Genomic DNA, 43,967 nt, shown 5'->3' with positions numbered 1-43,967 from the left:
GGGGGTTTTTTTCGGGGGGGGGGGGTCGGGGTTTTGGTGTGGTGCCCCCCCCCCGCGGGGGGGTTTGTCGGGGGGGGGGGGGGGGGGTTTTTTGGGGGGGGGGGGGGGGGCGCCCTTTTCGCCCCCGCCGCCCCTTCCCGTCCCGAACCCGGGGGCGCTGCCCCCGGACCCCCGCTCCTCAAACTCCCCCAAAGGGGGACCCCCAGAGGGGCTGATTCAAGCCGAAGCCGCTGGGTACAGCTCTCGTGGCAGCTGTGAGGCCGCCGCCCTGTCCAGAAGCCACAGGGTGCGGGCGCGGCCGTAGGCGCCCGCTGCCGGGGACTGGATCTCTCCCGCGCCCGAGAGGGCTATCTCCGCCGCCTCCGCCTTGTCCTCGCCGGCCGCGAGGAGCCAGACCTCCCGGGCCGCCCGGATCGCGGGGAGGGTCAGGGTGACCCTCGTCGGCGGGGGTTTCGGGGCGCCGTGGACGCCCACCACCGTGCGTTCCGTCTCCCGGACCGCCGGGAGTTCGGGGAAGAGGGACGCCACGTGCGTGTCCGGGCCGACGCCCAGCATCAGGACGTCGAAGGTCGGGACCGGTCCGTGGTTGGCCGGGTCCGTCGCCGCGGCCAGTTCCTCCGCGTAGGCCGCCGCCGCCGCGTCCACGTCCGTGCCGTGCGGGCCGTCCGACGCGGGCATGGCGTGCACGCGCTTCGGGTCCAGCGGCACCGCGTCCAGCAGTGCCGCACGGGCCTGGGTGACATTGCGCTCCGGGTCGCCCTCCGGCAGGAAGCGTTCGTCACCCCACCACAGGTCCAGCCGGGCCCAGTCGATCGCGTCCCGTGCCGGGGCCGCCGCCAGCGCGGCCAGCAGGCCGTTGCCGTTGCGGCCGCCGGTCAGGACCACGGACGCCGAACCCCGCGAGGCCTGCGCGTCCACGATCTTCGTGATCAGCCGGGCCGCCGCGGCCTGCGCCATCAGCTCCTTGTCCCGGTGCACGACCAGCTGCGGTGCCGTACTCACTTCGCCGCCGCCTTCTTCACCGGGGCCTGCGCCGTCGCCCGGTCCGCGGGAGCTTTCGCAGCCGACTCGACGGGAGTGGGGACCGCTTCCCGTTCCCCTTCTCCTTTGGCCGGTGCGTCGGCCCTCTCCGACTCCGACGACTTCAGGCGCTCCACGCCGTAGCGCAGGGCCGAGGCGTAGGTGTCGTCCGGGTCCAGACGGCGCAGCTCCTCCGCGATCAGCTCCGCCGTCTCGCGGCGCTTGAGCGCCACCGCACGCTTCGGCTGACCCTGGATGGACAGCGTCGCCAGCGAACCGTCGGCGCGGTCCAGCACGATCGGGCCGCAGTCGGTGTCCATGCGGACCGCCGTGAGCCCCGGGCCGCCGGAGCGGGAGCGCTTGACGGGGACGCCCAGCCGGTCCGCGAGCCACATCGCCAGCAGCTCGCAGCTCGGGTTGAACTCCTCGCCCTCCACCTCGACGCCCTGCACCTCGCAGGCGATCTGGTCCAGCGCCGCCGCCAGCATCGAACGCCAGGGCGTGATGCGGGTCCACGACAGGTCCGTGTCGCCGGGGGTGTAGGCGTCGGCGCGGGCGGCGAGCTCCTCCACCGGCTTCTCGCAGGCGTAGGTGTCGGTCACCCTGCGCTGGGCCAGCGCGCCCAGCGGGTCCTTCGCCGGGTCCAGCGGGGCGTTGACCGGCCACCACGCCACCACCGGGGCGTCCGGCAGCAGCAGCGGCAGCACCACCGACTGGGCGTGGTCGACGACCTCGCCGTACAGACGGAGGATGACGGTCTCGCCGGTGCCGGCGTCCGCGCCCACCCGGACCTCGGCGTCGAGGCGGGACTGGGTGCGGTCACGGGGAGAGCGGGAGACGCGCTTGATGACGACCAGCGTGCGCGAGGGGTGCTCGCGCGAGGCGTCACCGGCCGCCTTCAGCGCGTCGTAGGCGTTCTCCTCGTCCGTGACGATGACCAGCGTGAGCACCATGCCGACGGCCGGAGTGCCGATGGCCCGGCGGGCCTGCACCAGCGCCTTGTTGATCTTGCTGGCCGTGGTGTCCGTGAGGTCTGTCTTCATGGCCGGCGCCAGCTCCGTCCGTCTCGCTCGAGCATTTCGTCCGCCTCGACGGGGCCCCAGGTCCCGGCCGGGTACTGGGCCGGCCTGCCGTTCTTGTCCCAGTACTCCTCGATCGGGTCGAGGATCTTCCAGGACAGCTCGACCTCCTCCGTGCGCGGGAAGAGGTTGGAGTCGCCGAGCAGCACGTCCAGGATCAGGCGCTCGTACGCCTCCGGGCTGGACTCGGTGAACGACTCGCCGTAGGCGAAGTCCATCGACACGTCCCGGATCTCCATCGACGTGCCCGGCACCTTGGAACCGAACCGGACCGTGACGCCCTCGTCCGGCTGGACCCGGATGACGATCGCGTTGGAGCCCAGCTCCTCGGTGGCCGTCGTGTCGAAGGGGGAGTGCGGCGCCCGCTGGAACACCACCGCGATCTCGGTGACCCGGCGGCCCAGCCGCTTGCCGGTGCGCAGGTAGAAGGGGACACCCGCCCAGCGGCGGTTGTCGATGCCGACCTTGATGGCGGCGTAGGTGTCGGTCTTCGAGGAGGCGTCGATGCCGTCCTCCTCCAGGTACCCGACCGCCTTCGCGCCGCCCTGCCAGCCGGCCGCGTACTGCCCGCGCACGGTGTCCCGGCCCAGGTCCTTCGGCAGCCGCACGGCACCGAGCACCTTGGTCTTCTCCGCCGCCAGCGCGTCCGCGTCGAAGGAGGCCGGCTCCTCCATCGCGGTCAGCGCGAGGAGCTGCAGCAGGTGGTTCTGGATGACGTCACGGGCGGCGCCGATGCCGTCGTAGTAACCGGCCCGGCCGCCGATGCCGATGTCCTCGGCCATGGTGATCTGCACGTGGTCGACGAACGACCGGTTCCATATCGGCTCGAACATCGTGTTGGCGAAACGCAGCGCCAGGATGTTCTGGACCGTCTCCTTGCCCAGGTAGTGGTCGATGCGGAAGACCTGGTCCGGGGCGAAGACCTCGTGGACGATCGCGTTCAGTTCCTCGGCCGACCTCAGGTCGTGCCCGAACGGCTTCTCGATCACCGCGCGGCGCCAGGAACCGTCCCTCTGGTCGGCCAGCCCGTGCTTCTTCAGCTGCTGGATGACGACCGGGAAGGAACGCGGCGGCACCGACAGGTAGAAGGCGAAGTTGCCGCCCGTGCCCTGCGCCTTGTCCAGCTCCTCGATCGTGTCGCGCAGCCGCTCGAACGACTCGTCGTCGTCGAACGTGCCCTGCACGAAGCGCATGCCCTGGATGAGCTGCTGCCAGACCTCCTCGCGGAAGGGGGTGCGGGCGTGCTCCTTGACCGCGTCGTGGACCTCCTGGGCGAAGTCCTCGTTCGCCCACTCCCGGCGGGCGAACCCCACCAGCGAGAAGCCCGGCGGCAGCAGGCCCCGGTTGGCGAGGTCGTACACGGCCGGCATCAGCTTCTTGCGGGACAGGTCGCCCGTCACGCCGAAGATGACCAGGCCCGACGGCCCCGCGATACGCGGGAGCCGTCGGTCGGCGGGGTCACGCAGCGGGTTGCTGCTCGACAAGGTCTCAGCCCTCCGAAGGGGCGAGGCGCTGAAGCTCCGCCTCGGTCGACTTCAGCAGGTCGTTCCAGGAGCCCTCGAACTTGTCGACGCCCTCGTCCTCCAGAAGCTGCACCACCTCGTCGTACGAGATGCCGAGCGCCTCGACCGCGTCCAGGTCGGCGCGGGCCTGCTCGTAGGTGCCGGAGACGGCGTCGCCCCGGATCTCGCCCTTCTCCTCGGTGGCGAACAGCGTCGCCTCCGGCATGGTGTTCACCGTGTTCGGCGCCACCAGCTCGTCGACGTACATCGTGGCCTTGTACGCCTTGTCCTTCACACCGGTCGACGCCCACAGCGGACGCTGCTTGTTGGCGCCCTCGCGCTCCAGCGCGCTCCAGCGGTCGGTGGAGAAGACCTCCTCGTACGCCTGGTAGGCCAGGCGCGCGTTGGCGATGGCGGCCTTGCCGCGCAGCGCCTTGGCCTCGTCGGTGCCGAGCGCGTCGATCCGCTTGTCGATCTCGGTGTCCACGCGGGACACGAAGAAGGACGCCACGGAGTGGATCTTCGACAGGTCCAGGCCGCGCTCCTTGGCCTTCTCCAGGCCGGTCAGGAACGCGTCCATGACCTTGCGGTAGCGCTCCAGGGAGAAGATCAGCGTGACGTTGACGCTGATGCCCAGACCGATGGTCTCGGCGATCGCCGGGATGCCGGCCTCGGTCGCCGGGATCTTGATCAGCGTGTTGGGCCGGTCCACCAGCCACGCGAGCTGCTTGGCCTCGGCGACCGTCGCGCGGGTGTCGTGCGCCAGCCGCGGGTCGACCTCGATCGAGACCCGGCCGTCCTTGCCGCCGGTGGCGTCGAAGACCGGGCGCAGGATGTCGGCGGCGTCGCGGACGTCCGCCGTGGTGATCATGCGGATGGCCTCTTCGACCGTGACCTTGCGGGCGGCGAGGTCGGTCAGCTGCGTGTCGTAGCCGTCGCCCTCGGAGATCGCCTTCTGGAAGATCGTCGGGTTGGTGGTGACGCCCACGACGTGCTGCTGGTCCATCAGCTCGGCGAGGTTGCCGGACGTGATCCGCTTGCGCGACAGGTCGTCCAGCCAGATCGCGACGCCTTCGTCGGAAAGGCGCTTGAGTGCGTCTGTCATGGAAATTCCATCTCCTACGTGTCGTATATGGGCGTCAGCGCTGGGCTGCGGCGATCGATTCCCTGGCGACGGCCGCCACGTTCTCGGCGGTGAAGCCGAACTCCTCGAACAGCAGCTTGCCGTCGGCGGAGGCACCGAAGCGCTCCAGGGAGACGATCCGGCCGGCGTCCCCGACGTACTTGTGCCACGTGAGGCCGATACCCGCCTCGACGGCCACGCGCGCCTTGACGGCCGGCGGCAGGACGCTGTCCCGGTACCCCTGGTCCTGCTCCTCGAACCACTCCACGGACGGCATGGACACCACGCGCGTCGGCACACCGTCGGCCTGGAGCCGCTCGCGCGCCTCGACGGCGACGTGCACCTCGGAGCCGGTCGCGATGAGGACGACCCGGGCGTCGCCGCCCTCCGCGTCGAACAGGACGTAGCCGCCCTTCGCCGCGTCCTCGTTCGGCTCGTACGTCGGCACGCCCTGGCGGGTCAGCGCCAGACCGTGCGGGGTGCCCTTGCCGAACTCCTTCGTCCAGCGGGTGAGGATCTCCCGCCAGGCGATCGCGGTCTCGTTGGCGTCCGCCGGACGGACCACGTTCAGACCGGGGATGGCGCGCAGCGAGGCCAGGTGCTCGACCGGCTGGTGCGTCGGGCCGTCCTCGCCCAGACCGATGGAGTCGTGCGTCCACACGTACGTCACCGGCAGGTGCATCAGCGCCGACAGACGCACCGCGTTGCGCATGTAGTCGGAGAACACCAGGAAGGTGCCGCCGTAGACGCGCGTGTTGCCGTGCAGCGCGATGCCGTTCATCTCGGCGGCCATGGCGTGCTCACGGATGCCGAAGTGGATCGTGCGCCCGTACGGGTCCGCCTCGGGCAGCGGGTTGCCGACCGGGAGGAACGACGACGTCTTGTCGATCGTGGTGTTGTTGGAGCCCGCCAGGTCGGCCGAGCCGCCCCACAGCTCCGGGATCACCGCGCCGAGCGCCTGCAGCACCTTGCCGGACGCGGCACGGGTGGCCACGCCCTTGCCCGGCTCGAACACCGGGATGGCGTCCTGCCAGCCCTCGGGCAGCTCACCGGCGGCGATCCGGTCGTAGTCGGCGGCGCGCTCGGGGTTGTTGTCCCGCCACTGCTGGAAGGACTTCTCCCACACCGCGCGGGCCGCCTGGCCCCGCTCCAGCGCCTTGCGGGTGTGGCCGATGACCTCGTCGGTGACCTCGAAGCTCTGCTCCGGGTCGAAGCCCAGGACGCGCTTGGTGGCCGCGACCTCGTCGTCGCCGAGCGCCGAGCCGTGCGCGGCCTCGGTGTTCTGCGCGTTCGGCGCGGGCCAGGCGATGATCGACCGCATGGCGATGAAGGACGGCTTGTCCGTGACCTTCTTCGCCTCCTGGATCGCGTCGTAGATCGCGTTCGGGTCCAGGTCGCCGTCCGGCTTCGGGGCCACGCGCTGCACGTGCCAGCCGTACGCCTCGTACCGCTTGACGACGTCCTCGGAGACGGCCGTCTCGGTGTCGCCCTCGATGGAGATGTGGTTGTCGTCCCACAGCAGCACCAGGTTGCCCAGCTTCTGGTGGCCCGCGAGGGAGGACGCCTCGGCGGAGATGCCCTCCTGGAGGCAGCCGTCACCGGCGACGCAGTAGACGAAGTGGTCGAACGGCGACTCGCCCTCGGCGGCCTCCGGGTCGAACAGACCGCGCTCGTAGCGCGCGGCCATCGCCATGCCCACGGCGTTGGCGACACCCTGGCCCAGCGGGCCGGTCGTGGTCTCCACGCCCGTGGTGTGCCCGTACTCCGGGTGGCCCGGCGTCTTCGAGCCCCAGGTGCGGAACGCCTTCAGGTCGTCCAGCTCCAGGCCGAAGCCGGCCAGGTAGAGCTGGGTGTAGAGGGTCAGGGACGAATGGCCGGCGGACAGCACGAAACGGTCGCGCCCGACCCAGTCGGCGTCCGCCGGGTCGTGCCGCATCACCTTCTGGAAGAGGGTGTAGGCGGCGGGCGCCAAACTCATCGCCGTACCCGGATGGCCGTTACCGACCTTCTGTACGGCATCGGCGGCCAGGACGCGGGCGGTGTCGACGGCCCGCTGGTCCAACTCGGTCCACTCGAGGTCTGTGGTGGTCGGCTTGTTGCTCACCCTGAGTCAGGGCTCCTCTCCACATGGATTCGGACGGCCGGTGACTGCCCACCGGCGTGGTCGAGCCTACCCCCGTGGGACATGCGTTTTTCCGGGTCGTTCCAGAGTGCGGGCACTCCCGTGGATCCGCCTCCTGACCGGTCCGTTCTCCCCGTTCGGCAGATGAATACGGAGCCGCTCATCCGGGTGCTCAATCGAGCTTCGGGGCGCACCTCGGAGGGTGCCGGCCAACACGAGCGGACCCCCGCGAATGTCCGGGTCTGGGCAACGTCTACAGTGGCGTGGTACGCGCGAGCCTTTACCCCCGCCTCACACGGGGAGGCTTGCTGGAATCTCTGTAGGGGTGTGCGTGACGGCCGTTGAATCCCGTCCAGCGGGGGTGCTGGGGACGAGTCAGAGCCCTGCCCGTCGGCCGTTCGGGGCCCGTGTGATGGCATTCGTGGCTCTCACCAAGCCGCGGATCATCGAGCTGCTGCTCATCACCACCGTCCCGGTGATGTTCCTGGCGCAGCAGGGCGTGCCCGACCTGAAGCTGGTGCTGCTGACCTGCGTCGGCGGCTACCTGTCCGCGGGCGGCGCGAACGCGCTCAACATGTACATCGACCGCGACATCGACGCGCTGATGGACCGCACCTCGCAGCGTCCGCTGGTGACCGGCATGGTCGGCCCGCGCGAGTGCCTGGCCTTCGGCATCACCCTCGCGGTCGTCTCGACCCTGCTCTTCGGGCTGACCGTCAACTGGCTGTCCGCCTGGCTCTCCCTCGGCGCACTCCTCTTCTACGTCGTCGTCTACACGATGATCCTCAAACGGCGTACGTCGCAGAACATCGTGTGGGGCGGCATCGCCGGCTGCATGCCGGTGCTGATCGGCTGGTCCGCGGTCACCAACTCGATGTCGTGGGCGCCGGTCATCCTCTTCCTCGTCATCTTCTTCTGGACGCCGCCGCACTACTGGCCGCTGTCCATGAAGGTGAAGGACGACTACGCGCGCGTCGGCGTGCCGATGCTGCCGGTCATCGCCTCCAACAAGGTGGTCGCCAAGCAGATCGTGCTCTACAGCTGGGTCATGGTCGCGGTGTCGCTGCTGCTCACCCCGCTCGGCTACACCGGCTGGTTCTACACGGCGGTCGCCCTGGCGGCGGGCGGCTGGTGGCTGTGGGAGGCGCACGCGCTGCTGAACCGCGCGAAGGCCGAGGTGACGGGCGGCAAGCTGAAGGAGATGCGCCTGTTCCACTGGTCCATCACCTATGTGTCGCTGCTCTTCGTGGCCGTCGCGGTGGACCCGTTCCTGCGGTGACCGCCCGATGCCCGCCGACCGGGCGGGGTACGTGGTCAAGGCCACGGACCCCGCCCGTCGCCGTTTGATCTACCCGTCGGTAGCATCCTGGTCATGGCAGACACGCAGCAGGTGGACCCGAAGGCCGAGCAGAAGGCGGCCCGGCTCGCCAAGCAGATCAGCGGCTTCGCCACGGCACACGGCGGCGCCGGGGGACAGATCGCCTACCTCGGACAGCGCGGCGCCCGCATCGTCCTCGTCGGCGAGGACGGCGACTGGGGCGACGTCTTCGCCCCGTCCGTGGAGATCGCCGAGAGGGCCGTCGAGAAGGCCGGCATCACACGGCACGAGAACTTCGACGGCGAGTTCGCGGCAAAGGTGAGGACGGGGCCGTACGAGTGGAGTCGTATGGCGGGAATCCAGGTCGGCGGCCCGTCCAACGGCTGAGTAGCGGTCGGCCCAGGGGCAGCCGGCCCAGGGGCAGCCGGCCCAGGGGCGCGGGGCTGTACCGGCATGCGGCTCCGCCGCGTGGGCGCGATCGACCGCGGACGGCCCGCACCCGGCAGACGCGCGACCTCTCCCGGGGTTCACCCGTTAGGACCTGTGACGCCCACGGTCCACTACGGGGAGCCCCGGATGATCGAAACACCCTCACTCGTGGACCAGTACTGCCACGGAGTGCTCCGCACAGAGCTGGGCCTGGGCACCTTCGAGGCCCAGCTCGCCCGGACCGAGGGCCCGCCCGCCCCCGGTACCACCCTCTTCGACACCCAGACCGGCTTCGCCGTACGCCGCTGGTGCCCGCCCCTGCTCGGCCTGGAGCCGCACTGCCCGCCCGCCCGTTATCTCGCCCGGCGCCGTGAACTGGGCGTGATCGAGGCGGGGCGGCGGCTGCTGCGGGGCAGCGGCATCACCGCCTACCTCGTCGACACCGGGCTGCCCGGCGACCTCACAGGACCCACCGAGCTGGGCACGGCCGGGGACGCCGAGGCCCACGAGATCGTCCGCCTGGAACAGCTCGCCGAACAGGTCGCCGACACCTCCGGCACCGTCGAGTCCTTCCTCGCCAACCTCGCCGAGTCGGTGCACGTGGCCGCCGCGCACGCCGTCGCCTTCACCTCCGTCGCCGGCGTACGGCACGGTCCGGCGCTCGCCCCCGAGCCGCCCGGACCGGGCGAGGTGCGCGGCGCGGCGGGGCGCTGGCTGGCCTCCCGCCGGGTCGGGGACGAGCTGAGCGACCCCGTGCTGCTCCGGCACCTGCTGTGGATCGCCGTCGCCTCGGGCCGGCCCCTCCAGCTGCACGCCGGTCTCGCCGCACCGGGCGCCCGCATCGACCGCACCGACCCGGTCCTGCTGACCGACTTCGTCCGGGCCACCGCCGGTCTCGGCACCGACCTCGTGCTGCTGTACGGCTACCCGTACCACCGGCACGCCGCCCATCTCGCCGGTGTCTTCCCGCACGTCTACGCCGACTGCGGCGCCGCCCTGGTCCGCACCGGCGCCCGCGCGGCGACCGTCCTCGCGGAGATCCTGGAACTCGCCCCCTTCGGCAAGATCCTCTTCTCCAGCGGCGCCGGCGGCCTGCCCGAGCTGCACGTGGTCGGCGCCCACCTGTTCCGCGAGGCGCTCGGCCGGGTGCTCGGCACCTGGGTGGCCGAGGGCGCGTGGTCGCCCGACGACGCCCAGCGGGTGGCCGGCCTGATCGCCTCGGGGAACGCGGGCAGGGTGTACAGCCTGGACTGAACTGCGAAGACTGGGCGGATGCCGACCGACGCGTTACTCGACCGCTTCCTCACCGGCCTGGCGCCGCTCACCCCTGTGGCCGTATGGGCGCACGGCTCACTGGCCGGTGGCGACTACCGGGAGGGACGCAGTGATCTGGACGTGATCGCGGTCCTGGACCGCCCGGCCTCGGCGCGCCCGGCGAGGTCGTCGAGGACATCAGGAGGCGACGCTACGACGCCCCCGCACCGCCCGCCGAGGAGTGGACCGTACGCCGGGCCCGGCTGACCAGGGACTACCTGGGACCGGCGATCGACGCGCTGGTGGCGGGCTCCTGAGCGACCGGTGAGGCGGCGTCCGGTACCGCGGCCTCCGGCCGTTCGCGCAGCGACAGCAGCACCCGCAGTACCCAGATCCACATCACGCAGGAGCCGAACATGTGCAGGCCGACCAGGACCTCGGGGAGGTCGGTGAAGTACTGGACGTAGCCGATGGCGCCCTGCGCGAGCAGGATCAGGAACAGCTCGCGGGTGCGGGCAAGCGGGCCGGCGGGGGCGTCGACCGCCTTCAGGACGAACCACAGGGCGAACGTCAGCGTCACCACGATCCACGCCAGTACGGCGTGCAGCTTGCTGACCATCTCCCAGTCGAGCGGCATCCGCGGGACGTCGCTGGAGTCACCCGCGTGCGGGCCCGCGCCGGTCACCACCGTGCCGACCGCGATCAGCAGCACGGAGGCGGCCACCATGAACCACACCAGTTGCTGCACGGCCTTGCCGACCAGCGGCCGGGGCGGCTCGTCGCCCTCGCGGGTGCGCTGCCACATCGCCGTGGCGACCGCGATCAGCGCGGTGGAGAGCAGGAAGTGCGCCGCGACCGTGTACGGGTTCAGGCCGACGAGGACGACGATGCCGCCGAGGATCGCGTTGCCCATGACGATCCAGAACTGCGTCCAGCCCAGCAGGGTGAGGCCGCGCCGGTACGGCTTCTCCGAGCGTGCGGCGATGATCGCCCAGCCGACGGCGGCGCAGAGCACGTACGTCAGCAGGCGGTTGCCGAACTCGATGACGCCGTGCAGGCCCATCTCGCTGGTGGTGGTGAGCGAGTCGTCGGTGCACTTGGGCCAGGTGGGGCAGCCCAGGCCGGAGCCGGTCAGGCGTACGGCACCGCCGGTGACCACGATGACGACCGCCATGACGAGCGCGGTGAGGGCCGTCCGGCGGACGGTCCGGGGGTCCGGGGTCCAGCGTGCGGCGATGAAGGCGAGCGGGTTGCGCAGGGCCGCCTGGGCGTCGGCGCGGGTCACGTTTGGCACGCGTCCCATCGTAGGACGCCGCTTGTGCATGCTTTCACGAGGGTCTGGCTTGGGCCGGGGGGAGGGCGCGCGGCCCGGCGTTCGCGGGGTGCCTCCCTCACTCCCGGCTTCTCCCCCACTCCCGGCTTCGCTCGAGCGGGGGACCCCATGAGCGGGAGGTGCCCCCACCGCCCACCCGTGCCGTCCTGCGGCACGACTGCCCGCGGACAGCGGACAGCGGGGAGCGGTTGCTCTACTCCCAGCGGAAGAGCTTCCCGGCCGCCGCGAGGCCCGCGACCGCCCACACGGCGAGGATGCCGAGGTTGGCCCACGGGATTCCGGCGCCGTGCTGGAGGACGTCCCGCAGGCCCTCCGACAGGGCGGAGATCGGGAGCAGGCCCAGGACGTCCTGGGCCGCGGCCGGGAACCTGTCCAGCGGTACGACCACCCCGCCGCCGACGAGCAGCAGCAGGAACACCAGGTTGGCGGCGGCGAGTGTCGCCTCGGCCTTGAGGGTGCCCGCCATCAGCAGGCCGAGCCCGGAGAAGGCGGCGGTGCCGAGGACCAGCAGCAGGAACACCGCGAAGGGGCTGCCCTGCGGGGACCAGCCGAGCGCGAGTGCGATCACCGTGACGAGGATCACCTGGAGGACCTCGGTGACCAGCACCGACAGCGTCTTCGCGGTCATCAGTCCCCAGCGCGGCAGCGGTGACGAGGCCAGCCGCTTCAGCACGCCGTACCGGCGCTCGAAGCCGGTCGCGATGGCCTGCCCGGTGAACGCCGTCGACATCACCGCGAGCGCGAGGATGCCGGGGGCGAGGAAGTCCACCGCCTCGCCCTCACCGGTGTCCACGACGTCCACGGTGCTGAAGAGCACCAGCAGCAGCGTGGGGATGATCACCGTCAGCAGCAGCTGCTCGCCGTTGCGCAGCAGCATCTTCGTCTCGAGCGCGGCCTGCGCGGCGATCATGCGCGCCAGGGGAGCGGCCCCCGGCTTCGGGGTGTAGGTGCCGGTGGCCGTCACGAACGCAGCTCCTTGCCGGTGAGCTCCAGGCTGTGTCTTCCCGGGGGGCGCTGCGTCCGACTGCGGCCGCGCCGCGGGCCGGACCCCCGGCCGGTCTCGGTCTGGGCCGGAATCATGAGCGCAGCTCCTTGCCGGTGAGCTCCAGGAAGACGTCTTCGAGGGTGTGCCGTTCCACCGAGATGCGGTCCGGCATCACCCCGTGCTGCGCGCACCAGGACGTCACCGTGGCGAGCAGCTGCGGGTCGACCTCGCCGACGACCCTGTACGTGCCCGGGGCCACCTCGGCGCCCGAGGAGCCGGGGGGCAGGGCCTTCAGCAGGGACGCCATGTCCAGTCCCGGCCGTCCGGAGAAGCGGAGCGTGTTCTCGGCGCCGCCCCTGCACAGCTCCTCGGGGGAGCCCTGGGCGATGACCCGGCCGGCGTCGATGACCGCCACGTCGTCGGCGAGCTGCTCGGCCTCGTCCATGTAGTGGGTGGTGAGGATGACGGAGACGCCGTCCGCGCGCAGATCCCGGACCAGGTCCCAGGTGGCGCGGCGGGCCTGCGGGTCGAGGCCGGCGGTCGGCTCGTCCAGGAACACCAGCTCCGGGCGCCCCACCACGGCCATCGCCAGCGCGAGCCGCTGCTGCTGGCCGCCGGAGAGCCGCCGGTACGACGTACGGCCGCAGGACCCGAGCCCGAGCCGCTCGATCAGCGCGTCCACGTCCAGCGGATGCGCGTGCAGCTTCGCCACGTGGCGGAGCATCTCGTCCGCCCGCGCGCCCGAGTAGACGCCACCGGACTGGAGCATCACCCCGACGCGGGGCCGCAGCGCCGCCGACTGCTTCACCGGGTCGAGGCCCAGGACGCGCACCGTGCCGGAATCCGGCCGCCGGTACCCCTCGCAGGTCTCGACCGTGGTCGTCTTGCCCGCCCCGTTGGGGCCGAGCACGGCGGTCACGCCCTGCCGGGCCACCAGGTCGAGGCCGTCCACCGCGGTCTTCGTGCCGTACCGCTTCACCAGGGCCTGCACCTGGACCACGGGCTCACTTCGCATGGGTCACGAGTCTAGGGAGGCGGCCGGGGCGTCGGGGCGCCGGGTGCGGGAACTCCTCCCCACGTGACAAGAGGGCCGGTCGGAGGGGGTGCGGGCAGGTCCGCCGAGTGTTCCGGAGGCGGCACCCGGACCCCGCGGGTCTGATCGATCAAAGATCGTTTCCGCAGGTCAATTAGGTTTACCTAAGTGATGCAGCGCACCTCGGGGCCGTCCGGGCGCGGGTTGCCCGGCTCGGAAGAATTACGCAACAATGGCGTTGTGAAAAACGGCGACTATCCGACGGAGCCTCCCCACGAGGAACTGGCAACCGGTGAGCGGTCCACCCGCAACCGCGTCGCCCGCTCCATCCTGGACCACGGCCCGTCGACCGTCGCCGAGCTCGCCGAGCGGCTCGGTCTCACCCAGGCGGCCGTACGCCGGCACCTGGACGCGCTCGCCGCCGACAACGTCGTGGAGGCCCGCGAGCGGCGCGTCTACGGCGCGCGCACGCGCGGGCGCCCGGCCAAGGTCTTCGCCCTCACCGACTGCGGGCGGGACGCCTTCGACCAGTCGTACGACAAACTGGCCCTGGACGCCCTGCGGTGGATCGGTGAGCGGGAGGGCGGCGGCGAGGCCATCGCCGCGTTCGCCCGCGCCCGGATCGCCGCCCAGGCGGACGCCTACCGCAAGGCGGTCGAGGCCGCGGCCCCCGAGGACCGGACGGAAGCCCTGGCCAAGGCCCTGAGCGTGGACGGGTACGCTGCGACGGCGCGCAACGCGCCGGTCGGTGAGCAGCTCTGCCAGCACCACTGCCCGGTCGCCCACGCCGCCGAAAAGTTTCCGCAGCTCTGCGAGGCCGAGACGGAATTTTTCGCCGAGCTTCTCGGTACGCATGTGCAGCGACTGGCCACCATCGCGCACGGCGACGGCGTCTGCACGACGTTCATCCCCAAGATTTCCCACCACGCATCTGAAAGCACGTCCGGGAGGAACCCCGCATGACTCTCCCCACGGAGACTGCCCACCCCGAGCTGGAGGGTCTGGGCACCTACGAATACGGCTGGGCCGACCGTGACGAGGCCGGTGCGTCGGCGCGCCGCGGCCTGAACGAGGACGTCGTCCGGGACATCTCCGCGAAGAAGGACGAGCCGGAGTGGATGACCAAGCTCCGCCTCAAGGGCCTGCGCCTGTTCGAGAAGAAGCCCATGCCGAACTGGGGCTCCGACCTCTCCGGCATCGACTTCGACAACATCAAGTACTTCGTGCGCTCCACGGAGAAGCAGGCGGAGTCCTGGGAGGACCTGCCCGAGGACATCAAGAACACCTACGACAAGCTGGGCATCCCGGAGGCCGAGAAGAAGCGCCTCGTCGCCGGTGTCGCCGCCCAGTACGAGTCGGAGGTCGTCTACCACCAGATCCGTGAGGACCTGGAGGAGCAGGGCGTCATCTTCCTCGACACCGACACCGCCCTGAAGGAGCACCCCGAGCTCTTCAAGGAGTACTTCGGCACGGTCATCCCGGTCGGCGACAACAAGTTCGCGTCGCTGAACTCCGCCGTGTGGTCGGGCGGCTCCTTCATCTACGTCCCGCCGGGCGTGCACGTCGAGATCCCGCTCCAGGCCTACTTCCGGATCAACACCGAGAACATGGGCCAGTTCGAGCGGACCCTGATCATCGTCGACGAGGGTGCCTACGTGCACTACGTCGAGGGCTGCACCGCCCCGATCTACAAGTCGGACTCGCTGCACAGCGCGGTCGTCGAGATCATCGTCAAGAAGAACGCCCGCTGCCGCTACACGACCATCCAGAACTGGTCGAACAACGTCTACAACCTGGTCACCAAGCGCGCCGTGGCCTACGAGGGCGCGACCATGGAGTGGGTCGACGGCAACATCGGCTCCAAGGTGACGATGAAGTACCCGGCCGTCTACCTCATGGGCGAGCACGCCAAGGGCGAGACGCTGTCCATCGCCTTCGCCGGCGAGGGCCAGCACCAGGACGCGGGCGCCAAGATGGTCCACATGGCCCCGAACACCTCGTCCAACATCGTCTCCAAGTCGGTGGCGCGCGGTGGTGGCCGTACCTCCTACCGCGGTCTGATCGAGATCGGCGAGGGCGCCCCGGGCTCCAAGTCCAACGTGCTCTGCGACGCGCTGCTCGTCGACACCATCTCCCGCTCGGACACCTACCCCTACGTGGACGTCCGCGAGGACGACGTGTCCATGGGCCACGAGGCGACCGTCTCCAAGGTCTCCGAGGACCAGCTCTTCTACCTGATGAGCCGCGGCCTGAGCGAGTTCGAGGCGATGGCGATGATCGTGCGCGGCTTCGTCGAGCCGATCGCCAAGGAACTGCCCATGGAGTACGCGCTCGAGCTCAACCGGCTGATCGAGCTGCAGATGGAAGGCGCGGTCGGCTAAGCACCAGCGCCGTTCCGTCAAGCCCCTTACGCAAAGGAAAGCGAGCACTACGACAGCCATGGCTGAGGCTCAGAACATCCCCGTGGGTTCCACCACCGCGGGCTCGATCGCGGTCGCCGCGGAGTCGACCGTCGCGACCCGCATGAGCGCGCCCCCCTCCTTCGACGTGGCGGACTTCCCCGTCCCCCACGGCCGCGAGGAGGAGTGGCGGTTCACCCCGCTGGAGCGGCTGCGCGGCCTGCACGACGGCACCGCCACCGCCACCGGCGAGGGCGTCAAGGTCACCGTCGAGGCGCCCGAGGGCGTCACCGTCGAGACCGTCGGCCGCGACGACGCCCGGCTCGGCCGCGCGGGCACCCCGGTGGACCGCGTCGCCGCCCAGGCGTACTCCGCCTTCGAGCGGGCCTCGGTCGTGACCGTGCCCAAGGAGGCCGTCCTCACCGAGCCGGTCCGCATCGCGGTGCACGGCGAGGGCGGCACCGCCTACGCCCACCAGGTGATCGAGCTCGGCGCCTTCGCCGAGGCCGTCGTGGTCATCGACCACACCGGCGACGCGGTGCTCGCCGCCAACGTCGAGTACGTCCTCGGCGACGGCGCCAAGCTCACCGTCGTCTCCGTCCAGGACTGGGACGACAAGGCGGTGCACGCCGCCCAGCACGACGCCCTCGTCGGCCGGGACGCCTCCTTCAAGTCGGTGATCGTCACCTTCGGCGGCGACGTCGTACGCCTCCACCCGCGCGTGACGTACGCCGGCCCCGGCGGCGAGGCCGAGCTGTTCGGCCTGTACTTCACCGACGCCGGCCAGCACCAGGAGCACCGCCTCCTCGTCGACCACAACGTGCCGCACTGCAAGTCCAACGTCGCCTACAAGGGCGCGCTCCAGGGCGACGAAGCGCACGCCGTGTGGATCGGTGACGTCCTCATCGAGGCCAAGGCCGAGGGCACCGACACCTACGAGATGAACCGCAACCTGGTCCTCACCGACGGCGCCCGCGTCGACTCCGTGCCCAACCTGGAGATCGAGACCGGCGAGATCGTCGGCGCCGGCCACGCCTCCGCGACCGGCCGCTTCGACGACGAGCAGCTCTTCTACCTGATGGCCCGCGGCATCCCCGAGCAGGACGCCCGCCGCCTGGTGGTCCGCGGCTTCTTCGCCGAACTCGTCCAGCAGATCGGCGTCCCGGACATCGAGGAGCGCCTGATCGCCAAGATCGAGGAGGAGCTGGAGGCGGCGGTCGCATGACGTACCGACGCGCCTGCGGGCTGAGCGAGCTGGAGGAGGACACCCCGAAAAGGGTGGAACTCGACGGCACGCCGGTCTCCATCGTGCGGACCGAGGGGGAGGTGTTCGCGATCCACGACATCTGCTCGCACGCGAACGTCTCCCTCGCGGAGGGCGAGGTGGACGACTGCCACATCGAGTGCTGGCTGCACGGCTCGCGTTTCGACCTCCGTTCCGGCAAGCCCGACGCCCTTCCGGCGACGCGCCCCGTCCCCGTATACCCCGTAAAGATCGAAGGGGACGACGTGCTCGTCTCCCTCACCCAGGAGTCCTGAGGCACCCATGGCAACGCTTGAAATCCGAGACCTGCACGTCACCGTCGAGGCCGACAACGCCACGAAGGAGATCCTCAAGGGCGTCGACCTGACCGTGAAGCAGGGCGAGACGCACGCCATCATGGGCCCCAACGGCTCCGGCAAGTCGACCCTCGCCTACTCCCTCGCGGGTCACCCCAAGTACACGATCACCGGCGGCACCGTCACCCTCGACGGCGAGGACGTCCTGGAGATGTCCGTCGACGAGCGCGCCCGCGCCGGCCTGTTCCTGGCGATGCAGTACCCGGTCGAGGTCCCCGGTGTGTCGGTGAGCAACTTCCTGCGCACCTCCGCCACCGCCGTCCGCGGCGAGGCCCCCAAGCTGCGCACCTGGGTGAAGGAGGTCAAGGAGGCCATGGAGCGCCTCAACATGGACCCCGCCTTCGCCGAGCGCAACGTCAACGAGGGCTTCTCCGGCGGTGAGAAGAAGCGCCACGAGATCCTCCAGCTCGAACTGCTCAAGCCGAAGGTCGCGATCCTCGACGAGACCGACTCCGGCCTCGACGTCGACGCCCTGCGCGTCGTCTCCGAGGGTGTCAACCGCGTCCGCGAGTCCGGCGAGGTCGGCACGCTGCTGATCACGCACTACACGCGCATCCTGCGCTACATCAAGCCCGACTACGTCCACGTCTTCTCGGCCGGCAAGATCGTCGAGTCCGGCGGCGCCGAGCTCGCCGACAAGCTGGAGAACGAGGGATACGAGGCATACACGAAGCACGACGGAGTCGACACGAAGGGTGGCGCATCCGAGTGACACAGCTGCCGGGCCTCCTCGACACCGAGGCGATCCGCAAGGACTTCCCGATCCTGGACCGTCTGGTCCACGACGACCGGAAGCTCGTGTACCTGGACAACGCGGCGACCTCGCAGAAGCCGCGCCAGGTGCTGGACGCCCTGAGCGAGTACTACGAGCGCTACAACGCCAACGTCCACCGCGGTGTGCATGTGCTCGCCGAGGAGGCCACGGCGCTGTACGAGGGCGCGCGCGACAAGGTCGCGGAGTTCGTCAACGCGCCGAGCCGTGACGAGGTGATCTTCACCAAGAACGCCTCCGAGTCGCTCAACCTCGTGGCCAACATGCTCGGCTGGGCCGACGAGCCCTACCGGGTGGACCACGAGACCGAGATCGTCATCACGGAGATGGAGCACCACTCCAACATCGTGCCGTGGCAGCTGCTCGCGCAGCGCACCGGCGCGAAGCTGAAGTGGTTCGGGCTGACCGACGACGGCCGGCTCGACCTCTCCAACATCGACGAGGTCATCACCGAGAAGACGAAGATCGTCTCCTTCGTGCTGGTCTCCAACATCCTGGGCACGGTCAACCCGGTCGAGGCGATCGTGCGCCGCGCCCAGGAGGTCGGCGCGCTGGTCTGCGTCGACGCCTCCCAGGCCGCGCCGCACATGCCGCTGGACGTCCAGGCCCTCCAGGCCGACTTCGTGGCCTTCACCGGCCACAAGATGTGCGGCCCGACCGGCATAGGCGTGCTCTGGGGCCGCCAGGAACTGCTGGAGGACCTGCCCCCGTTCCTCGGCGGCGGCGAGATGATCGAGACCGTGTCGATGAGCTCGTCGACCTACGCGCCGGCCCCGCACAAGTTCGAGGCGGGCACCCCGCCGATCGCCCAGGCGGTCGGTCTCGGCGCGGCGATCGACTACCTGTCGGCCATCGGCATGGACAAGATCCTCGCCCATGAGCACGCCATCACCGAGTACGCGGTCAAGCGCCTGGCCGAGGTCCCGGACCTGCGCATCATCGGCCCCGCCACGGCCGAGGACCGGGGCGCGGCGATCTCGTTCACGCTCGGCGACATCCACCCGCACGACGTGGGCCAGGTCCTCGACGAACAGGGCATCGCCGTCCGGGTCGGCCACCACTGCGCGCGGCCCGTCTGCCTGCGGTACGGAATTCCTGCGACCACGCGAGCGTCGTTCTATCTGTACTCCACGCCGGCCGAGATCGACGCACTGGTCGACGGCCTGGAGCACGTACGGAACTTCTTCGGATGAGGAGCTGAGGCGTGAAGCTGGACTCCATGTACCAGGACGTCATCCTGGACCACTACAAGAACCCGCACGGGCGTGGTCTGAGGGACGGCGACGCCGAGGTGCACCACGTCAACCCGACGTGCGGTGACGAGATCACGCTCCGCGTGAAGTACGACGGCACGAAGATCAGCGACGTCAGCTACGAGGGGCAGGGCTGCTCCATCAGCCAGGCCTCCGCCTCCGTGCTGAACGACCTGCTGGTCGGCAAGGACCTCGCCGAGGCACAGCGGATCCAGGGGACCTTCCTGGAACTGATGCAGTCCAAGGGGAAGATCGAGCCCGACGACGCGATGGAGGAGATCCTGGAGGACGCGGTCGCGTTCGCCGGGGTGTCCAAGTACCCGGCCCGGGTGAAGTGCGCCCTCCTCAGCTGGATGGCGTGGAAGGACGCGACGGCCCAGGCGCTGGGCGCCGACGCCGAAAGGACAACGGCATGAGCGAGACCCTGGAGATGAAGCCGGCCTCGGAGGAGGAGCTCCGCGAGGCCCTGATGGACGTCGTCGACCCCGAACTGGGCATCGACGTCGTCAACCTCGGCCTCATCTACGGCATCCACGTCGACGACTCCAACGTGGCGACCATCGACATGACCCTGACCTCCGCGGCCTGCCCGCTGACGGACGTCATCGAGGACCAGGCCAAGTCCGCCACGGACGGTCTGGTCAGCGAGCTGCGCATCAACTGGGTCTGGATGCCGCCGTGGGGCCCCGACAAGATCACGGACGACGGCCGTGAGCAGCTGAGGGCGCTGGGCTTCAACGTCTGAGCGAGTGGTCCGGCCGAGCGGCCCCCGGCGTGATGCCGGGGGCCGCTTCGCGTGTCGTCGCCCCTGGCTACGATCACGTCATGGGGTACGCACTGCTCGCCGGAGCCATCGCAGCGGAGGTGGTCGGGACGACCGCCATGAAGTACAGCGAGGGATTCACCCGGCTGTGGCCCTCGGTCGTCACCGTCGCCGGGTACCTGGTGGCGTTCGCCCTGCTCGCACAGACCCTGAAGACCCTGTCGGTCGGGACGGCGTACGCCATCTGGTCCGGGGTCGGGACGGCCGCCATCGCGGTGATCGGCACGATGTTCATGGGCGAGGGGCTCACCGTCGCCAAGGCCGGCGGTATCGCGCTGATCATCGCCGGGGTGGTGGTGCTCAACCTGGGCGGGGCGCACTGACCGGTGTGTCGCCTCGGGAGGGCTGTCCGGTGGTGGTGCGTGCCGTGCCTCGGGCGGGGCTGTCGTTCACGCTGAGCGTGCTGGCGTCCATCCAGACGTGTGTGCCGCGCCTTGGACGGGGCTGTCCGGTGGTGTGCGTGTCGCTTCGGGCGGGGCTGTCCGGTGGTGTGCGTGTCGCTTCGGGCGGGGCTGTCCGGTGGTGTGCGTGTCGCTTCGGGCGGGCTGTTTCGCGGCGTGCGCGTCGCCCCGGAGGGGCCGCCTTCCGGTGGGTCCGCCGTTCGTGTGGACCGCACGCTGAGACGTGGTCCGTACCGGTTCGCGTCCGTGGGCACCGGTTGGTTAGGTTGCCCTCATGACCGACACGACTGCTCACAGCACCTCCGGCGCGGTGGCCGCCGGCCTCGCCACCGTCGCCGCCGACGGCACCGTCCTCGACACCTGGTTCCCCGCCCCCGTACTGGCCGACGAGCCCGGCCCGTCCGGCACCGAGCGGCTCTCCGCCGAGCAGGCCGCGGAACTCCTGGGCGGCGGCGCCACCGCGGCGGTCGGTCCGGACGCCCGCCGCGGCGTCGAGGTGGTCGCGGTCCGCACGGTCATCTCCTCGCTCGCCGAGAAGCCCGTCGACGCCCACGACGTCTACCTGCGCCTCCACCTGCTCTCCCACCGCCTGGTCCGGCCGCACGGCCAGAACCTGGACGGCATCTTCGCCCACCTCGCCAACGTCGCCTGGACCTCCCTCGGCCCGGTCGCCGTGGACGACCTCGAGAAGGTGCGGCTCAACGCCCGCGCCGAGGGCCTGCACCTGGCCGTCACCTCCGTCGACAAGTTCCCCCGCATGACGGACTACGTCGCCCCCAAGGGCGTCCGCATCGCCGACGCCGACCGCGTACGGCTCGGCGCGCACCTCGCCGAGGGCACCACCGTCATGCACGAGGGCTTCGTCAACTTCAACGCCGGCACGCTCGGCACGTCGATGGTCGAGGGCCGCATCTCCGCGGGCGTCGTCGTCGGCGACGGCTCCGACATCGGCGGCGGCGCCTCCACCATGGGCACCCTCTCCGGCGGCGGCAACGTGCGCATCGTCATCGGTGAGCGCTGCCTGGTCGGCGCCGAGGCGGGCGTCGGCATCGCCCTCGGTGACGAGTGCGTGGTCGAGGCCGGCCTGTACGTCACCGCGGGTACCCGCGTCACCATGCCCGACGGCGAGGTCGTCAAGGCCCGTGAGCTGTCCGGCGCCTCCCACATCCTCTACCGCCGCAACTCCGTCACCGGCACGGTCGAGGCCCGCCCGAACAACGCGGTCTGGGGCGGCCTGAACGAGGTCCTGCACAGCCACAACTGAGCCGGCCGTCACACCCGTACGCTCTCGTACGGGTTACTCCCCGTGACTTCGGGGTCGTTTTGGCAGATGAACGGGTGGACACAGGGTCCGATCAGAAGCCGGGACGACTGACATACAGAAATGGGGACGAACGGGCGATGACGAACGAGTGGGTGGGGGGCGTGCTCCGCTGTGCGGTCGGAGTGATGGGAGTGGTGGCCGTGCTGATGCTGTGCGGCACACTGGCCAGTTCCGCACACGCGGACGAGACCAACACGGCCTCCCACAACGGTCACCGCGTCGGACTGATCAACGCCAACGTCGGTCAGGTCGACGACCCCGCCGAGGACGTACTGGAACACACCCTGCTGTTCGGGGACGGGTACGCCTGGGACTGAGGGGTCGCTCCGCCGGGCCGGACCGCACCGCGTGAGAACGCGGTGCGGTCCGGCCCGTTCTTTTTCGTGAAGCCGCCGAGCGGTGGCATAGCGGGAGCCGCCCGCGCGCGTCCATAGGGGCGCGGGGAGCGGACACAGGGCCCGCTCCCGGGTGAAGAGAAGAAGGTGACGATGGATGCCGAAGCGCAGGAGAGTTTCCGGGAGTTCGTGGCGAACCGGTCGCCCGCACTGCTGAAGACCGCCGTCCTGCTGAGCGGCGGCGACCGGCACGCGGGCGAGGACCTGCTGCAGAACGCGCTGATCAAGGCGGCGGGCCGCTGGCACCGCATCGACGAACCCGAGGCGTACGTACGGCAGATCCTCTACCGGCAGCAGATCAGCCGCTGGCGGCTGAAACGGCGCGGGCGTGAACTCAGCGTGGCCGAACCGCCGGAACCCGGTACGGACGGGGACGCCGCCTCGGCCGACGCGGAACTGCGCCTGCTGATGCGGGGCGCGCTGGCCCGGCTGACCGCGCGCCAGCGCACCATGCTGGTACTGCGCTATTTCGAGGACCTCCCCGAGGCCGAGGTGGCCCGCGTCCTGGGCTGCTCGGTGGGCACCGTACGGTCCACCACCCACCGTTCCCTGGCCCGGCTGCGCGCCCTCGCGCCCGAACTGCGCTCCCTCGGCCGGTCCGAGGCCGAGCGGCGGCCGTCCGGTGACTACTCGCCCGTGGAGGTGCGGTCGTGAACGTCGACGAACTCGTGCGTGACGCGTTGCGTGAACAGGCGGCGGAACTGACCACGCCCGGACCGGGGTTCGCCGACCGGGTGCTGGCGCTACGGCGGCGGCGCCGGGTCCGCGGGCTGGTCGCCGTCGCCGCCGCCGTGGCGGCCGTCGTCGCGGTCGCTGTCGGCGTGCCGCTGCTGGACACCGGGAAGGAGGACGTCCGTCCCGCCTCCGTCCTGGACGGGAACGGCGTCTCCGCGCACCCGGACCAGTCGCCGCCGCGCGATGCGATCACGGCCGGGCGGTCCGTGCTGGCCGCCTACTACACGGCGGAGCCCGCGGTCCGGTCGGGCGACCGAGGGGTGCTGACCCGTACCTACTGGCTGCTCGACCCGGAGACCGGGACGTACGAGAAGGACGACCGGTGGTCGTTCGTCGCCGTGGCGCCCGGTGCGCGTACCGCGGCCGTACTGGAGCGGACGTTGCCCGCCTGGAGGATCGGCATCCTCGACCTGGCCTCGGGACGCGTCGACCGGTGGATCGCCGTCGACCGCGGAGTCGGCGGCCTCGCCTACTCGCGCGACGGGAGCAGGCTCGTCGCCACGACCTACGGTGAACACCCCGATCTCATCACGCGAGTGAAGGGTTCCTCCGGGGACGTGGCCTGGGTGTCGCCGTTCGGCAGCTACTCGTCCCGGAGCGGCTTCTACGTCCTGGACGTGGCCGACGGCCGGGGCGACTGGAGCCCGGTCGCGGACCGCCGGGACATCAACGGGCGGCAGGACTTCGCGTTCTCCCGGGACGGCCGGCTCGTGTACTCGCAGGTCGTCGGGGGCAAGGACGGACTGCAGCAGTTCCACGACCTCGACGGGGACACGGTTCCCGCGCCCGCGAACGAACGGCACCTGCGGTCCGACGTCTCCGCGCGGCTGTCCCCCGACGGCAAGCTGGCCGCGCTCGGTCTGACGGCCGAGGCCAAGGACACGTCCTGGTCCGAGATCCGTGATCCGTACACGGGCGAGGAGGTCGCCCGGGTGCGCGGGGCGCAGCTGCTCGCCTGGGTGGACGACCGGCGGCTCATCGCCTGGGAGCGGGCTCCCGGGTCGGAGGAGTACCGGCCGCGGTTGGTGCTGGTCACCATCGGCAGCGAGAAGGTCGTACCGCTCAGCGGGGTGCGTGAGCCGGACGAGGCGTTCGAGACGGTGGAGTGGGAGCCGGTCTTCGTCGAGCGGCGGTTCTAGTCGAGTTCCGTCAGGAGCGCGTGTGCCGCTCTGAGCCCGTCGGTCGTCTTCCGGTCGGCGGGCCTCAGGGGCGGGCGGACCGGGCCCGCGGGGAGGTTCAGGGTGGTGAGGAGGGCCTTCGCGGTGACCGTGCCGGGGAGGCCGTTCGACATCATCGCCTCGATGAGGGGGGTGGCCCGGTGCTGGAGGCGGGCCGCCTTCGTCGTGTCGCCCGCGTCGAAGGCGTCCAGCACGGCGCGGATGTGGGCAGGGGCCACGTTGGCGACCGTGCTGACACAGCCGGCGGCGCCCACCGCGTAGAGGGCCAGGTTGTGTTCGTCGCAGCCCGCGTAGTACGCGAGGTCGGTGCGGGACATGACCTTCTGGGCGGCCAGGAAGTCGTACGAGCAGTCCTTGACCGCCTTGACGCGGGGGTGCTCCGCCAGGCGGAGGAGGGTGTCCGGTTCGACGCGGACTCCGGTGCGGGACGGGATGTCGTACAGGGCGAGGGGGAGGCCCGTGGCCTCCGCGACGGTGAGGAAGTGGGCCTCGATCGCGTCCTGCGGGGGTCTGCTGTAGTACGGGGCCACCACCAGGAGGGCGTCCGCGCCGGCCTTCTCCGCCTCGCGGGCCAGTTGTGCGGTGCGGGCCGTGTCGGGGGTGCCGACGCCCGCGACGACCGTCGCCCGGGTGCCGACGGCTTGGCGTACCGCCTTGACGAGGGACGACTTCTCCGCGTCGGTGGTGGTGGGGGACTCGCCCGTGGTTCCCGAGAGGACCAGGCCGTCGCAGCCGTGGGTGACCAGGTGGTCGGCCAGGTGCTGGGCGCCGTCCAGGTCGAGTGCGCCGGCGGGGGTGAACGGGGTGATCATCGCGCACAGGGTGCGGCCCAGGGGTGGGGTCATGGGGGTAGTGTCCGGCGGTGGGTGGTGAAGGTCTACTTAAATGTCGTGGTCATTACCGGTAAGCGTTGCTTGATGGATAGCGCCGGTGCCGTGGGGGTACTCGGGGTTCCCGACCCGAGAGGAGGCGCATCGTGACCGGAACCATCGAGCGACGGCCGGTTCGCGACGAGCACAGTGTGGGTGAGCTCGTCGGACAGGCCACCGAACAGATCTCCCGGCTCGCACGGCAGGAGGTGGCGCTCGCCAAGGAGGAGCTGGCGGAGAAGGGGCGCCGCGCGGGACGCGGCGGCGGGATGCTGGGTGCGGCGGGGGCGTTCGGTTATGCGGGGCTGCTCGCGCTGGCCGGTACGGGTGTCGCCGCGCTGGACCTGGTGCTGCCGCTGTGGGCGGCGGCGCTCATCGTCACAGGGCTGCTGTTCGCCATCGCCGGTGTGCTCGCCCTTGCCGGTCGTGGGCAGTTGCGCCGGGCCACGCCGCCCAAACCCGAGCGGACCATGGGCAGCGTGAAGGCCGATGTCGAGGAGATCAAGGGAAGGGCGCACCGATGACGCACGACGTGAGGCGCGCGGGGGCCCCGTCGGGGGCCCATGTGGATGCGGGCGCGGAGGCCGCGGCTACGGGGCGCGGGGCCAAAGGGCCGGACGAGCTGCGCCGGGAGATCGAGCGAACGCGGCATGAACTCGGCGACACCGTGGAGGAGTTGGCCGGGAAAATGGATGTGAAGGCGCGGGCCCGGGCGCGGGCCGACGACCTTCGGGACCGGGCCGGGGCGATGACCGTGCAGATGCGGAGCAGTGCGGCCCATGCCGGGGAGGTCGGGGCGCGGTACCGGAAGCCGGCGGTGATCGCCGGCGCGGTGGTCGCGGTCGTGGCGGGTGCGGTGATGGTGCGGCGCCATCGTTGTTGAGCGTCTCCGCCTCCACCTCCGCCCGGGGCGCGGCTCTCGGTTCGGCGGGGCGTGCGCAGCGCCCAGGGGAGCTTTGTGGGGCGGGGCCGGGTCGGGGGTGCCCGTCCTCGGTCCGGCGCGGAACCGGGCGCTCGCATGTGCCCGGGCCGACGCGCCGGCCGCCGCGGGCGGGTACCCCCGCCCCGTCCCCTCACCGCCGTGGGCGGCTGCTCCTCCCTACGGCCGGAAGCGGAGCACCTGCGGGTCGTGGTCGCTGATCTGGTCGTGGAACTCCGCGTTGACGTGCACGCTGTCGTACGTGAAGGTGCCGCGACGGATGGACGGGCTGATCAGGATCTGGTCCAGGGCCTGGCTGTTGCCCTGGTAGACGTAGGAGTAACGCTCGGACCGGGGGAGGGACTTGATCGCCGACCAGAGGGTGCCCCTGCCTTCGAGGATTTCCGTCGTCTCCGAGAACTCGAAGTCGTTGATGTCGCCCAGGGCCACCACGTCGGCGTTCTTCTGGGTCTTGAGGATCTTCGCCGTGAAGTCGTGGACGGCCTCGGCCTGGAGGTGACGCTGGGTCTCCGAGCTGCGGGCCGGGGGCTGGTACTGGGAGGTCAGGCCCTGGTCGCCGCCCTTCGAGGCGAAGTGGTTGGCGATGACGATGACCGTGCGGCCCCGGAAGGTGAACTCACCGGCGAGCGGCTTGCGGCTGTTGTCGAACGCCTCGGACGTCGGGTCGACGCGGCCGGGGGAGAGGGTCAGGGCCGCCTTGCCGCGGACCTTCGTGACGTCGGTGGCGGTCGTGGCGTCGCCGCCGGCGCGGTCCGTGAAGGAGACCCTCGCGGGGTTGAAGAGGAAGGCCTGGCGGATGTTGCCGCCCGGTTCGCCGCCGTCCTGCTTGTCGGCGGGGTCGACGGAGCGCCAGTCGTAGCGGGGGCCGCCCGCCGCCTCGATGGCGTCGATCAGCCTGGCCATCGTCAGGTCGGCGGCGACCGTGCCGTCGTCGGTGGCACCGTTGTTGTCCTGGATCTCCTCCAGGGACACGATGTCGGGCGACTTGAGGTTGTTCACGATCGCGGCGGCGTGGGCGGCGAAGGTGTCGTCGGAGGGGTCGAGGTTCTCGACGTTGTAGGTGGCGACGGCCAGTTCGGTGGTGCGCTGTCCGCGGGTCGTCTCGCGGCTCAGTTCCGCGCTCTCGAGGGTGCCCAGCTCGCTTGCCACGAGGGTGTAGCCGCCGTACTGGTTGTAGTCCAGGGGGCCCGCGGTGGTGCCGGTGAGGGTGTCGCCGACGTTCGCGTCGGGGAAGTCGGACGCCTTGCCCAGCGACTGGATCTGGAGACGGCCGGTGTTCTGGGCGTCGTAGGAGCCGTAGACCGTGCCGCCCCGGCGGTTGCGGTGCTCGTACGGCTTCACCGTGACCCAGAGTTCGGTGTACGGGTCGGTGGCGCCCACCACGCGCGTGTCGGAGACCTGGACGTTCATGCCCTCCAGCGACTCGTAGAGGTCCAGGGCGTACTCGGCGGGGCGCAGGGGGAGCGCGTTGACCGAGCCGTTCGGCTCGGGGGTGTAGGCGGCGGGGACGGAACGCGCGTCGAGGGGGGTGGCGGCCGGCAGCGGGTTGCCGCTGGAGACGACCGTGAAGGCCGGGCGGGTGATCTCCGTCAGGGACTGGTTGCCGGAGGACGTGCCGCCGGGGACGTACTCCGAGACCGTGCCGGAGACCGTGACGGCGTCGCCCACGGCGACACCCCTGGGGGTGGAGCCCGTGAAGACGAAGACGCCCTCGCTGGTGGCCGGGTCGGCGTCCGGGGCGGGATCCTGGATCCAGAAGCCGCGGGACGAACCGTAGGTGCGGATGCCGGTGACGATTCCGGTCACGTCGGTGACCTGCTGTCCGGCCAGCGGTGAGGTGCGGGTGTCGCCCTGGATGTCATGGACGCGCACCGTGTCGGCGTGCGCGGGCGACGTGAGGACGACGGTGGACGCCGCGGAACATGCGGCGGCGACGGTGAGCGCGGCGAGACGCGCGGACTTTCTCGGCAACGGGATTCCCTCCGGGGACGTGTGACCCACCCTCTTCTACGCGCGTCAATCTCCTGTCAGGCCCCGCCACTTGTCAAGGTTTCGGCCATGTACGCCCGCTGAAGGGGAGATGAAGCGGGCGGCATGGGTGGAAATCCGTCTAGGCTGAGTGGCCGAGTCGTGAGAGGCCTAGGAGAAACAGCCGATGTCAGACAGCTCCACCCTGCCGCCCGCGCGGCTGCACCCCGAAGCGGAGCTGGCGCGCGACGCCCTGTCCACCCCGGTGCTCTCCCGGGCCGCCCGGCTCGCCCGCTGGGCCGGACCGGACACCCGGGTCGACGCCGGTGCCGGGCTCGTCGACGAGCAGTTGCCGGCGGCTGCCGCGGAGCTGGGACTGACCGGGGAGGACGCCGCCGCCGACGCCAGTGAGGCCTGGCGCGTCGCCGTGGACGCCGGGCTCGTCGAGGTGGTCGACGAGGAGGAGGGGACCGTCGCCGCCGGGGACGAGCTGGGGGTGCTCACCGGGGGCTCGCCGCAGGACGTGCTCGGGGTGTGGCTCACGGCCCTGGAGACGGTCCTCGGTGACGCGAGCGTTCCGGACCTGGGCGGGCTGGTCGACGCCATCGCCGAGGGGGAGGGGTCCGGGGAGATCGATTTCGACGCGCTGGACTGGGACCCGGAGGCCGAGGCGGAGTTCCTGGACGGCGTGCTCGGGAACCTCTACCTGCTGACCGTGGGCGGGGAGGACGCCGACGGGACGATGGTGCCGCTGCCCGCGCTGGCCGCGTCGGTGATCGTGCCCGACGACATGGCCGAACCCACCAACGACGTCCTGGAACAGGTCTCCGACGCGATGATGCGGCTGGACGACCAGTTCCGGATGCTGGAGCCGGTCGGGCTCGTGGAGTACCGGCCGGTGGACGAGGCGCTGATGGCCGACGCCGACGAGGAGCCCGCCGCGCCGGTCGACGACACCGACGTCGCCCGCTACGGCATGGTGCGGCTGACCCCGCTCGGACTGTACGGACTGCGCGCCCGGCTGCTGGAGGCCGGGTTCGAGGCACCGGCCGTCGGTGACCTCGCGGACAAGGGCGCGGACGCGCTGCTCGACGGCACCGCCGTCTTCCCGCCGGCCGCCGCCCACGCGGAGACCGAGCAGTGGCTGGACCGGCGTGATCCGCTCCAGGCCGCACGCGAGTTGCTGGCGGCGGCACGCGGAGCGGACCAGGGCGCGCCGCTGCGGCGGCTGCGGTGCCAGCAGGCGCTGTCGCTGGTCGGCGTGGCGGCGGAGCCCGCGCTGCGGGAGGTGCTGGACGATCCCGAACTCGGCGGGCTGGCCCGGGTGTGGCTGGCCGAGCACGGGGCGCCCGACGTACCGCCGCCGTCCGAGGCCCTGATCTTCTGGCTGACCATCGACACGGTCGCCGCCCAGCTCGCCGCCGAGGGCAACTCCGAGGAACTGCGCTCCCTGGTGGAGGGGCTGGCACGGCAGCACAGCGGCTTCTTCGACACGGCCTGGCGGGTGGAACACCCCGCCACCGCGGACGTGCTGGAGGCCATGGGGCGGCTGCACCCCGACAAGCGGATCGCGAAGGAAGCGCGGAAGGCGGCGTTCAAGGCCCGGTCGCAGCACGGGAGCTGAGCGCCGTCCCTCCCCTCGCACTCGCGTGACCTGTGGTCGGGCGGCGGGGGCGGGGAAATCCACGCGCGGCGGTGGCCACGAACGCCCGGTGCCGCGCGGGGCGCCCGATGCGGGGCGGGTCCGGTGGACGGTGCCGTGCGGGGCGGGTCCGGTGGACGGTGCGGGGCGGGTCCGGTGGACGGTGCCGTGCGGGGCCCGGGCGGTTCACGGAAGGGAGAACCACCGTGACCCCCGGTGTTCAACCGGCGTTCAGGCATGGGCGGGAGCGTGGCGGGCGCACGGGGATCGCCACCCTCCACGGTCCAGCCACGTCACAGGAGACAGCATGTCGCTCACCCGCAGGGACTTCACCAGGACGTCCGCGATCGCCGGTGTCACGCTGGCCGGCAGTGTGGCCGCCCTCGCCTCCGCGCCCAACGCCCTCGCGGCCGCCGACACCGGGAGCGCGGACGAAGGGGCCGGAGAAGCGGCCGGGCGGCACGGCGGGGTCGGGTACGGGCCGCTCGTCCCGGACCCGGACGGACTCCTCGCCCTGCCCGCCGGGTTCACCTACCGCGTCCTCACCCACAGCGGCAGGACCCGGCTGGAATCGGGGGAGTTCACGCCCGCCGAGCACGACGGCACGGCCGCCTTCCCCGGCCCGCGCGGCAGCACCCTCCTGGTCAACAACCACGAGATGGACGGCCCGCGCGACGAGACCGAGTTCCCGGTCCCGCTCACCGAGGGCCTGGTCTACGACCCGGCCGCGCCCGGCGGCTGCACGGTCGTCGAGGTCCGCCCCGACGGCAGCGTCGCCGAGTGGGTCGGCATCTCCGGCACCGCCAACAACTGCGCCGGCGGCACCACCCCCTGGGGCACCTGGCTCACCTGCGAGGAGAACTCCGACCGGGCCGGCCAGAACGGCATGACCAAGGACCACGGCTACGTCTTCGAGGTCGACCCCGCCGACCGGCGCGCCAACCGCGACCCCAAGCCGCTGAAGTTCTTCGGCCGTTACGACCACGAGGCCGTCGTCATCGACACCGGGCGCGGCCACGCCTACCTCACCGAGGACGCCGACGAGCCCAACGGCCTGTTCTACCGCTGGACCCCGCCGGAGGGCTTCCGCTACGGCCCCGGCACCCTGCGCACCCTCGCCGACGACGCCGGCGTCCTCCAGGCACCCAGGTGCTACGACTCCGGCGGCCGGTACGTCGACGACCTCTCCCGCGCCACGAGGACCGGCACGGTGTACGGCGTCGACTGGGTGGACGTGCCCGACCGCGACGCGCGGACCGTCGACGTGCGCGAGCAGTTCGAGGACGGCGAGGTCACCCGCGCCCGCAAGCTGGAGGGCATGTGGTGGGGCGACGGCGGGGCGTACATCGTCTCCTCGTACGCCCGCGAGGAGAGCCCCGTGCAGCACGACGGCCAGGTCTGGTTCTACGACCCCAGGCGCCGCACGCTGACCCTGAAGGTCCTGCTCGGCGTGGACCGGAACCCGGCGGAGGACGGCGCCTTCGACGGCCCCGACAACATCACCGTCTCACCGTACGGCGGTCTGATCATCGCCGAGGACGGCGACGGCGTGCAGCACCTGTTCGGCGCCACCGACAGCGGACGCACCTACCCCATCGCCCGCAACGAACTGAACATCGGCACCGAGGACGAGCCGGAGTTCAGCGAATTCACCGGCGTGACCTTCTCGCCCGACGGCAAGACCCTCTACGCCAACATCCAGGAACCCGGCATCATGCTCGCCATCACCGGGCCCTGGAGGCGGCAGAAGCGCCGCTGACCGGTTCGCTCGTCCGACCGGCGCCCTCCCCGTCACCCGCGGCTCGGTAGGGTACGGGGAGGGTTCCCGGGTTCGAGGAGTGGGTGATGGCGCAGGTCAGATCGATGCGCGCGGATGCCCGCCGCAATCGTGAACTGCTGCTGGAGGCCGCGGTGGAGGCGTTCGCCGCGCACGGTGAGGGTGCCTCGCTCGACGACATCGCCAAGCGGGCGGGCGTCGGGTCCGGCACGCTCTACCGGCATTTCCCGACGCGTCAGGCGCTGCTGGAGGCCGCGTACGTCGACCGCATCGAGTCGATCGCGGCACGGGCCGGTGAACTGGCCGGGCGGCTGCCGCCGGGCGAGGCGCTGGTGGAGTGGCTGAACGAACTCGGCGCCGGGATGCTCCGGATCCGGGGGCTGCGGGCGCTGCTGGGTGCCGCCGTCGGGGACGGCGGCACGGAGTGCTGCGATCCGCTGAAGAGCGCGGTGGACCGGCTGGTCGGGGCGGCGCGGGAGGCGGGCGTGCTGCGGCGCGACGTCGAGCCCGTCGACGTCCTGCGGCTGGCCCACGGGGTGGCGACGGCCTCGGAGCTGGCGGGCGGGGAGGGCACGGAGATCCGCCGGTACCTGGAGCTGCTGATGACCGGGCTGAGGGCCCGGGGCGCCCCCTGAGCGAGGGCGCCCGGTGGCTTGCGGCAGTGGTTACAGCGCCTGGGCGGCCGGCTTCACCATCCCCCGTACGGTGCGGGACTTCACGAAGTCGCCCATCGCGGTCATCTCCCACTCGCCGGAGAACTGGCGGATCAGCTTCGCCATCATCACGCCCGTCTGCGGTTCGGCGCTCGTGAGGTCGAAGCGGGCCAGTTCCTCGCCCGTGGTGGCGTCCAGCAGGCGGCAGTACGCCTTGGCGACCTCGGTGAACTTCTGGCCGGAGAAGGAGTTGACCGTGAAGACCAGGCCGGTGACGTCCATGGGGAGCCGGCCGAGGTCGACGGTGATCACCTCGTCGTCCCCGCCGCCCTCGCCGGTGAGGTTGTCGCCGGAGTGGCGGATCGCGCCGTTCACGATCTGGAGCTTGCCGAAGTAGCAGCTGTCGATGTGGTTGCGCTGCGGGCCGTAGGCGATGACCGAGGCGTCGAGGTCGATGTCCTTGCCGCGGTAGGCGGGCTCCCAGCCGAGACCCATCTTGACCTGGGACAGCAGCGGCTGGCCGCCCTTGATCAGGGAGACGGTCTGGTTCTTCTGGAGGCTGACCCGGCCCTTGTCGAGGTTGATCTTCCCGGTGCCGGGGGCGGGGGCGGGCGGTGCCGGGGGTGCGGCGGGTGCGGTGGCCGGCATGGGGGGTGCCTGCGGGGTGGCCGCGGGCTGGGGCGGGGCGGCGGCCGGTTCCTCGACCGTGACGCCGAAGTCGGTGGCGATGCCGGCCAGGCCGTTGGCGTAGCCCTGGCCGACGGCGCGGGCCTTCCAGGCGCCGTTGCGCAGGTAGATCTCGACGACCACCAGGGCCGTCTCGGTGCCGAGGGCCGGGGGTGTGAAGGTGGCCAGGACCGCGTTGTCGTCCGCGTTGCGGAGGGTGGCGGTGGGTTCGATGCCCTGGAAGGTCTGGCCGGCGGCGTCGGGGCTGGCGGTGACGACGATCTTCTCGATGCCGGGGGGTACGGCCGTGGTGTCGACCGTGATGCCGCCGGGGCGGTAGGTCACGCCCGGGCCGGTGGGCTGGTTGTAGAAGATGAAGTCGTCGTCGGAGCGCACCTTGCCGTCGGCGGTGAGCAGGAGGCCCGATACGTCGAGGCGCACGGGGGCGGCGACGTCCACCGTCACGTGGGCGGTGGGGAGAGGGATGTTCGAGCCGGGGGTCATTGCGGTCATGCCGGGTGAACGAGCGGGGGCGTTTTACCGTTCCCTTACCTCGGTCCGATCGGGTCAGAGGGTTTTCGCCCCCGCGCCCCTTCCCGCCCCGGACCCCGCTCCTCAAACTCCCCCGGAGGGGCTGAAACCAGCCCCTCCGGCGTTTGAGGAACAAGGGTTCGGGGGCAGCGCCCCCGGGGGCGGGAAACCCCTACGGCACCACCACGATCTTCCGTCCCACGCCCGCCGCGAACTGGTCCAGGGCCTGGGGGTACCGGTCCAGGGGGAGGCGGTCGCTGATGAAGACGTCCGGGTCCAGGACGCCCCCGGCGAACAGTTCCGCCGCCCGTTCGTAGCTGTGCAGGACGGCCATCGAGCCGGTGATGGTGATCTCCTGGTTGTAGATCCGGTACGGGTCGATCGTCACCCGCGTCGCGTAGTCGGCCACCCCGAACTGGAGGAACGTACCGGCCTTGGCCACCCGCTCCAGCCCGTCCTGGATCGCCGCCGCGTTCCCCGTCGCGTCGATGACGAGATCCCATCCCTGGGGCCGGTCCAGCTCGTCCGGCGACGCCGCCGACGCGGAGACACCCAACCTCCGCGCCGTCTCCAGCCGCGCCGGATTCAGGTCCACCATGTCGACGCTCGCCGCGCCCGTCCGCTTCGCCAGTTCCAGCATCATCAGGCCCATCGTCCCGGACCCGTAGATCAGGACGTGGGCGCCGAGCCGGGACTGCAGCACGTCGTAGCCGCGCACCGCGCACGACAGCGGCTCGATCAGCGCCGCGTCCTGCGTGCGGACGTGCTCGGGGAGCCTCACGCAGTTCGCCACGGGGGCCACGGCGTACTGCGCCGCGCCGCCCGCCGTGGTGACGCCGATCGCCGCCCAGCGCTCGCAGAGGTTGTTGTGGCCGTTACGGCAGTAGCGGCACTCGTAGCAGTACAGGGAGGGGTCCACCGCGACCCGGTCGCCGAGGGACACCTCCGTGACCCGGGCGCCGACGCCGACCACCTCGCCGGCGAACTCGTGCCCCGGCACGATCGGCAGCTTCGGCGCGAACTCGCCCTGGAGGATGTGCAGGTCCGTGCCGCACAGCCCGCACGCGGCGACCTCGACGACGACGTCGCGCGGCCCTGGCGTCGGGTCCGGGACCTCGGCGACGACGGCCTTGCCCACGGACTCGATGACGGCGGCCTTCATTTCACGGCTCCCAACGACAGGCCCTGGACGAGTTTGTCCTGGGCGGCGAACCCCGCGGCGAGCACCGGCAGGGAGATGACGAGCGACGCGGCGCACACCTTGGCCAGGAACAGACCCTGGCTGGTGATGAAGCCGGTCAGGAAGACGGGGGCGGTCTCGGCGACCACGCCCGTCAGGACCCGGGCGAAGAGCAGTTCGTTCCAGCTGAAGATGAAGCAGATGAGGGAGGTCGCGGCGATGCCGGGGAGGGCGATCGGGGCGACCACCCGTACCAGGACCGTGGGCAGCTTCGCGCCGTCCACCCGGGCCGCCTCGATGATCGCGACCGGGACCTCGGCCAGGAAGGACTGCATCATCCAGACCGCGATCGGCAGGTTCATGGAGGTGTAGAGGATGACGAGCAGCCAGATGTTGTCGAGCATCCCGGCGTTCTTGGCGAACAGGTAGATCGGCAGCAGGCCCGCCACCACGGGCAGCATCTTGGTGGAGAGGAAGAAGAAGAGGACGTCCGTCCACTTCCGCACCGGGCGGATGGACAGGGCGTACGCCGCGGGCAGCGCCAGGACCAGGACGAACAGGGTCGACACGACCGACGCCACCGCCGAGTTGACCAGCGCCGGCCAGGGGCTGGCGCCGCCGTCCGCGCCGAAGAACTCGCGGTAGCCGTCGAGGGTGAGGGCGGCGGTGAAGGACGGCGGGTTGGTGGCCGCGTCCGTCTCGGAGTGGAAGGACGTCAGCGCCATCCAGGCGATGGGCAGGAAGAACACGATGCCGGCCAGCCAGGCGACCAGGCCGAGACCCGCTCCGCCGCGGAACCGGCCGCGGGTGCGTACGGCGATGCTGCTCATGCGCGGGACACCTCCTCGCGGAACAGGGACGACACCACGCGCAGGGCGAAGGTCGCGATGATGATGGAACCGATGACGACCAGGACGCCGGCGGCCGAGGCGAGGCCGTTCTCGTGGGCCTGGTAGAAGGTCTGGTAGACGGTGTAGGGCAGGTTGGCGGTGCCCAGGCCGCCGGACGTGATGGTGAAGACCGCGTCGAAGTTCTGCACGATGTAGATCGAGCCGAGCAGGGCGCCCAGTTCGAGGTAGCGGCGCAGGTGGGGCAGGGTGAGGTGGACGAAGATCTGCCAGTCGCTCGCGCCGTCGACGCGGGCGGCCTCGATCTGCTGCTGGTCCCGGCTCTGCAGTCCGGCGAGCAGGATCAGCATCATGAACGGGGTCCACTGCCACACCAGTGAGGCCTCGACGGCGAGCAGCGGGGTGCCCGAGATCCAGTCGGGCTGGGGGCCGCCCACGTAGTGCAGCAGGCCGTTGAGGAGGCCGTACTCCGGGTTGTAGAGGACGTGCTTCCACAGCAGGGCCGCCGCCACCGGGACCACCAGGAACGGGGCGATGAGCAGGGTGCGCACGATGCCCCGGCCGCGGAACCTCCGGTCCAGCAGGAGGGCGAGGAGCAGTCCGAGGACCAGGCTGGCCAGGACGACCGCCACGGTCAGCAGGATCGTCGTCCAGACGGACTTGCGCAGGGCCGCGTCGGTGAGGACCTCCTGGTAGTTCTCGAAGCCGGCGAAGCTGCGGGCGTCGGGGTAGAGGGAGTTCCAGTCGAAGAAGGAGATGACCAGGGTCGCCACGAAGGGCAGCTGGGTGACCACGATCATGAAGATCAGGGCGGGCAGCAGCGGGGCGCGGGTGGCCCACGCGCGGAGCCGGGCGGAGGGCCGGCGAGGGGCGGAGCGTGTCTCTGGTGCGGCCACGGGGGCCGTCGTCGTGGCGGTCATCGTCCCTCGTACTCCTCGGAGATCTCTTCTGCGAGCTGCTGGGACTTCCTCAGGGCCGACTCGACGGACTGGCGTCCGGCGATGGCCGCGCTGATCTCCTGGGAGACCTTGGTGCCGAGGTCGGTGAACTCGGGGATGCCGACGAACTGGATGCCGGGCGCCGGGCGGGGCTGGACGCCGGGGTCGTCGGGCCGGGCCTGTGCGATGGCCTCCTTGGTCATCTCCTGGAAGGCGGCGGCCTCCGCGCGGTAGTCGGGGTTGTCGTAGGTGGAGGCGCGCTTGCCGGCCGGGATGTTGGACCAGCCGATCTCGTCGCCGACGAGCTGCTCGTACTCCTTGCTGGAGGCCCAGGAGACGAACTTCCAGGCGTTGTCGGGGTTGCGGGAGGCGTCCTGGATGCCCCAGGCCCAGGTGTAGAGCCAGCCGGAGGACTCGGTCTTCTCGACGGGGGCGGGGGCGTAGCCGACCTTGCCCCTGACGGGGGAGCCGTCGGCCTCCAGGGAGCCGGCCGCGGAGGTGGCGTCGTACCACATGGCGACCTTGCTCTGGGTCATGTTGTTGAGGCACTCGGCGAAGCCGGCCTGCGGGGCGCCGGACTCGCCGTGTTCGCGGACCAGGTCGACGTAGAACTTCGTGGCCTTCTCCCATTCGGGGGAGTCGAGCCCCGCGTTCCAGTCCTCGTCGAACCAGGTGCCGCCGAAGGTGTTCACCACGGTGGTCAGCGGGGCCATGATCTCGCCCCAGCCGGGCAGTCCGCGCAGACAGATGCCCTTCATGCCCGGTTCGGCCCCGTCGAGTTCGGCGGCGAGGTCGGCGACCTGCTGCCAGGTGGGGGCGGCGGGCATCTCCAGGCCCTCCCTGTCGAAGATGTCCTTGCGGTACATCAGGAAGGACGACTCGCCGTAGAAGGGCTGGCCGTAGAGCTTGCCGTCGTCGCCGGTGAGGGACTGGCGCATCGGTTCGAGGACGTCCTGCTGGTCGTAGTCGGGGTCCCCGTCGACGTAGGAGTCCATCTCCTTCAGCCAGCCGTTGCGGGCGTAGATGGGGATCTCGTAGTTGGACAGGGTGGCCACGTCGTACTGGCCGGCCTGGTTGGCGAAGTCCTGGCTGATCTTGTCGCGGACGTCGTTCTCCGGCAGCACGGTGAAGTTGACCTCGATGCCGGTGTCCTTGGTGAAGTGGTCGGCGGTCAGCTTCTGCAACTCGACCATCTGCGGGTTGTTGACCATCAGGACGTTGATGGAGTCACCGCCGGATCCGGCCCCGCCCGCTCCGACCCAGCAGCCGGAGAGCAGCGGGGCGAGCAGCGTCCCTGCGGCGACCGCGGCGAGTGCGGCTCGCGGCGGCCTCCGTCGGCTCTGGGTTTGCATGGATCACTCCTTGATAAAGCGGGTCGTATGGGGAGACAGCGGGCGTCACTCGGCGTGGCTCGGCCCGGAGGGGACGGGAAACGGTGTGCTGATCCGGTCTTCCTCAGACCCGGATGACCTGCGGCCCCAGCAGGGAGTAGCGATGGGCCTCGGCCGCCGGGAGCAGGGTGCTCGTGACGATCGCCTCCAGCGCGCCGACCTCGGCGAACCGGCAGAAGCTGACCGCCCCGAACTTGGTGTGGACGCCCGCGAACACCACCCGGCGGGAGGCCCGCACCGCCTGCGCCTTGACCTCGCTGACCGCCGGGTCGGGCGTGGTCAGTCCGTGTTCGCGGGAGATCCCGTTGGCGCCGATGAACGCCAGGTCGATGACGAAACCGGCGAGCATCTTCGTCGTCCAGTGGTCGACGGTGGCGAGGGTGCCGGGGCGGACCCGGCCGCCGAGCAGCAGGACGGACGCGGTGCCGCTCTCCGCGAGCGCGCCCGCGACCGGCAGGGAGGCGGTGACCACGGTGAGGGGCCGGTCGGTGGGCAGGGCCTCGGCGATGAGCTGCGGGGTGAAGCCCTCGTCGACGAAGACCGTCTCGGCGTCCCCGATCAGCTCGGCCGCGGCGGTCGCGACCCGGCGCTTCTCGGGGACGTGGCTGGTGGCGCGGAAGGCGAGCGTCGTCTCGAAGCCGGCGCTCTCCACGGGATAGGCCCCGCCGTGGGTGCGGCGCACCAGACCGTGGTCCTCCAGGGCGCGCAGATCCCGCCGTACGGTCTCCTTGGCCACGCCCAGTTCGGCGGCGAGCGCGCTGACGTCGACCGCGCCGGTGGTGCGCGCCACCCGTACGATCTCCCGCTGGCGCTCTTCGGCCGTCCTGTGGCTCATGACCGGACACCCGCTTCCTGATCTCGCTGCCCGTTCGGGCCCGGTGGGACCCATGCAGGAAGTTGTACAGCGGGCTTTCGCTGCTGACCAGGTCTGTTGCGGGCCCGTTCCTGCCCGGTTGTGCCCGTTCGGCTCGCGCCGTGCCCGGCTCGGACCTGGGCGGGCGCGGGGGAACGGGTGGGAGCGGGCAGCGTGGATGCCCGCATACGGCGGCGGGCGGGCCCGTTCGGTGCCCGCCCGCCGCCGGAGGCGTCGATTTCCCGCCCGAGTGCTGTCGTCAGTACGGCCAGATGGGCGGGTCGGTGACGAAGTGGCCGCCCAGGGCGGCGTGCGCCGGGTTGTCCGGGTCCAGCTCGCCCTGCTCGGCGATCAGCTTCTCGGCGTACGGCTCGGAGTCGTCCTGGGGGTCGTAGCCGAGCGCCCGCGCGGAGGTGAGGTCCCACCACAGCCGGGTGTTGGCGGAGGAGCCGTGGACGACGGTGTGGCCGACGTTCTCGGCGGTCAGGGCCGCGTGGAAGAGGCGGGCGCCGTCGGCGGGGCTCATCCACACCGAGAGCATGCGCACGCTGGTCGGCTCGGGGAAGCAGGAGCCGATGCGCACGGAGACGGTCTCGATGCCGTGCTTGTCCCAGTAGAGCTGGGCGAGGTCCTCGCCGAAGCACTTGGACAGACCGTAGAAGGTGTCCGGGCGGCGCGGGGTGTCGACCGGGATGAGGGGGTCGTCGCCCTGCGGGCGCGGGGTGTAGCCGACGGCGTGGTTGGAGGAGGCGAAGACGATGCGCCCGACGCCCTCCTCGCGGGCGGCCTCGTACAGGTTGTACGTGCCCTCGATGTTGGCCTTCAGGATCTTCTCGAACGAGGCTTCCAGGGAGATGCCGGCCAGGTGGACGATCGCGTCGACGCCGCGGACCGCCTCGCGCACGGCGTCCTTGTCGGCGAGGTCCGCGACGACCGCGTCCGGTTCGCCGTCGATCGGGCGCAGGTCGAGCAGGCGCAGGTCGTAGCCGTGGTCCGGGAGCAGGCCCCGCATCAGCGTGCCGAGGCCACCGGCGGCGCCGGTGAGCAGAACGGTGCGGGGAGCGGGCATCCTCGGGTCTCCTTGCATCGCCGGCCGTGCCGCCCGTACGCAGGAGTCCGTACAGGAGAATCCATCCATATGGGCGCACGGCATTCATATTCGTGGACACGCTAAGGAGGTGGGGCCTGGCGCGTCAAGTATTCCGCGACTTCCTGTGGAACGGAAGAATCCGCTGGTGTGTGGCGGGGTGCGGTGCTTGACCGGGGTCCCCGGGGCGTCTTAGCGTGAACATGTTCAGGAATATGGACGTGAATCAGGAATATGGACCAGGGAGAGCTTGTGACGCCAGCCCCTCTCGCCGCCCGACTCGGTGTCCCCAGCGGGCCGCTGTTCTTCCCGGTCACCGCCTACGGACCCGACGGCTCCGTCGACCTCGACACCTACCGCCTCCATGTGCGGCGCGGGGTGGAGGCCGGGGCCGCCGCCGTGTTCGCCTGCTGCGGTACCGGTGAGTTCCACGCGCTGACACCGGAGGAGTTCGAGCTGTGCGTGACGGCCGCCGTGGAGGCCGCCGACGGGCGCGTCCCGGTCGTCGCGGGCGCCGGCTACGGCACCGCGCTCGCGGTCCGCTACGCCCGCCTCGCCGAGCGCGCCGGGGCCGACGGACTGCTCGCGATGCCGCCCTACCTGGTCAAGGCCGCGCAGGAGGGACTGCTGCGGCACTACCGGCAGCTGGCCGCGGCCACCTCCCTGCCGGTCATCGTCTACCAGCGCGACAACGCCGTCTTCACCCCCGAAAGCGTCGTCGAACTGGCCCGCACGGAGGGGATCGTCGGCTTCAAGGACGGCCTCGGCGACCTCGACCTGATGCAGCGGACCGTCAGCGCCGTACGCGCCGGAGGCCCCGACGGCTTCCTGTACTTCAACGGGCTGCCGACCGCCGAACTGACCCAGCCTGCCTACGGCGGCATCGGCATCACCCTCTACTCGTCCGCGGCGTTCTGCTTCGTACCCGAGATCGCCCTCGCCTGCCACACCGCCTTCCGCACCGGCGACACGGCCACCGCGCACCGCCTGATCGACGGCTTCTACCGGCCGTTCGTCGAACTGCGCGACCGGGGCAGCGGCTACGCCGTCTCCCTCGTCAAGGCCGGCGTACGCCTGCGCGGACTGGACGTGGGGGAGGTCCGGCCGCCGCTGCACGAACCGGCCGGGGATCATGTCAAGCAGCTCGCTCAGCTGATCGAGCGGGGACACGCGCTGCTGGAGGAGAGCCAGTGAAGACGTCGGCGTTCGTCTACCCCTGGGACGTCAACGGGGACCCGGAGGCCCCCGCGCGGATCGCCGCGCTCGGCACGGCGCAGGTGACGCTCGCCTCCGCCTACCACTCCACCCGCGCGCTGACCCCGCGCCACCCGCGCCACCGCGTCGTGACCGCCGAGCACGCGGCCGTGCTGTACCCGGCCGGGGACCACTGGTCCGGCCGCACCCCGCGCCCGTACCCGGCCGGCGACTGGGCGCCCGGAGACGCCTTCGGCGAGGCCGCCGCCGCGCTCACGGACGCGGGCCTGGAGGTGCACACCTGGGTGGTGCTCGCGCACAACTCCCGCCTCGGCGCGGAGCATCCGGACACCTCGGTGGTCAACGCCTACGGCGACCGCTACCCCTGGGCGCCGTGCATCGCCCAGCCCGGCACCCGCGCGTACCTGACCGACCTCGCCGCCGAGGCCGCGGTACGGCCCGGAGCGCACGGCACCGAGCTGGAGTCCCTCGGCTGGTACGGACTCGCCCATCTGCACGCCCACGACAAGATCGCCGGGGTCGGCCTCGGGGACGCCGGGCAGTACCTGATGTCCCTGTGCTTCTGCCCGTCCTGCCGCGAGGGCTACGGGGCCCGGGGCCTGGACGCCGACGGACTCGCCGCCGCCGTACGCGCCGCACTGGAACCGGTGTGGCGGGGGGCGCCCTCCGACGGGGGCTGGGCGGGCGTCGAGAAGCTCCTCGGCGGGACACCGGCGAACGCCACGCGCGCGTGGCGCGACGAAACGGCCCGCACGCTCCAGGAGGCCGCGGTCACCGCCGTGCGACAGGCCGCTCCCGAGGGCTTCCAGGTCCTCCTGCACGCGGACCCGGTCTCCTACCACTGCGGCGCCAACGCCGGCGTCGACCCGGCCCGCGTCCTCTCCGTCGCCGACGGAGTGGTCGTGCCCTGCACGGGAGGCGCCGGCCTGCTGACCCCGTTCGCGGGGGAGGCCCGCGCGGACACCGTCCTCGCCGCCAACCTCACGATCGTCTCCGGCATGGGCGGCAGCCCCGGCACCCTCGCGGCGGACGCGGCGGAGGCCCGCCGCCTGGGCGCGACGGAGCTGCGGCTGTACCACGCGGGGTTGGCGTCGGACGACGACCTGGAGGCGGTCCGGTCGGCGCTGGCCGGGCTCTGAGCCGGCGAGGGCGTGGGGTTGGCGTACGACTTCGGCCGGTGCCGGCATCGGTGCCCGTGTGGGTGTGGGCCGGGGGTGTTCGCGCAGCCCGGCGTTGGCGGGGTGCCGCTGCGCCCACCCGTGCCGCCCCAGCGGCACGACTGCCCGCAGCCACGTGCGGGGGACTGCGGTCGGTTGGGTCATGCCGGGGCGGTGTTCGCGCGGTGGCCGAGCAGGGTCGCCGCCGTCGCCGTCAGGGCGAACCCGACTACGACCAGCAGGAGTCGGTGGTCGAGGAGTTCGACCAGGGCCGCTCCCGCCGCCAGGCCGAGGACGTTCGGGGTGAACACCAGCGTGTTGGCGGTGGCGGTGACCCGGCCCAGCAGGGGGGGCCGGGGTCCCGCGCTGTACGGCGGTCAGCGTGGCGATCAGCACGGCGGGCAGGCCCGCACCGATCGCCGCGCTGCACACCCACGCCAGAAGGTCGTCCGGCACCGCGCGCAGTGCCACCGCGACGGCCAGTACGGCGATGCCGTACGCCGCGAAGCGCCGTTCGCCGAGGCGGCGCAGGGCCGGGCCGGAGAGCAGGCCGACCGCCACCGACCCCGCGCCCTGGACGGCGTACAGCACACCGGCGTACGCGGGGGAGTGGCCGAGGTCCTCGACCACGGCGTAGACCAGCGCCCCGCTCACCCCCGCGCACAGCATCGTGGCGCCGCCCGCCAGCACCAGCGGGCGGAGCACCGGATGCGCCCACAGATGGCGGGCACCCTCGGCCGTCCGCTCCCGGTGGCTGCCCGTCGGGGGCGCCGGCCGGTCCTCCCGTACCCGCAGGAACGCGTACACCACCGTGGCGAGCAGGAAGGTGACCGAGTCCAGGACGGCGACGGCCGCCCCGCCACAGGCCGCGTAGAGGCCCGCGCCCGCCAGCGGGGCCAGCAGCTTCACGCCCTCGCCGGCGGTCGTCCGCAGGCCGTTGAAGTCGCCGAGCAGGGAGCGGTCCACGGCGGTGGCGATCAGCGCCGACTCGGCCGCGTCGTGGACGACGCCCGCCGCGCCGTACACGAACAGCACCGCGTACAGCAGCCACAGCCCGCGCGGTGAGCCGACGGCGCACAGGGTGAGCAGGAGCACCGCCATGAGCAGGCTCGCGGCGATCAGCAGCGGCCGGCGGCGGAACCGGTCGGCCAGGGTACCCAGCAGCGGGCCGGCGAGGGTGGGCGCCCACATCGCCAGCAGGCACAGGGCCGCGAGGCCGTCCGAGCCGGTGAGGTCCTTGACCCACACGCCCGAGGCCAGCCACAGGGCGGAGGTGCCGAAGCCGGAGACCACCACTGCGGTGAGGCAGAGCCCGGCGTTGCGGTCCCGCACCACGCGGGCCGCCGTCCACGTCGTCGTCATGCCCGCTCATCGTGGGTCTAAGGACCCTTCGTGAGGATCGGGCGGATGCCTTAGAAGCGGGACGGCCGAACGATGAGTTCCGTGACCGGGATCGGTCTGTCCTCCAGGAGAACCGTCAAGAGGAGCAGCCCGATGACCGACACCACCCTCGACCTCGGACCGCAGACCCGGATCGTGGCGCGCCTCGCCGAGGCCGTCGCGGACGAGCGACTGGCGGACGGGACGCCCTGCCCGCGGTACGCGGTACGGAACGTGCTGGGCCACCTTCTGGGGCTGGCCGTCGCCTTCCGGGACGCGGGCCGCAAGGAGCTGGGCGTCACCACGGACACCAGCCCGGAGGCCGCCCTGCCGGACATCGGGCCCGGCTGGCGCGAGGAGCTGCCCAAGGTGCTCGACGAGCTCGCCGGGGTCTGGCGGGAGCCAGCGGCCTGGACCGGCATGACCCGCGCGGGCGGCGTCGACCTGCCGGGCGCGGTCGCCGGTGCCGTCGTCACCGACGAACTGGTGATCCACGGCTGGGACCTGGCCCGCGCGACCGGCCGGACCTACGCGCCCGACCCCGCCGCGCTGCAGGCGTCGTACGACTTCCTCCTGGCCGCCGCCGCGGACTCCGACGGGGGCGGCGGCGTCTTCGGCCCCGTCGTCCCCGTCCGGCCCGACGCCCCGCTCCTGGACCGGACGATCGGGCTGAGCGGCCGGGACCCGGGCTGGACGCGGTCCGTGTGACGACAGGACCCACCGAAGACGGAGTCCGCCCGAAGCCGGGAGCCGCCCGAAGCCGGGAGCCGCATG

The 43,967-nt window shown here is 71.5% G+C and carries 41 protein-coding genes and 2 pseudogenes; 25 read left to right on the top strand and 18 right to left on the bottom strand.

Annotation, left to right across the window (positions count from 1 at the left end):
- Positions 1-216: 216 nt before the first annotated feature.
- Genes pgl through tkt form a run of 5 tightly spaced genes read right to left on the bottom strand, consistent with a single transcriptional unit; the run spans position 217 to position 6,828 of the window.
- On the bottom strand, positions 217-1,002 hold the full coding sequence (gene pgl / locus ACIA6T_RS25505; protein WP_399448778.1) for a 6-phosphogluconolactonase: 786 nt from the start codon (positions 1,000-1,002) through the stop codon (positions 217-219).
- The gene (opcA, locus tag ACIA6T_RS25500; RefSeq protein WP_399448777.1) at positions 999-2,063 is read right to left on the bottom strand and encodes a glucose-6-phosphate dehydrogenase assembly protein OpcA; all 1,065 of its coding nucleotides are present in this window, start codon (positions 2,061-2,063) and stop codon (positions 999-1,001) included. Before opcA ends, pgl begins: the two co-directional genes overlap by 4 nt.
- Complete coding sequence (gene zwf, locus ACIA6T_RS25495) at positions 2,060-3,583, bottom strand: glucose-6-phosphate dehydrogenase (RefSeq protein WP_383344075.1); 1,524 nt, start codon at positions 3,581-3,583, stop codon at positions 2,060-2,062. Before zwf ends, opcA begins: the two co-directional genes overlap by 4 nt.
- 4 nt (positions 3,584-3,587) lie before the next feature.
- Positions 3,588-4,706, bottom strand: a complete 1,119-nt coding sequence (tal, locus tag ACIA6T_RS25490; protein ID WP_385057174.1) for a transaldolase — start codon at positions 4,704-4,706, stop codon at positions 3,588-3,590.
- A 34-nt stretch (positions 4,707-4,740) separates the two neighbouring features.
- Positions 4,741-6,828, bottom strand: a complete 2,088-nt coding sequence (tkt, locus tag ACIA6T_RS25485; protein ID WP_399448776.1) for a transketolase — start codon at positions 6,826-6,828, stop codon at positions 4,741-4,743.
- A gap of 343 nt (positions 6,829-7,171) precedes the next feature.
- On the opposite strand from tkt, the gene ACIA6T_RS25480 reads away from it, so the two are divergent.
- From ACIA6T_RS25480 to ACIA6T_RS25465, 4 genes and pseudogenes are all read left to right on the top strand, one after another.
- The gene (locus tag ACIA6T_RS25480; RefSeq protein WP_399448775.1) at positions 7,172-8,125 is read left to right on the top strand and encodes a heme o synthase; all 954 of its coding nucleotides are present in this window, start codon (positions 7,172-7,174) and stop codon (positions 8,123-8,125) included.
- 93 nt (positions 8,126-8,218) lie between these two features.
- Positions 8,219-8,551, top strand: a complete 333-nt coding sequence (locus ACIA6T_RS25475; RefSeq protein ID WP_399448774.1) for a hypothetical protein — start codon at positions 8,219-8,221, stop codon at positions 8,549-8,551.
- Positions 8,552-8,740: 189 nt separating this feature from the next.
- Complete coding sequence (locus tag ACIA6T_RS25470; RefSeq protein WP_399448773.1) at positions 8,741-9,847, top strand: amidohydrolase family protein; 1,107 nt, start codon at positions 8,741-8,743, stop codon at positions 9,845-9,847.
- Between the two features lie 18 nt (positions 9,848-9,865).
- Positions 9,866-10,024, top strand: a pseudogene (locus ACIA6T_RS25465) (nucleotidyltransferase domain-containing protein); the annotation flags it as partial.
- A gap of 97 nt (positions 10,025-10,121) precedes the next feature.
- Here the strand turns inward: ACIA6T_RS25465 and ACIA6T_RS25460 are convergent.
- From ACIA6T_RS25460 to ACIA6T_RS25450, 3 genes are all read right to left on the bottom strand, one after another.
- Positions 10,122-11,150 (bottom strand): heme A synthase, encoded by a 1,029-nt coding sequence (locus ACIA6T_RS25460; protein WP_399448772.1) that lies wholly within the window; start codon positions 11,148-11,150, stop codon positions 10,122-10,124.
- Between the two features lie 223 nt (positions 11,151-11,373).
- A complete protein-coding gene (locus ACIA6T_RS25455) occupies positions 11,374-12,144 on the bottom strand; it encodes an ABC transporter permease (protein WP_399448771.1) in 771 nt (256 codons plus the stop codon).
- Positions 12,145-12,256: 112 nt separating this feature from the next.
- Positions 12,257-13,180 (bottom strand): ABC transporter ATP-binding protein, encoded by a 924-nt coding sequence (locus ACIA6T_RS25450; RefSeq protein WP_399448769.1) that lies wholly within the window; start codon positions 13,178-13,180, stop codon positions 12,257-12,259.
- Positions 13,181-13,369: 189 nt separating this feature from the next.
- Between ACIA6T_RS25450 and ACIA6T_RS25445 the strand changes: the two genes are divergently transcribed.
- The 13 genes from ACIA6T_RS25445 to ACIA6T_RS25385 all read left to right on the top strand — a co-directional run bounded on the left by ACIA6T_RS25445 (position 13,370) and on the right by ACIA6T_RS25385 (position 24,059).
- On the top strand, positions 13,370-14,161 hold the full coding sequence (locus ACIA6T_RS25445) for a helix-turn-helix transcriptional regulator (protein WP_399448784.1): 792 nt from the start codon (positions 13,370-13,372) through the stop codon (positions 14,159-14,161).
- Positions 14,158-15,579, top strand: coding sequence for a Fe-S cluster assembly protein SufB (gene sufB / locus ACIA6T_RS25440; protein ID WP_030820938.1), 1,422 nt, complete (start codon positions 14,158-14,160; stop codon positions 15,577-15,579). Before ACIA6T_RS25445 ends, sufB begins: the two co-directional genes overlap by 4 nt.
- 58 nt (positions 15,580-15,637) lie before the next feature.
- Positions 15,638-16,822 carry a Fe-S cluster assembly protein SufD gene (gene sufD / locus ACIA6T_RS25435; protein WP_399448768.1) on the top strand — a complete coding sequence of 395 codons (1,185 nt, stop codon included), beginning with the start codon at positions 15,638-15,640 and terminating at the stop codon, positions 16,820-16,822.
- Entirely contained in the window at positions 16,819-17,136 is a 318-nt protein-coding gene (locus tag ACIA6T_RS25430; RefSeq protein ID WP_073937090.1) for a non-heme iron oxygenase ferredoxin subunit, read from the top strand. Before sufD ends, ACIA6T_RS25430 begins: the two co-directional genes overlap by 4 nt.
- Before the next feature lie 7 nt (positions 17,137-17,143).
- A complete protein-coding gene (gene sufC / locus ACIA6T_RS25425) occupies positions 17,144-17,929 on the top strand; it encodes a Fe-S cluster assembly ATPase SufC (protein ID WP_399448767.1) in 786 nt (261 codons plus the stop codon).
- Positions 17,926-19,182, top strand: coding sequence for a cysteine desulfurase (locus ACIA6T_RS25420; RefSeq protein WP_399448766.1), 1,257 nt, complete (start codon positions 17,926-17,928; stop codon positions 19,180-19,182). Before sufC ends, ACIA6T_RS25420 begins: the two co-directional genes overlap by 4 nt.
- Before the next feature lie 11 nt (positions 19,183-19,193).
- Positions 19,194-19,658, top strand: a complete 465-nt coding sequence (gene sufU, locus ACIA6T_RS25415; RefSeq protein WP_073937087.1) for a Fe-S cluster assembly sulfur transfer protein SufU — start codon at positions 19,194-19,196, stop codon at positions 19,656-19,658.
- Positions 19,655-19,987: a metal-sulfur cluster assembly factor gene (locus tag ACIA6T_RS25410; RefSeq protein ID WP_399448765.1), complete on the top strand. Its 333-nt coding sequence runs from the start codon at positions 19,655-19,657 to the stop codon at positions 19,985-19,987. Before sufU ends, ACIA6T_RS25410 begins: the two co-directional genes overlap by 4 nt.
- 80 nt (positions 19,988-20,067) lie before the next feature.
- Positions 20,068-20,388, top strand: a complete 321-nt coding sequence (locus ACIA6T_RS25405) for a DMT family transporter (RefSeq protein WP_385057149.1) — start codon at positions 20,068-20,070, stop codon at positions 20,386-20,388.
- Positions 20,389-20,740: 352 nt separating this feature from the next.
- The gene (gene dapD / locus ACIA6T_RS25400; protein ID WP_399448764.1) at positions 20,741-21,730 is read left to right on the top strand and encodes a 2,3,4,5-tetrahydropyridine-2,6-dicarboxylate N-succinyltransferase; all 990 of its coding nucleotides are present in this window, start codon (positions 20,741-20,743) and stop codon (positions 21,728-21,730) included.
- Between the two features lie 137 nt (positions 21,731-21,867).
- A complete protein-coding gene (locus ACIA6T_RS25395) occupies positions 21,868-22,107 on the top strand; it encodes a hypothetical protein (RefSeq protein WP_399448762.1) in 240 nt (79 codons plus the stop codon).
- 171 nt (positions 22,108-22,278) lie between these two features.
- The gene (locus ACIA6T_RS25390) at positions 22,279-22,839 is read left to right on the top strand and encodes a SigE family RNA polymerase sigma factor (protein ID WP_399448761.1); all 561 of its coding nucleotides are present in this window, start codon (positions 22,279-22,281) and stop codon (positions 22,837-22,839) included.
- Positions 22,836-24,059 (top strand): WD40 repeat domain-containing protein, encoded by a 1,224-nt coding sequence (locus ACIA6T_RS25385; RefSeq protein WP_399448760.1) that lies wholly within the window; start codon positions 22,836-22,838, stop codon positions 24,057-24,059. The genes ACIA6T_RS25390 and ACIA6T_RS25385 overlap by 4 nt, the downstream gene beginning before the upstream one ends.
- Here ACIA6T_RS25385 and dapA read toward each other — a convergent pair.
- Positions 24,056-24,943, bottom strand: coding sequence for a 4-hydroxy-tetrahydrodipicolinate synthase (gene dapA, locus ACIA6T_RS25380; protein WP_399448759.1), 888 nt, complete (start codon positions 24,941-24,943; stop codon positions 24,056-24,058). The genes ACIA6T_RS25385 and dapA overlap by 4 nt on opposite strands.
- 131 nt (positions 24,944-25,074) lie before the next feature.
- Between dapA and ACIA6T_RS25375 the strand changes: the two genes are divergently transcribed.
- Together ACIA6T_RS25375 and ACIA6T_RS25370 are read left to right on the top strand one after the other, a co-directional pair.
- Entirely contained in the window at positions 25,075-25,491 is a 417-nt protein-coding gene (locus ACIA6T_RS25375; RefSeq protein ID WP_085574325.1) for a phage holin family protein, read from the top strand.
- The gene (locus tag ACIA6T_RS25370) at positions 25,488-25,850 is read left to right on the top strand and encodes a DUF3618 domain-containing protein (protein WP_399448758.1); all 363 of its coding nucleotides are present in this window, start codon (positions 25,488-25,490) and stop codon (positions 25,848-25,850) included. The genes ACIA6T_RS25375 and ACIA6T_RS25370 overlap by 4 nt, the downstream gene beginning before the upstream one ends.
- A gap of 216 nt (positions 25,851-26,066) precedes the next feature.
- Here the strand turns inward: ACIA6T_RS25370 and ACIA6T_RS25365 are convergent, their stop codons facing one another.
- A complete protein-coding gene (locus ACIA6T_RS25365; protein WP_399448757.1) occupies positions 26,067-27,878 on the bottom strand; it encodes an endonuclease/exonuclease/phosphatase family protein in 1,812 nt (603 codons plus the stop codon).
- A gap of 184 nt (positions 27,879-28,062) precedes the next feature.
- Here ACIA6T_RS25365 and ACIA6T_RS25360 point away from each other — a divergent pair, with 184 nt between their 5' ends.
- From ACIA6T_RS25360 to ACIA6T_RS25350, 3 genes are all read left to right on the top strand, one after another.
- Positions 28,063-29,499 (top strand): hypothetical protein, encoded by a 1,437-nt coding sequence (locus ACIA6T_RS25360; RefSeq protein WP_399448756.1) that lies wholly within the window; start codon positions 28,063-28,065, stop codon positions 29,497-29,499.
- Positions 29,500-29,824: 325 nt separating this feature from the next.
- Entirely contained in the window at positions 29,825-31,276 is a 1,452-nt protein-coding gene (locus tag ACIA6T_RS25355) for an alkaline phosphatase PhoX (protein WP_399448755.1), read from the top strand.
- Positions 31,277-31,362: 86 nt separating this feature from the next.
- Positions 31,363-31,929 carry a TetR/AcrR family transcriptional regulator gene (locus tag ACIA6T_RS25350; RefSeq protein WP_399448754.1) on the top strand — a complete coding sequence of 189 codons (567 nt, stop codon included), beginning with the start codon at positions 31,363-31,365 and terminating at the stop codon, positions 31,927-31,929.
- Positions 31,930-31,959: 30 nt separating this feature from the next.
- On the opposite strand, the gene ACIA6T_RS25345 is transcribed toward ACIA6T_RS25350, so the two are convergent.
- The 7 genes from ACIA6T_RS25345 to ACIA6T_RS25315 all read right to left on the bottom strand — a co-directional run bounded on the left by ACIA6T_RS25345 (position 31,960) and on the right by ACIA6T_RS25315 (position 39,423).
- Positions 31,960-33,117, bottom strand: coding sequence for a TerD family protein (locus tag ACIA6T_RS25345; protein ID WP_399448783.1), 1,158 nt, complete (start codon positions 33,115-33,117; stop codon positions 31,960-31,962).
- A gap of 199 nt (positions 33,118-33,316) precedes the next feature.
- The gene (locus tag ACIA6T_RS25340) at positions 33,317-34,306 is read right to left on the bottom strand and encodes a zinc-dependent alcohol dehydrogenase family protein (RefSeq protein ID WP_399448753.1); all 990 of its coding nucleotides are present in this window, start codon (positions 34,304-34,306) and stop codon (positions 33,317-33,319) included.
- Positions 34,303-35,154: a carbohydrate ABC transporter permease gene (locus tag ACIA6T_RS25335; protein WP_399448752.1), complete on the bottom strand. Its 852-nt coding sequence runs from the start codon at positions 35,152-35,154 to the stop codon at positions 34,303-34,305. The genes ACIA6T_RS25340 and ACIA6T_RS25335 overlap by 4 nt, the downstream gene beginning before the upstream one ends.
- Entirely contained in the window at positions 35,151-36,092 is a 942-nt protein-coding gene (locus ACIA6T_RS25330; RefSeq protein WP_399448751.1) for a carbohydrate ABC transporter permease, read from the bottom strand. Before ACIA6T_RS25330 ends, ACIA6T_RS25335 begins: the two co-directional genes overlap by 4 nt.
- The gene (locus tag ACIA6T_RS25325; protein ID WP_399448750.1) at positions 36,089-37,462 is read right to left on the bottom strand and encodes an ABC transporter substrate-binding protein; all 1,374 of its coding nucleotides are present in this window, start codon (positions 37,460-37,462) and stop codon (positions 36,089-36,091) included. Before ACIA6T_RS25325 ends, ACIA6T_RS25330 begins: the two co-directional genes overlap by 4 nt.
- Before the next feature lie 103 nt (positions 37,463-37,565).
- Positions 37,566-38,336 carry a DeoR/GlpR family DNA-binding transcription regulator gene (locus ACIA6T_RS25320; RefSeq protein ID WP_399448749.1) on the bottom strand — a complete coding sequence of 257 codons (771 nt, stop codon included), beginning with the start codon at positions 38,334-38,336 and terminating at the stop codon, positions 37,566-37,568.
- A 277-nt stretch (positions 38,337-38,613) separates the two neighbouring features.
- Entirely contained in the window at positions 38,614-39,423 is an 810-nt protein-coding gene (locus tag ACIA6T_RS25315; protein ID WP_399448748.1) for an NAD-dependent epimerase/dehydratase family protein, read from the bottom strand.
- A 252-nt stretch (positions 39,424-39,675) separates the two neighbouring features.
- On the opposite strand from ACIA6T_RS25315, the gene ACIA6T_RS25310 reads away from it, so the two are divergent.
- Both ACIA6T_RS25310 and ACIA6T_RS25305 read left to right on the top strand, forming a co-directional pair.
- Positions 39,676-40,635, top strand: coding sequence for a 5-dehydro-4-deoxyglucarate dehydratase (locus tag ACIA6T_RS25310; RefSeq protein WP_399448747.1), 960 nt, complete (start codon positions 39,676-39,678; stop codon positions 40,633-40,635).
- Positions 40,632-41,795, top strand: coding sequence for a hypothetical protein (locus ACIA6T_RS25305; protein ID WP_399448746.1), 1,164 nt, complete (start codon positions 40,632-40,634; stop codon positions 41,793-41,795). Before ACIA6T_RS25310 ends, ACIA6T_RS25305 begins: the two co-directional genes overlap by 4 nt.
- 179 nt (positions 41,796-41,974) lie before the next feature.
- Here ACIA6T_RS25305 and ACIA6T_RS25300 read toward each other — a convergent pair.
- Positions 41,975-43,175, bottom strand: a pseudogene (locus tag ACIA6T_RS25300) (MFS transporter).
- A gap of 132 nt (positions 43,176-43,307) precedes the next feature.
- Between ACIA6T_RS25300 and ACIA6T_RS25295 the strand changes: the two are divergent.
- Positions 43,308-43,901 (top strand): TIGR03086 family metal-binding protein, encoded by a 594-nt coding sequence (locus tag ACIA6T_RS25295; RefSeq protein ID WP_399448745.1) that lies wholly within the window; start codon positions 43,308-43,310, stop codon positions 43,899-43,901.
- Positions 43,902-43,967 lie beyond the last annotated feature (66 nt).

This window comes from Streptomyces sp. NPDC051740, assembly GCF_044453165.1.
GTDB classification, from domain to species: Bacteria; Actinomycetota; Actinomycetes; order Streptomycetales; family Streptomycetaceae; genus Streptomyces; species Streptomyces atrovirens.
Note: the sequence above shows the minus strand (reverse complement) of the source record. Positions and strands in the feature narration are given on the sequence as shown.

Bases quoted from the DNA above. Each gene is read 5' to 3' on its own strand.
- ACIA6T_RS25405 (WP_385057149.1), top strand. From the start codon at position 20,068: ATGGGGTACGCACTGCTCGCCGGAGCCATCGCAGCGGAGGTGGTCGGG.
- ACIA6T_RS25430 (WP_073937090.1), top strand. From the start codon at position 16,819: ATGACGTACCGACGCGCCTGCGGGCTGAGCGAGCTGGAGGAGGACACC.
- ACIA6T_RS25355 (WP_399448755.1), top strand. From the start codon at position 29,825: ATGTCGCTCACCCGCAGGGACTTCACCAGGACGTCCGCGATCGCCGGT.
- sufB (WP_030820938.1), top strand. From the start codon at position 14,158: ATGACTCTCCCCACGGAGACTGCCCACCCCGAGCTGGAGGGTCTGGGC.
- opcA (WP_399448777.1), bottom strand. From the start codon at position 2,063: ATGAAGACAGACCTCACGGACACCACGGCCAGCAAGATCAACAAGGCG.
- ACIA6T_RS25460 (WP_399448772.1), bottom strand. From the start codon at position 11,150: ATGGGACGCGTGCCAAACGTGACCCGCGCCGACGCCCAGGCGGCCCTG.
- sufC (WP_399448767.1), top strand. From the start codon at position 17,144: ATGGCAACGCTTGAAATCCGAGACCTGCACGTCACCGTCGAGGCCGAC.
- ACIA6T_RS25320 (WP_399448749.1), bottom strand. From the start codon at position 38,336: ATGAGCCACAGGACGGCCGAAGAGCGCCAGCGGGAGATCGTACGGGTG.
- ACIA6T_RS25325 (WP_399448750.1), bottom strand. From the start codon at position 37,462: ATGCAAACCCAGAGCCGACGGAGGCCGCCGCGAGCCGCACTCGCCGCG.
- ACIA6T_RS25345 (WP_399448783.1), bottom strand. From the start codon at position 33,117: ATGACCCCCGGCTCGAACATCCCTCTCCCCACCGCCCACGTGACGGTG.
- ACIA6T_RS25350 (WP_399448754.1), top strand. From the start codon at position 31,363: ATGGCGCAGGTCAGATCGATGCGCGCGGATGCCCGCCGCAATCGTGAA.
- tal (WP_385057174.1), bottom strand. From the start codon at position 4,706: ATGACAGACGCACTCAAGCGCCTTTCCGACGAAGGCGTCGCGATCTGG.
- ACIA6T_RS25445 (WP_399448784.1), top strand. From the start codon at position 13,370: ATGCAGCGCACCTCGGGGCCGTCCGGGCGCGGGTTGCCCGGCTCGGAA.
- ACIA6T_RS25475 (WP_399448774.1), top strand. From the start codon at position 8,219: ATGGCAGACACGCAGCAGGTGGACCCGAAGGCCGAGCAGAAGGCGGCC.
- ACIA6T_RS25340 (WP_399448753.1), bottom strand. From the start codon at position 34,306: ATGAAGGCCGCCGTCATCGAGTCCGTGGGCAAGGCCGTCGTCGCCGAG.
- ACIA6T_RS25295 (WP_399448745.1), top strand. From the start codon at position 43,308: ATGACCGACACCACCCTCGACCTCGGACCGCAGACCCGGATCGTGGCG.
- ACIA6T_RS25450 (WP_399448769.1), bottom strand. From the start codon at position 13,180: ATGCGAAGTGAGCCCGTGGTCCAGGTGCAGGCCCTGGTGAAGCGGTAC.
- ACIA6T_RS25360 (WP_399448756.1), top strand. From the start codon at position 28,063: ATGTCAGACAGCTCCACCCTGCCGCCCGCGCGGCTGCACCCCGAAGCG.
- ACIA6T_RS25470 (WP_399448773.1), top strand. From the start codon at position 8,741: ATGATCGAAACACCCTCACTCGTGGACCAGTACTGCCACGGAGTGCTC.
- ACIA6T_RS25395 (WP_399448762.1), top strand. From the start codon at position 21,868: ATGACGAACGAGTGGGTGGGGGGCGTGCTCCGCTGTGCGGTCGGAGTG.
- ACIA6T_RS25330 (WP_399448751.1), bottom strand. From the start codon at position 36,092: ATGACCGCCACGACGACGGCCCCCGTGGCCGCACCAGAGACACGCTCC.
- ACIA6T_RS25370 (WP_399448758.1), top strand. From the start codon at position 25,488: ATGACGCACGACGTGAGGCGCGCGGGGGCCCCGTCGGGGGCCCATGTG.
- ACIA6T_RS25315 (WP_399448748.1), bottom strand. From the start codon at position 39,423: ATGCCCGCTCCCCGCACCGTTCTGCTCACCGGCGCCGCCGGTGGCCTC.
- ACIA6T_RS25310 (WP_399448747.1), top strand. From the start codon at position 39,676: ATGGACCAGGGAGAGCTTGTGACGCCAGCCCCTCTCGCCGCCCGACTC.
- dapD (WP_399448764.1), top strand. From the start codon at position 20,741: ATGACCGACACGACTGCTCACAGCACCTCCGGCGCGGTGGCCGCCGGC.
- ACIA6T_RS25335 (WP_399448752.1), bottom strand. From the start codon at position 35,154: ATGAGCAGCATCGCCGTACGCACCCGCGGCCGGTTCCGCGGCGGAGCG.
- dapA (WP_399448759.1), bottom strand. From the start codon at position 24,943: ATGACCCCACCCCTGGGCCGCACCCTGTGCGCGATGATCACCCCGTTC.
- ACIA6T_RS25410 (WP_399448765.1), top strand. From the start codon at position 19,655: ATGAGCGAGACCCTGGAGATGAAGCCGGCCTCGGAGGAGGAGCTCCGC.
- sufD (WP_399448768.1), top strand. From the start codon at position 15,638: ATGGCTGAGGCTCAGAACATCCCCGTGGGTTCCACCACCGCGGGCTCG.
- ACIA6T_RS25390 (WP_399448761.1), top strand. From the start codon at position 22,279: ATGGATGCCGAAGCGCAGGAGAGTTTCCGGGAGTTCGTGGCGAACCGG.